This window comes from Vagococcus sp. (assembly GCF_052102835.1).
Lineage (GTDB): Bacteria > Bacillota > Bacilli > Lactobacillales > Vagococcaceae > Vagococcus.
The window spans coordinates 1-57,671 of sequence record NZ_JBQEIL010000009.1; the positions used below are offsets into that span (position 1 = coordinate 1).

Annotated in this window: 57 protein-coding genes and 2 pseudogenes (1 of these 59 running past the window's edge); 52 read left to right on the top strand and 7 right to left on the bottom strand. The window is 35.2% G+C overall.

What is annotated here, in order from left to right; all coding sequences use genetic code 11:
* The first annotated feature begins 255 nt into the window (after positions 1-255).
* Entirely contained in the window at positions 256-897 is a 642-nt protein-coding gene (locus tag ACTJFD_RS09120; RefSeq protein WP_442261095.1) for a hypothetical protein, read from the top strand.
* A gap of 206 nt (positions 898-1,103) precedes the next feature.
* Here the strand turns inward: ACTJFD_RS09120 and ACTJFD_RS09125 are convergent, their stop codons facing one another.
* On the bottom strand, positions 1,104-2,762 hold the full coding sequence (locus ACTJFD_RS09125; protein WP_442261097.1) for an IS1182 family transposase: 1,659 nt from the start codon (positions 2,760-2,762) through the stop codon (positions 1,104-1,106).
* Positions 2,763-3,072: 310 nt separating this feature from the next.
* Here ACTJFD_RS09125 and ACTJFD_RS09130 point away from each other — a divergent pair, with 310 nt between their 5' ends.
* The 14 genes from ACTJFD_RS09130 to ACTJFD_RS09195 all read left to right on the top strand — a co-directional run bounded on the left by ACTJFD_RS09130 (position 3,073) and on the right by ACTJFD_RS09195 (position 16,511).
* Positions 3,073-3,198, top strand: a complete 126-nt coding sequence (locus ACTJFD_RS09130) for a hypothetical protein (protein ID WP_442261098.1) — start codon at positions 3,073-3,075, stop codon at positions 3,196-3,198.
* Positions 3,199-3,417: 219 nt separating this feature from the next.
* Positions 3,418-5,469, top strand: a complete 2,052-nt coding sequence (locus tag ACTJFD_RS09135; RefSeq protein ID WP_442261100.1) for a BglG family transcription antiterminator — start codon at positions 3,418-3,420, stop codon at positions 5,467-5,469.
* Between the two features lie 12 nt (positions 5,470-5,481).
* Complete coding sequence (locus tag ACTJFD_RS09140) at positions 5,482-6,099, top strand: bifunctional 4-hydroxy-2-oxoglutarate aldolase/2-dehydro-3-deoxy-phosphogluconate aldolase (protein ID WP_442261102.1); 618 nt, start codon at positions 5,482-5,484, stop codon at positions 6,097-6,099.
* Positions 6,100-6,110: 11 nt separating this feature from the next.
* Positions 6,111-6,569 (top strand): PTS sugar transporter subunit IIA, encoded by a 459-nt coding sequence (locus tag ACTJFD_RS09145; RefSeq protein ID WP_442261104.1) that lies wholly within the window; start codon positions 6,111-6,113, stop codon positions 6,567-6,569.
* Positions 6,570-6,587: 18 nt separating this feature from the next.
* Positions 6,588-6,866, top strand: a complete 279-nt coding sequence (locus tag ACTJFD_RS09150; protein WP_442261105.1) for a PTS sugar transporter subunit IIB — start codon at positions 6,588-6,590, stop codon at positions 6,864-6,866.
* Positions 6,867-6,900: 34 nt separating this feature from the next.
* Positions 6,901-8,259, top strand: coding sequence for a PTS galactitol transporter subunit IIC (locus ACTJFD_RS09155; RefSeq protein WP_442261106.1), 1,359 nt, complete (start codon positions 6,901-6,903; stop codon positions 8,257-8,259).
* A 20-nt stretch (positions 8,260-8,279) separates the two neighbouring features.
* Positions 8,280-9,428 (top strand): galactonate dehydratase, encoded by a 1,149-nt coding sequence (gene dgoD, locus ACTJFD_RS09160; protein WP_442261107.1) that lies wholly within the window; start codon positions 8,280-8,282, stop codon positions 9,426-9,428.
* A gap of 18 nt (positions 9,429-9,446) precedes the next feature.
* Entirely contained in the window at positions 9,447-9,935 is a 489-nt protein-coding gene (locus tag ACTJFD_RS09165) for a hypothetical protein (protein WP_442261108.1), read from the top strand.
* Between the two features lie 163 nt (positions 9,936-10,098).
* Positions 10,099-10,866: an ABC transporter ATP-binding protein gene (locus ACTJFD_RS09170; RefSeq protein WP_442261109.1), complete on the top strand. Its 768-nt coding sequence runs from the start codon at positions 10,099-10,101 to the stop codon at positions 10,864-10,866.
* Positions 10,863-12,554, top strand: coding sequence for an ABC transporter permease subunit (locus ACTJFD_RS09175; protein WP_442261110.1), 1,692 nt, complete (start codon positions 10,863-10,865; stop codon positions 12,552-12,554). Before ACTJFD_RS09170 ends, ACTJFD_RS09175 begins: the two co-directional genes overlap by 4 nt.
* The gene (locus ACTJFD_RS09180; RefSeq protein ID WP_442261112.1) at positions 12,481-13,476 is read left to right on the top strand and encodes an extracellular solute-binding protein; all 996 of its coding nucleotides are present in this window, start codon (positions 12,481-12,483) and stop codon (positions 13,474-13,476) included. The genes ACTJFD_RS09175 and ACTJFD_RS09180 overlap by 74 nt, the downstream gene beginning before the upstream one ends.
* Position 13,477: 1 nt before the next feature.
* Positions 13,478-14,575 carry a 2-aminoethylphosphonate--pyruvate transaminase gene (gene phnW, locus ACTJFD_RS09185; RefSeq protein ID WP_442261114.1) on the top strand — a complete coding sequence of 366 codons (1,098 nt, stop codon included), beginning with the start codon at positions 13,478-13,480 and terminating at the stop codon, positions 14,573-14,575.
* Complete coding sequence (gene phnX / locus ACTJFD_RS09190; RefSeq protein ID WP_442261116.1) at positions 14,572-15,345, top strand: phosphonoacetaldehyde hydrolase; 774 nt, start codon at positions 14,572-14,574, stop codon at positions 15,343-15,345. Before phnW ends, phnX begins: the two co-directional genes overlap by 4 nt.
* 194 nt (positions 15,346-15,539) lie before the next feature.
* The gene (locus ACTJFD_RS09195) at positions 15,540-16,511 is read left to right on the top strand and encodes a tRNA dihydrouridine synthase (RefSeq protein ID WP_442261118.1); all 972 of its coding nucleotides are present in this window, start codon (positions 15,540-15,542) and stop codon (positions 16,509-16,511) included.
* Between the two features lie 43 nt (positions 16,512-16,554).
* On the opposite strand, the gene ACTJFD_RS09200 is transcribed toward ACTJFD_RS09195, so the two are convergent.
* A complete protein-coding gene (locus tag ACTJFD_RS09200; protein WP_442261119.1) occupies positions 16,555-17,550 on the bottom strand; it encodes a DUF7309 domain-containing protein in 996 nt (331 codons plus the stop codon).
* A 177-nt stretch (positions 17,551-17,727) separates the two neighbouring features.
* Here ACTJFD_RS09200 and ACTJFD_RS09205 point away from each other — a divergent pair, with 177 nt between their 5' ends.
* The 13 genes from ACTJFD_RS09205 to ACTJFD_RS09265 all read left to right on the top strand — a co-directional run bounded on the left by ACTJFD_RS09205 (position 17,728) and on the right by ACTJFD_RS09265 (position 30,347).
* Complete coding sequence (locus ACTJFD_RS09205; RefSeq protein WP_442261121.1) at positions 17,728-18,954, top strand: sensor histidine kinase; 1,227 nt, start codon at positions 17,728-17,730, stop codon at positions 18,952-18,954.
* Between the two features lie 18 nt (positions 18,955-18,972).
* A complete protein-coding gene (locus ACTJFD_RS09210) occupies positions 18,973-19,716 on the top strand; it encodes a response regulator transcription factor (RefSeq protein ID WP_442261122.1) in 744 nt (247 codons plus the stop codon).
* Positions 19,717-19,961: 245 nt separating this feature from the next.
* Positions 19,962-20,663 carry a propanediol utilization microcompartment protein PduB gene (gene pduB / locus ACTJFD_RS09215; RefSeq protein ID WP_442261124.1) on the top strand — a complete coding sequence of 234 codons (702 nt, stop codon included), beginning with the start codon at positions 19,962-19,964 and terminating at the stop codon, positions 20,661-20,663.
* Positions 20,664-20,688: 25 nt separating this feature from the next.
* Positions 20,689-22,278, top strand: coding sequence for an acetaldehyde dehydrogenase (acetylating) (locus ACTJFD_RS09220; protein WP_442261125.1), 1,590 nt, complete (start codon positions 20,689-20,691; stop codon positions 22,276-22,278).
* A 23-nt stretch (positions 22,279-22,301) separates the two neighbouring features.
* Positions 22,302-22,574, top strand: coding sequence for a EutN/CcmL family microcompartment protein (locus ACTJFD_RS09225; RefSeq protein WP_442261126.1), 273 nt, complete (start codon positions 22,302-22,304; stop codon positions 22,572-22,574).
* 19 nt (positions 22,575-22,593) lie between these two features.
* Positions 22,594-23,727 (top strand): 1-propanol dehydrogenase PduQ, encoded by a 1,134-nt coding sequence (locus tag ACTJFD_RS09230; protein ID WP_442261128.1) that lies wholly within the window; start codon positions 22,594-22,596, stop codon positions 23,725-23,727.
* 22 nt (positions 23,728-23,749) lie between these two features.
* The gene (locus ACTJFD_RS09235; protein ID WP_442261129.1) at positions 23,750-26,155 is read left to right on the top strand and encodes a glycyl radical protein; all 2,406 of its coding nucleotides are present in this window, start codon (positions 23,750-23,752) and stop codon (positions 26,153-26,155) included.
* A gap of 20 nt (positions 26,156-26,175) precedes the next feature.
* Positions 26,176-26,460 carry a propanediol utilization microcompartment protein PduA gene (eutM, locus tag ACTJFD_RS09240; RefSeq protein WP_442261131.1) on the top strand — a complete coding sequence of 95 codons (285 nt, stop codon included), beginning with the start codon at positions 26,176-26,178 and terminating at the stop codon, positions 26,458-26,460.
* A gap of 12 nt (positions 26,461-26,472) precedes the next feature.
* Entirely contained in the window at positions 26,473-27,330 is an 858-nt protein-coding gene (gene pduB / locus ACTJFD_RS09245; protein ID WP_442261133.1) for a propanediol utilization microcompartment protein PduB, read from the top strand.
* Positions 27,331-27,360: 30 nt separating this feature from the next.
* Positions 27,361-27,831: a BMC domain-containing protein gene (locus ACTJFD_RS09250; RefSeq protein WP_442261134.1), complete on the top strand. Its 471-nt coding sequence runs from the start codon at positions 27,361-27,363 to the stop codon at positions 27,829-27,831.
* Between the two features lie 112 nt (positions 27,832-27,943).
* Positions 27,944-28,585, top strand: a complete 642-nt coding sequence (locus ACTJFD_RS09255) for a phosphate propanoyltransferase (RefSeq protein WP_442261136.1) — start codon at positions 27,944-27,946, stop codon at positions 28,583-28,585.
* A gap of 29 nt (positions 28,586-28,614) precedes the next feature.
* Positions 28,615-29,361, top strand: a complete 747-nt coding sequence (locus tag ACTJFD_RS09260) for a flavoprotein (RefSeq protein ID WP_442261137.1) — start codon at positions 28,615-28,617, stop codon at positions 29,359-29,361.
* 29 nt (positions 29,362-29,390) lie between these two features.
* A complete protein-coding gene (locus tag ACTJFD_RS09265) occupies positions 29,391-30,347 on the top strand; it encodes a glycyl-radical enzyme activating protein (protein ID WP_442261139.1) in 957 nt (318 codons plus the stop codon).
* A 180-nt stretch (positions 30,348-30,527) separates the two neighbouring features.
* Here the strand turns inward: ACTJFD_RS09265 and ACTJFD_RS09270 are convergent, their stop codons facing one another.
* Positions 30,528-31,643: a DNA adenine methylase gene (locus tag ACTJFD_RS09270; protein WP_442261141.1), complete on the bottom strand. Its 1,116-nt coding sequence runs from the start codon at positions 31,641-31,643 to the stop codon at positions 30,528-30,530.
* Between the two features lie 150 nt (positions 31,644-31,793).
* Between ACTJFD_RS09270 and ACTJFD_RS09275 the strand changes: the two are divergent.
* Both ACTJFD_RS09275 and ACTJFD_RS09280 read left to right on the top strand, forming a co-directional pair.
* Positions 31,794-33,549, top strand: a pseudogene (locus ACTJFD_RS09275) (AlwI family type II restriction endonuclease).
* Between the two features lie 112 nt (positions 33,550-33,661).
* The gene (locus ACTJFD_RS09280; protein ID WP_442261143.1) at positions 33,662-33,880 is read left to right on the top strand and encodes a hypothetical protein; all 219 of its coding nucleotides are present in this window, start codon (positions 33,662-33,664) and stop codon (positions 33,878-33,880) included.
* A gap of 108 nt (positions 33,881-33,988) precedes the next feature.
* On the opposite strand, the gene ACTJFD_RS09285 is transcribed toward ACTJFD_RS09280, so the two are convergent.
* A complete protein-coding gene (locus tag ACTJFD_RS09285) occupies positions 33,989-34,828 on the bottom strand; it encodes an aldo/keto reductase (RefSeq protein WP_442261145.1) in 840 nt (279 codons plus the stop codon).
* Between the two features lie 312 nt (positions 34,829-35,140).
* Between ACTJFD_RS09285 and ACTJFD_RS09290 the strand changes: the two genes are divergently transcribed.
* Both ACTJFD_RS09290 and ACTJFD_RS09295 read left to right on the top strand, forming a co-directional pair.
* Positions 35,141-35,599 carry a LytTR family DNA-binding domain-containing protein gene (locus tag ACTJFD_RS09290; RefSeq protein WP_442261147.1) on the top strand — a complete coding sequence of 153 codons (459 nt, stop codon included), beginning with the start codon at positions 35,141-35,143 and terminating at the stop codon, positions 35,597-35,599.
* A complete protein-coding gene (locus tag ACTJFD_RS09295) occupies positions 35,584-35,991 on the top strand; it encodes a hypothetical protein (RefSeq protein ID WP_442261148.1) in 408 nt (135 codons plus the stop codon). Before ACTJFD_RS09290 ends, ACTJFD_RS09295 begins: the two co-directional genes overlap by 16 nt.
* Positions 35,992-36,405: 414 nt before the next feature.
* On the opposite strand, the gene ACTJFD_RS09300 is transcribed toward ACTJFD_RS09295, so the two are convergent.
* The 3 genes from ACTJFD_RS09300 to ACTJFD_RS09310 all read right to left on the bottom strand — a co-directional run bounded on the left by ACTJFD_RS09300 (position 36,406) and on the right by ACTJFD_RS09310 (position 38,962).
* Positions 36,406-37,812 carry a C69 family dipeptidase gene (locus tag ACTJFD_RS09300; protein ID WP_442261237.1) on the bottom strand — a complete coding sequence of 469 codons (1,407 nt, stop codon included), beginning with the start codon at positions 37,810-37,812 and terminating at the stop codon, positions 36,406-36,408.
* A gap of 118 nt (positions 37,813-37,930) precedes the next feature.
* Positions 37,931-38,446, bottom strand: coding sequence for a hypothetical protein (locus tag ACTJFD_RS09305; RefSeq protein ID WP_442261150.1), 516 nt, complete (start codon positions 38,444-38,446; stop codon positions 37,931-37,933).
* A 3-nt stretch (positions 38,447-38,449) separates the two neighbouring features.
* Positions 38,450-38,962, bottom strand: a complete 513-nt coding sequence (locus ACTJFD_RS09310; protein WP_442261151.1) for a hypothetical protein — start codon at positions 38,960-38,962, stop codon at positions 38,450-38,452.
* Between the two features lie 341 nt (positions 38,963-39,303).
* Here ACTJFD_RS09310 and ACTJFD_RS09315 point away from each other — a divergent pair, with 341 nt between their 5' ends.
* The 20 genes and pseudogenes from ACTJFD_RS09315 to ACTJFD_RS09410 all read left to right on the top strand — a co-directional run.
* Positions 39,304-40,068, top strand: coding sequence for a MerR family transcriptional regulator (locus ACTJFD_RS09315; RefSeq protein ID WP_442261153.1), 765 nt, complete (start codon positions 39,304-39,306; stop codon positions 40,066-40,068).
* A 532-nt stretch (positions 40,069-40,600) separates the two neighbouring features.
* Positions 40,601-40,876, top strand: a complete 276-nt coding sequence (gene eutM / locus ACTJFD_RS09320) for an ethanolamine utilization microcompartment protein EutM (protein ID WP_442261155.1) — start codon at positions 40,601-40,603, stop codon at positions 40,874-40,876.
* 16 nt (positions 40,877-40,892) lie between these two features.
* On the top strand, positions 40,893-41,915 hold the full coding sequence (locus ACTJFD_RS09325; protein ID WP_442261157.1) for a DMT family transporter: 1,023 nt from the start codon (positions 40,893-40,895) through the stop codon (positions 41,913-41,915).
* Between the two features lie 3 nt (positions 41,916-41,918).
* The gene (locus ACTJFD_RS09330) at positions 41,919-42,203 is read left to right on the top strand and encodes a hypothetical protein (protein ID WP_442261158.1); all 285 of its coding nucleotides are present in this window, start codon (positions 41,919-41,921) and stop codon (positions 42,201-42,203) included.
* A 12-nt stretch (positions 42,204-42,215) separates the two neighbouring features.
* The gene (locus tag ACTJFD_RS09335) at positions 42,216-42,512 is read left to right on the top strand and encodes a BMC domain-containing protein (protein WP_442261160.1); all 297 of its coding nucleotides are present in this window, start codon (positions 42,216-42,218) and stop codon (positions 42,510-42,512) included.
* An 18-nt stretch (positions 42,513-42,530) separates the two neighbouring features.
* Positions 42,531-42,843, top strand: a pseudogene (locus ACTJFD_RS09340) (BMC domain-containing protein).
* On the top strand, positions 42,844-44,277 hold the full coding sequence (locus ACTJFD_RS09345) for an aldehyde dehydrogenase family protein (protein ID WP_442261162.1): 1,434 nt from the start codon (positions 42,844-42,846) through the stop codon (positions 44,275-44,277).
* A 22-nt stretch (positions 44,278-44,299) separates the two neighbouring features.
* Complete coding sequence (gene cutC / locus ACTJFD_RS09350) at positions 44,300-46,837, top strand: choline trimethylamine-lyase (RefSeq protein WP_442261164.1); 2,538 nt, start codon at positions 44,300-44,302, stop codon at positions 46,835-46,837.
* Between the two features lie 25 nt (positions 46,838-46,862).
* The gene (gene cutD / locus ACTJFD_RS09355; RefSeq protein ID WP_442261166.1) at positions 46,863-47,813 is read left to right on the top strand and encodes a choline TMA-lyase-activating enzyme; all 951 of its coding nucleotides are present in this window, start codon (positions 46,863-46,865) and stop codon (positions 47,811-47,813) included.
* A gap of 146 nt (positions 47,814-47,959) precedes the next feature.
* Entirely contained in the window at positions 47,960-49,099 is a 1,140-nt protein-coding gene (locus ACTJFD_RS09360; RefSeq protein WP_442261167.1) for a 1-propanol dehydrogenase PduQ, read from the top strand.
* A complete protein-coding gene (locus ACTJFD_RS09365) occupies positions 49,100-49,663 on the top strand; it encodes a hypothetical protein (protein ID WP_442261169.1) in 564 nt (187 codons plus the stop codon). It abuts the gene before it with no gap.
* Positions 49,663-50,508: an ethanolamine utilization protein EutJ gene (gene eutJ, locus ACTJFD_RS09370; RefSeq protein WP_442261170.1), complete on the top strand. Its 846-nt coding sequence runs from the start codon at positions 49,663-49,665 to the stop codon at positions 50,506-50,508. Before ACTJFD_RS09365 ends, eutJ begins: the two co-directional genes overlap by 1 nt.
* A 48-nt stretch (positions 50,509-50,556) precedes the next feature.
* Complete coding sequence (locus ACTJFD_RS09375; protein ID WP_442261171.1) at positions 50,557-50,820, top strand: EutN/CcmL family microcompartment protein; 264 nt, start codon at positions 50,557-50,559, stop codon at positions 50,818-50,820.
* A gap of 13 nt (positions 50,821-50,833) precedes the next feature.
* The gene (locus ACTJFD_RS09380) at positions 50,834-51,430 is read left to right on the top strand and encodes a hypothetical protein (protein WP_442261172.1); all 597 of its coding nucleotides are present in this window, start codon (positions 50,834-50,836) and stop codon (positions 51,428-51,430) included.
* An 18-nt stretch (positions 51,431-51,448) separates the two neighbouring features.
* Complete coding sequence (locus tag ACTJFD_RS09385; protein WP_442261173.1) at positions 51,449-52,066, top strand: BMC domain-containing protein; 618 nt, start codon at positions 51,449-51,451, stop codon at positions 52,064-52,066.
* Positions 52,067-52,088: 22 nt separating this feature from the next.
* Positions 52,089-53,660 (top strand): acetaldehyde dehydrogenase (acetylating), encoded by a 1,572-nt coding sequence (locus ACTJFD_RS09390; protein ID WP_442261174.1) that lies wholly within the window; start codon positions 52,089-52,091, stop codon positions 53,658-53,660.
* 17 nt (positions 53,661-53,677) lie between these two features.
* Positions 53,678-54,370: a phosphate propanoyltransferase gene (locus ACTJFD_RS09395; protein ID WP_442261176.1), complete on the top strand. Its 693-nt coding sequence runs from the start codon at positions 53,678-53,680 to the stop codon at positions 54,368-54,370.
* 32 nt (positions 54,371-54,402) lie between these two features.
* Entirely contained in the window at positions 54,403-54,684 is a 282-nt protein-coding gene (locus ACTJFD_RS09400) for a BMC domain-containing protein (RefSeq protein WP_442261178.1), read from the top strand.
* A gap of 95 nt (positions 54,685-54,779) precedes the next feature.
* Positions 54,780-56,216: an FAD-dependent oxidoreductase gene (locus ACTJFD_RS09405; RefSeq protein ID WP_442261180.1), complete on the top strand. Its 1,437-nt coding sequence runs from the start codon at positions 54,780-54,782 to the stop codon at positions 56,214-56,216.
* A gap of 325 nt (positions 56,217-56,541) precedes the next feature.
* Positions 56,542-57,671, top strand: partial view of an adhesive domain-containing protein gene (locus ACTJFD_RS09410; protein ID WP_442261181.1) — the 5' portion only. The gene runs 229 nt beyond the window's last position; only the first 1,130 of its 1,359 coding nucleotides appear in the window; it begins with the start codon at positions 56,542-56,544; the stop codon falls past the right edge of the window.

The following is a 57,671-nucleotide window of genomic DNA, read 5'->3' on the forward strand; positions in this document are numbered from 1 at the left end:
TTATTAAGTATAGACACCTTATCTTTTTTGTTCAACTAAGTGTAACCTATTCAAGAGATAGAAACTTTTAAAGAGAATTTTAATACAGCAAAATCAGAAGTTAATTTGGAACTTGAATTAAATAGTTCAAATCAAATAGTAATAGATAAAAATAATGATCAACAAATTATTTCTTTATTAAACCTCTTGATAGATGCGTATGGGAAAACATTCATGCTAGGTAATATAACTGAAAATTAAATGGAGTGATGTAATATGAGATATAGATGGAAGTTATATATATCGTCTTTATTACCTTTGTTTATATTGTTAATAATTCAAAATATGTCTATTAGCCAAATTGGTTTAAGTCTGGAACGAGTGATGGATAAAGAGTTTTTTCAGTGTTATTCAATAAGATTATTCATTTTAGATAGTAGAAATGTATTTTGGATATTGTTACTATCAGTAACAATAATATCAATAAAATTAACATATCAATTATATCAATTGGTAATAAAAGAACAGAACTTTAAAACTAAAAAATATGAACCAAAGGAATTTTTTAATATTTTTAAAGCAGAGCCTATAGAAATTGAAAATGTAGATATATTAAATTATATGTTTACTTATATAATTCCAATGTTGTCGCTAGATATAAATAGTTTTGGAAGCTTAATTTCTAATATATTATTACTAGCATTTGTAGGTTATATATATACAAAAAATAATTATGCTTCAATCAATATCATTTTTTTATTAAAAAAAGTAAATGTTTTTCAAATAAATGGCAGTTATCAAATCATAACAGATTTAACTATAATAGATATAGCAGAGAATAAGAATGGAACAATAGAAAATAAATATAATGTTTGTGAGTTGGTGGGAAATAGAACGGTTATAGTGAAAAAAATGTAAAAAATATTACTTTTGAGAAAGGATGTATTTAATGTATTCAATTTTTTTAGATGAAAAAGGCCCTCTGAAACTTACTAAGTAAACCTTGATATGTAACCGTATCTATTTACATGAAAAGCAATTTTGTTTAACCAGGTCTTAAAAAAGCTCGTAAAGCTAGTCAGTTCTCAAAACGTTAATATATTCTATATCAACATTTCAAGAGGCTAACCCAAAAGTCTCTTAAAATAAAACAAGCATTCAAAAATGACTAACGTCATTTCAAAATGCTTGTTTTTTCTTATTTTTGGTCTTTTATCCTTCCTGTTCTTTCTTAGTTTCCTCAAATTTAGTGCCATAAACGCAAATCCTAATTCTTGTGATACTTTATTTTTTCCTCTTACAGATAATCGATTGAACGCCAAATTAGCCTTCAGGTTTCCGAAAGCTGGTTCCACATCTATTTTTCTCTGACGATAAATTTTACCTGTAATGTCGTCTCGTAATAGCTCCCTTACGTGAGCCTTAAAGTATTCCCAGTTTCCATTTTTTTGAATCACTCGATTTTTATTGCTTTTTGCACGAGTACACAAACTTCTAATTGGGCAATCTAAACAAGATTCGCATTCATACATTTTAAGTTGTCTTTTAAATCCGTACTTATCTGTTCGAGTAGAATAATTTTTAAATTTCACTTTTTGATTATTTGGGCAATTGTACGTATCTTCTAATTCATTATAAGTCCAGTTGTCAGGAATGAATGGATTTTGTTTATATTTCTTAGTTTGTTCTTTTTGATACATTGTATAAGTAATTAAGGGTATTCGTTCAAATTCATCTAAAATAGCTTGATAATTTTCTTCACTTCCATAACCGGAAACTATGACAATATAAGTAGGTAAGTCGAAATACGATTTTTTAATAGTATTTAGGAACGGAATCATCGTTTTAAAATCCGTAGGATTTGGAAAAGTCTCATAAGCTAAGACATATTGATGATTAGTTGCTATTTGAACGTTATATCCGGGCTTTAATTGTCCATTCATCATGTGATCATCTTTCATTCTCATAAAAGTTGCGTCGTGATCTGTTTTTGAATAGCTATTTCTATTTCTAAAAATCTCATGCTGAATCTTATATCTATTTTTTCTGTTGATAAAATCAGAAAACGCCTTTAGCGCTTTTTTAGGTTCTTTACGTTCTGAACGAAGTTCTTTTCTTACTTGAGTGTCTGAACTATTTTCAATCTTCTCACTTAAATCTGTTACTTTTTCCTCTAAATTATTAATGATTTGATCTAACTGTTCATTATCTAGTTCTTCATCTTCTGAACAAATAGAAGGTATAATTTGTTCTTTTACTAACTGCTGATAATAAGCTTTTGATTTTTTCCTTAATGATTCTTCATATCGTTGTGTACTCTTTTTCCAAACAAATGTATATTTATTTGCATTAGCCTCTAACTTTGTTCCATCAATAAATATAGCATCTTCATCAATCAACTGTTGGAAAACAAGCTGAGTTCTAAATTGAACAAAACATTCTTGAAGTATTGGCTGAACCAAAGGGTTCACTCTAAAACGATTAATTGTTCTGAAGTTTGGAAACTGATTTTGAGTTAGCCACATCGCACGAATACTATCTTTCGACATAGCTTCAATTTTTCTACCTGAAAAAACAGATTGAGTATAGCCACACAAAATAAGTTTCATCATCATTCTTGGATGATATGACGATGTTCCCATTTTATGCTCAAAAGATGAAAAAATATTATCAGGGATACTTTCAATTAATTCATCAATCGCAAAAGCGATATCGTTCTCTTCTAAATAAACTTCTAGATTTAATGATAAAGTCATCTGTTTCGTGTTATAATTTTTATACATGAATAGCACTCCTTTTAATTTTTGTGTGGATACTTTAATTATAAAGGAAAGTGCTATTTTTTTCGTCAAAAAAAGGAACAAAATCAAAAAAGATTTTGTTCCTTTTGTGTTTATTCAAGAGACTTTTGGGTCAGCCTCTTTTTTATTGATTAAAATGGTTCTATAGTAAATTTCCATCCATCCGTCCAGTTCACTGTCCAATGACGTGGTTTGAAGCGTTTATTTGTGTGTTTTTTTTATTAAAAAAATGCTGTTATTTAAGAATAGTATGTTAAAGTTATAAAGGTTATTAGTGAAGGTGGCGAGAGAGATGAATGCAAAAGAAAAAATGTTAGAGATCATTAAAAATAAACAATCAGGTGGTCGAGTGAAAAAAATGGATGCACCTAAAAATGATCGTAGAAATATGCGTAAAGGACCAAAGATTTTTAATTAGGCTTGATTATAAAATAAAAGTCAGAAAAATGTTAAAAACAGATTACTCTAAGACGCTTTCCTTTGGGAAGTGTTTTTTTGTTAAAAAAATAAATAGTTTCAACAGAATATTTTTTCAAGACTGTGACAATTGGTAACGGTTACTGTGACAAAAATTAAAGTTAAAAAAAAGAGATAGGGGAAAAAAAGAATTATAATGAATACATCAGGAGGAGATAGCATGAATGAACGGATCCGAAATATTCTTGTACTTTTGATAAAAAACCCTGAGATAAAAATGGCAGAATTAACTAATGAATTAGGGTTAACGAGACGACAGATTAATTATTCAATTAATCAATTTAATGAAGAATTAGCGCATAAAGAAATACCTCAAATTATTCGTAATCACACTGGAGATTTTCAAATCCCATTAGAAGTGGTTAGAATAATCGCGAACGATACAAATTGTCACTCTAGTGAATTACTTGTGATAGAAACGGTATTTTCTGAAAGTGAACGAGCAGCGTTGCTATTGGCATTTTTAATTACTAATTTGGATTATGTTAGTTTAGATCACCTGACAGATGTTCTAGGCGTAAGTAAAAATACTATTTTAGAGGATTTTAAACGTATTGAGTGGTTGGTTCAGAAATATAATCTGTCTGTTGATTATAATCGACAACAAGGTTATCAGTTAAAAGGGAATGAACATAAAATTTTACAGGTTTTGTCTGATTTGGTTAAGCAGCATAAGTTTTTTAGGAATGAATCACTGAAAGAACAGCTCGTTTCTTTAGTTTCTGAGAAAGAGACTATTCATTTAATTCATGGAATGGAGCAAATGCTTCATGTAAGTTATTCAGATGAATCGATTGATTATTTACAGTCGGCGGTTCGTTTTGTCTTACAGAGAGCCTTAAAAAATTCAAGTAAGGTATCTGGTTTTTTTAAAGGTAATGTCCAGATGACACCAGAGTATAAATTTTTAAATGTTTTAATTCAAGATCGTCCATGGTCGATCAATCAAGATTATCTTGAATGGATTGCTTTATTATTCTTAACTTCTAATGTTTTTGAACGGAAAACAACTCAAGAGTATGACTCAGATGCGGAACTAAAAAGATTGATTCAAAAGATGGTTGATAACTTTCAAAAGCAAACGTTGATTGTTATTGAAAATCGTGAAAATTTTGAACGACGCATTTTAAGCCATTTAAGACCTGCTTGTTTTCGAATAAAGCATAGTTTAAGTTTAGGTATTTATTCACTAGATAGTTTAATTAAAGATAGTAATCACGGCATTTTAAATGAGTTGATGAAAGAGTTAGTAGTACCTACTGAAAACTGGTTAGGAAAAGCTTTTCCTAATGATGAGTTAGAACTACTTTCTTATTATTTTGGTTTTCAATTGACTAGTGCAAGCAACGGTGATAGTCAGAAACCACGAGCCGTTGTGGTTTGTGAGAATGGAATTATTGTTTCAAAATTGATGCGCGAAAATTTAAAGAAACTATTTCCAGAAATTCATTTTTTATCTTCTTTATCTGTTAGAGAATTTTATACGTTTGCTTCTGATTATGATTTGGTTTTTACGACGACAGCGTTAAAAAGTGAAATTATTCAATTTATTGTGGATCCTATTATGACTTATAAGGAACAAATTAGACTAAGGTATCGAGTGTTAAAGGAATTAGGGATAAATGATATTGGTACCTCTGCAGATGAATTATTAGCACTTATTCGAAAATACACAACAATTCATAAAGTAAAAGATTTACGAGATGAATTGGAATATTTTCTATTAAGAGAAAAACAAGATTCACCATTGGAAAATTTTAAAACGTTACCACCTTTAACAAATTATCTAAAACCAGATTATATTACAATTACAGATAAAGAATACACTTGGAAACAAGCGTTAGAAATCGCATGTAAACCATTGTTAGATAATCAAATTATCAATCAAGAGTTTAGTGAAGACTGTAAAAAACAGATTGAGACAGATAGCTATACGGGATATTTTGGTCTAAAAACAAGTATTCCTCATACAACGATTGAACATGGCGTTCTTCGAGATGGCGTGAGTTTACTTATTTCTAAAAAACCAATTATTTTTCCAAATGGTAATAAAGTTCATTTCATTTATCCATTATCTTTTTATGATTTAACTCGCCATTTAAGAGCAGTGAATCAGATAGCAGATATTAGTAATAATGACTTATTATTAACTGAATTACTGCAAGAAAAAGATGTAAAACGTGTTTATCAAATTATTAGACAAAATACATAAGGGGGAAGCGAGATGAAGTTAGAAGACTATCCGAAATTCACGATTATTATGCGTGGCTATACTTATGAACAAGCGGAAGCAATTTTATTGGCAATGGAAGGTATGGAAGATAAATTTGCAGTTGAAATGACATTGAACACACCAAATGCAATTGAACATATCGAAAAATTAAATAATAAATTTGGTAAGCGTATTTATATAGGTGCTGGCACTGTTCGTACGTTAAAAGATGCAGAAGAAGCTATTAAAGCAGGTGCAAAATTTTTATTAGGACCACATGTATTTACAGCATCAATGCTTGAGTTAGCTAAAAGGAAAGGCGTTATTTCTGTACCAGCTGCAATGACCCCAAGTGAGGTTAATGAGATGTTTTCATTGGGTGCAGATATTGTAAAGATTTTCCCAGCTAGTGTAGTCACACCAAGGTTTTTTAAAGATATTCAAGCGCCATTAGGTCAATTACCTCTTATGGGTGTCGGTGGTATTTCATCTTTAAACAGCCAAGAGTTTTTTGCAAATGGAGCAAGCTATCTTGGTATGGGATCTGGAATATTTAATGTAGAAGATATTCAAAATTTAGAAATCAAAAATTTAAAACAGTCACTGCAAAATGTGTTGGCTGCCGTATAGGAGGAAAAGTAATGGAATTACTTTTAAACGAAGAATTGGTTTTTCGTAATGTTGAAGTAGAGACAGATGAAGAGATTTTAAACTTTTTAGCGAAACAACTTTATGAAAAAAAATATGTAAAGGAAGAATATATTACTGCAATCCAAAAAAGAGAAAAAGAATATCCAACTGGATTACCTTCAGCAGAGCCAGGTGTAGCTATTCCACATGCTAATTATGAACTAGTAGATCAAACAACATTAGCTATTGCAACCTTAGCGAAGGCAGTTCCTTTTCATAATATGGAAAACAATCAAGAAACATTGCCGGTTCAAATTGTTATCATGATGGCTATTGGTGAACCTCATGGTCAAGTCGAAATGTTACAAAAAATTGTAGGAATTATTCAAAATGAAGAATTGCGTCAAGAAATGGTGGATGCAATAACTGATACAGAATTATTAAATTTATTAAAAAAGGCAGTTGCCTAAAAATAGGAGGAATTAATAATGAAAAGAATTTTAATCGCGTGTGGTAATGGAATTGCAACATCAACGGTAGTAGCATCTAAGGTCAAAGGGTACTTAACAGAACAAGGTGTCGATGTAGAAACAACACAAACAAAATTAATGGAAGTACCTAGTAAAGTTGCAAATTATGATTTGTTAGTAACGACAGGTCAGTTTGAAGGACAAACAGGTGATGTACCTGTTGTCAAAGGAATGTCAATTTTAACAGGAATTGGCGCAGAGCAAACAATGGAAGAAATATTAAGTCATTTAAAATGATAATAATCGCAATAAAAATTAGGAGGATAAGATGATGAGTTACATCATGGGGGTATTTAACTTCTTTATCGATGCTGGACCAACAGTTATGTTACCAGTCATTATAACGATTATAGGGATGATTTTTGGATTGAAAATTTCTCAATCTTTTAAGTCAGGTTTAACATTAGGAATTGGTTTTGCCGGAATTAAATTAATTTTAGATTTTATGACAACTAATGTAGGGCCAGCAGCAAAAGCGATGGTTGAACGGACAGGTGTTCAGTTAGATGCTTTAGATGTAGGATGGGGATCGATTGCCGCAGTAACGTGGGCATCTCCAATTATTGCTATTTTAATTTTCGCTATTTTATTAGTCAATATTATATTATTAGTTTTGAAATGGACCAATACATTAGATGTGGATATTTGGAATTATCATCATATGGCAATTGTAGGAGTAATGGTTTTCTTTGTAACTGACAATGTATTCTTGGGCGTTGGGTCTTCTATTATTATGGCTGTGATTACGTTCAAATTAGCAGATTGGTCTCAACCAATGGTGGAAGATTTCTTTGGTGTTCCAGGAGTTTCATTGCCAACAGTTTCAGCGTTATCTTCATTAGTCATTGCGTGGCCATTAAATTGGTTACTGGATCGTATTCCTTTTTTTAGAAATTCTAAATTTACGATTAAAGATGCTCAAAAATATCTTGGTTTCTTCGGGGATTCAATGATTATGGGAGGAATAATTGGAATTGCAATTGGCTTTTTAGCTGGTTATGATATCAAAGCAGTTTTACAGTTAGGGGTTAGTATGTCTGCTGTTTTAGTTCTTATTCCAAAAATGACTTCTCTATTTATGGAAGGGCTAATGCCTATTTCAGATGCTGCTCAAAAATGGTCACAAAAAAAATTTAAAGGACGTCGTTTATTTATTGGTTTAGATGCAGCAGTTGTTGTAGGAAACCCGGACGTTATTACAACGGCATTAATCATTATTCCATTAACGATTGCGACAGCACTTGTATTACCTGGAAACCGTGTACTTCCTTTTGCTGACTTAGCAGTAGTACCTTTCAGAGTAGCGATGGTTGTGGCATTAACTCGAGGTAATTTATTAAAAAATATTGTGATCGGGATTGCGATAACTGCTTCATTATTATGGTGTGGTTCAGCAACAGCCCCAGTTTTAACTGCTATTGCTAAAAAAGTAGGAATTGATTTAGGTGCAAGTTCAATGCTAATTTCTTCATTTGCAGCAACAGCAATGATTCAGAGTTATTTAGTTTTCATTGCATTTACCTATAAACCATTAATTGGTATTCCAATCTTATTAGCAGTATTTGGAGCAGCGTGGTATTTCTTTGAAAAAATTAAAAATGTAAATGCAACGATTAATCAAGAAGCATAACTTGGGAGGATGGATAGATAATGAAAATTACAGGTATTAAAGTTTATAAAGTAAAACCCAGATGGATTTTTGTTAAAGTATCAACTGACGAAGGTATTGATGGTTGGGGAGAAATGATTTCAGGAACAAAAACAGAAACGGTTGTTGCAGGAGCTTATGAAATAGGAAATCGCTTTTTATTAGGTCAAAACCCTTTTGAAATTGAACGTTTGTTTCAAGAGATGCATCGCTCTTTCTTTAGAGGGGGCCCAATCAACGGAACGATTGTTTCGGGATTAGAAATGGCTCTTTGGGATATTAAAGGAAAAGCGTTAGGTGTTCCCATTTATGAATTATTGGGAGGAGCAGCTCGTGAAAAAATTAAAGTTTATTCTTGGATTGGTGGCGACCGTCCAAATGAGGTTGTAGAGCAAGCACAAGATCGTTTTGATCGTGGCTTTACGGCAATTAAGATGAATGCAACAGAAGAACTGCACTATATTGATTCATATGAAAAAGTTGAAGAAGTTGTTGAAAGAGTTGCTTCGATTCGTGAGAAATTTGGAAATAAATTAGATATCGCCGTTGATTTTCATGGGCGTGTACATAAGCCAATGGCAAAAGTTTTAGCTAAAGCTTTAGAACCTTATCATCCGATGTTTTTAGAAGAAGTTGTTTTACCAGAAAATGAAGAATATTTTAAAGAAATTGCTAATAGTGTGGCAGTTCCATTAGCAACAGGTGAAAGACTGTATACTAGATGGCAGTTTAAAAATATCTTTAAACAAGGTGCTATTGATGTGATTCAACCAGATGTTGCCCTTTGTGGTGGGATTTTGGAAACTCGTAAAATAGCAGCGATGGCAGAAGCTTATGATATTGCAGTAGCTCCACATGCTCCATATGGTCCGATTGCACTAGCGGCGACATTGCAAGTAGATGCTTGTACACCAAATGTCTTTATTCAAGAACAAAGTTTAGGAATACACTACAATAAAGGCTTTGATTTACTTGATTTTGTTAAAAACAAAGAAATATTCCAATATAAAGATGGTTATGTTGATTTACCATCGAAACCAGGATTGGGATTAGAGATGGACGAAGATCGAGTAAAAGAAATTTCTCAAGAAGGTTTAATCTGGACTAATCCAAGTTGGAAACATTATGACGGTACTATCGCTGAATGGTAATTTGAAAGGATGAGTAAGATGGCAGAAGCAATTGTAATCAGTGGTTTTTTATTACTATTATTAATATTGCAAATTAAAGAACAAAAAAATTTAATCGTAACTGCAAGAGTAAGTTGGGTGAAACGTTTACTGGCGCTGCTGCTATCAGTTGCTATCTTCATTGTCTTTTGGCAACCAGAGTTACATAATCAAATCAAATTAGCTTGTTTTTCTATCCTTCTTCTTTCGATTGGTTTTTTGAAAGAGGGACTAGCACAAGATCATCTGATTCGTTTGGGTGTTCTTTCAGGTGAGTATCAGTATTATGAGTCTATTCAAATTGAAAGTCTCCCAAATAATCAAGTCATTGTTAATTTTTATAAACGTAAAAACAATCGGTTTTCGATGGTTTTCCCTTTAACAGTAGCTGAAATGACGGTTTATTTTGAAAAATTAGGGCTGATAGAAAAAGTAGTTATCGGTGAACTGGAAGAAAATTTACCAGTGATATATCCATTAAAAAGATAATTGGACAAGACACTTTCTAGCGAAAAGGTGTCTTTTTTTATTTTCAGTTATTCTTTGTTTTTCAACTTTACAGAAAATTAACAAGCATTTACATACTCTATACATGTTTAGTGTCATTATTTTACATTGAGCTGTTAATCTTGCTGTATTAGGAGGGAACAAGATGCTTAAATTACAAAAAATTTCGAAGAGTTTTGGTGCAACGGCAGTATTAGAGGACATCAGTTTAGAAATTGAAACGGGTGAGGTAGTTTCAATTTTAGGAGCTTCTGGTTCTGGTAAAACAACCTTACTTAATATTATTTTAGGACTGGAAAACGTTTCAAGTGGTCAGTTATTCTTTAATGATGAAGAAATAACAAAGATTAACATGGAACATCGTCCTTTTAATATTGTGTTCCAAGACTATGCCCTTTTTCCAAATTTAAATGCTTATGAAAATTTAACGTATGGTTTGAAACGAAACAAAGGCTTAACCAATCAAAGTGAATTGGAGGAGTTAATTCAGTTACTTGATTTAGAGAAACATTTAAACAAACCCATCCAACAATTATCTGGAGGGCAGAAACAAAGAGTTGCGTTGGGGCGCACCTTAGTTATGAAACCGAAAGTTTTATTATTAGACGAACCGTTAAGTGCATTGGATGGTGTGATTAAGGAATCCATTAAAGAGCGGATTAAAACGATTGCGAAAACATTAAATTTAACAACGATAATCGTCACACATGATCCAGAAGAAGCACTGACAATGTCAGATAAAATATTAGTGCTGAATAATGGTCAGGTTGCCCAGTTTAGTACACCAGATGAAATTGTTAGCAATGTCGGTAATCAATTTGTGAAGCACTTAATCGTCGATCAACTTGAAATAAAACGTTTGAATATTCAAAAGATATTTGATCGAAGTTTGAAAGCTGTGGAAGTCGTATGATTAAACGTTTTCCCTTGGAAAAGCTATTCCAAACAGTCATTATTTTATTTTTCTTAGTCTTTTTATTTTTACCCTTGTTAATGATTATCTGGCAAGCTTTGGTTAGTGAAGGAAAGTTATCTTTGCATTTATTTTATGAATTATTTCAAGATAATCAATGGTTGAAGGCCTTTGGTAATAGTTTATCTATTTCGATACTCGTTGCGGTAGTGACGACCTTTTTGGGCTTTCTCTTAGCTTACGGGATGAATTTTACGGATATCCCTCCGAAACTTAAACGTCTGACGAATCATTTATTAGTCTTACCGATGCTTTTACCGACCATTACTTATGGTTTTGTCTTGATTTATTCTTTTGGTAAGCAAGGTTTATGGAGTAAAGTGTTCCAAAAAGAATGGTTTTCGATTTATGGGATGAACGGGGTGGTAATTGGGTTAGTCATCTATGCTTTACCGGTGACTTTTTTATTGATGAATGATGCGATGCAATATATCGACAAACGTTTTATGGTTGTTTCGCGTTTAATGGAAGATTCCTTTTGGCGTGGATTAAAAACAGCTATTTTACAACCTTTAACAAAGGTATTCGGTGTAGCTTTGGTTCAATCTTTTTTTATGAGCTTTACTGATTTTGGTATACCAACAGCAGTTGGTGGTCAGAATATCTTTGTTACAACGCTTTTATATGATTATTTTATGGGGGCTGTTCCTGATTTTTCACGAGGAGCGGTGATTGCTTTGACGATGTTGTTACCTTCTGTCCTCAGTATTTTATTGCTACGTCATCTTCAAAAGAAAGATACGTTCTATGATCAGAAAAGTTTAATGACGGTGCGTAAAAATCGTTGGCGTGATGGCTTGTTTATGGGGCTGTTTTTAATGATCTCTTTAACCTTAATAGCGATCTTCGCTATTATGTTGGTCATTCCATTTCTTGAAATGTGGCCTTATCAATTAAACATAACGTTGACGCATTTTTTGAATTTTTTTGCAGAACCTACACTTTTATTAACTTTAAGAAATGGTGTTTTTGTTGGTTTTCTGACCGCAGTCGTTGGCACTCTTTTTGCTTATCTTGCAGCGGTTTTAACAGCACGTTCCTCACACAAAAATCAAGTACTGAAGTGGATTGATCATTTTTCCATGATAACGAATTCTATACCTGGGATGGTTTTGGGGATTAGTTATTTGTTGGTTTTTCGAGGAACTTTAGTTCATAACACTTTTTTAATACTCGTCGCTGTTAATGTCATTCATTATTTTTCAACACCGTATCAAATGGCGAAAAGCGCTTTACAAAAAATGAATAAAAATTGGGAAAACACAGGGAAAATGATGGGAGATCGTTGGCAAGATACGTTATGGCGAGTTGTTATTCCTAATTCAAAAGTCACGATTTTAGAGATGTTTAGCTATTATTTTACAAATGCAATGGTGACAATAAGTGCTGTTGTTTTTCTAACAAGTGCGAACACAATGGTTATGACTACAAAGATTAAAGAGCTTCAACATTTTGGTCGTTTTACGGATATTTTTATTCTATCGCTTTTGTTATTACTCATTAATTTGAGTATGCGTTTAATCATTCAAACATGGATAAGGAGAATTCAAACAAATGAAAAAAGGGTTAAAAAAAATTTTATCAGGGCTGTCAATGATCGGTTTAGTCGCACTTTTCGGAGCATGTAGTCAAGGACAAGCCAAAAGTGAGAAAGTGGTTATTTATACGAATGCTGACGAGGAACCAGCGAAGGTGATCGAAAAAACATTAGATAATAATGGTTATAAAAATAAGTATATTTTACAATCACTCGGGACTTCAGAACTTGGGGGTAAATTACTTGCAGAAGGGAACAAAATCGAAGCCGATTTGATAACGATGAGTACGTTTTATAGTGAGGGTGCACAAGCGAAGAATCAATTATTTAAAGAGGTAACACCAGAAGTTAAAGCGCTGCAAGAAACCTCCCCATATGCGTACCCAATGACGGTTCAAGAAGGAGTTATTTTTTATAATACGGCAGCGTTAAAAGAAGCTAAATTAACCACCCCAAAAAGCTTTAAAGATTTAGCACAGCCGGAATACAAAGGTCAACTGTCCATTCCAGATATTAATTCATCATCGACCGCCTGGTTGTTTGTACAGGCTTTACTAGATACTTACGGTGAAGCAGAAGCACGAACGATATTGAAAGGTATTTATGCCAATGCGGGTGCACATGTTGAAGATTCTGGTTCGGGTCCTTTGAAAAAAGTTCGAGTGGGGGAAGTTGCCATTGGTTTTGGTTTAAGACATCAGGCGATTAAAGATCAAAAGGAAGGATTACCTATTGATTATGTTGAGCCGACAGAAGGAACGTTTACTCTCACAGAATCTCTCTCTGTGATTGATAAAGGCGATAAAACGAATCCCGAAGCTGAAAAAATGTTAGCTCTTATTTTAACTAAAGCACGTCCCGAAATATTAAAAATTTACCCAAACGCATTGTACGAAGGAGAATCAATGACTGGTCTTCAAGTAGCCAGTCAAGTGAAAGCCTTCAGTCAGCCATTAACGCCAGAGTTGTTACAAGAACACCAAAAATTAGTTGAGCAAGCGAAAGGAAATTAAGATGAAACAAGATTATAAATTATTGACGCCAGGTCCTTTGACAACGACTACTACGGTTAAACAAGCGATGTTGGTGGATCATTGCACGTGGGATGACGACTATAAGCAAATTACCCAAACGATTCGTCAGCAACTTTTGAATTTAGCGCAAGTATCAGAAAAAGATTATACTAGTGTTTTAATGCAAGGAAGCGGCAGTTTTTGTGTCGAGTCTGTCATCAGTTCAGTGGTAGGTCCTCAGGATAAATTATTGATTTGTACGAATGGAGCATACGGTGAGAGGATTGCTCAGATGGCGAAGCGTTATCAAATTGCACATACGGTTTATCAATGTGCTGAAAATGAAGTTCCACAAGGACAACGGATTCGGCAGTTATTAGCCGAAGATTCAGCGCTCAATATGCTAGCCGTTGTTCATAATGAAACCACCACTGGAATTTTAAATCCACTTGAAGAGTTAGCCGAAATTGCGAAAGAACAGGAATTGGTCTTTATTGTGGATGCGATGTCGAGCTTTGGTGGCATTCCGATTGAGGTAGCAGCGTTAGGTATTGATTTTTTAATCTCAAGTGCTAACAAGTGCATCGAAGGTGTACCAGGATTTGGTTTTGTGATTTGTTCGCGAAAGGCATTGGCACAAAGTCGAGGAAAAGCTCGAACGATTAGTTTGGATTTGTACGATCAGTTTCAAGCGATGGAAATCGATGGAAAATGGCGGTTTACATCGCCAACCCACACGGTTTTAGCTTTTAATCAAGCCTTGGTCGAATTGATAGCAGAAGGAGGGGTAGCGGTTCGTCACGAGCGTTATCAAATGAATAATCAAATACTACGTAATGAAATGCAAGCGATTGGTTTTGAGGCGTACTTGAAAGAGCACCAAGGGCCATTTATTACCGCTTTTTATTATCCAGAAGTGTCTTCCTTTTGTTTTTCTAGGTTTTATACCTACCTGAAAGAAAAAGGGTATGCCATTTATCCTGGTAAAGTGAGTGATGCTACTTGTTTTAGAATTGGAAATATTGGTGCGATTTATCCAGAAGATATGTTGAAAGTCAGTGACTTGATTAAAGAATACATGGAGGAGTTACAAAAATGATAACAACGGTCGTTTTAGATTGGGCAGGGACAACGGTTGATTTTGGTTGTATGGCACCTGTTGACGCTTTTAATCAAGCCTTTAAAAAAGAAGGTTTGGATGTGTTAAAAGAAGAAATACGCCAACCGATGGGGATGAAAAAACGCGATCATATTTTAACAATGCTTGCGATGCCAAGAATAAAAAAACAGTGGTTGGCATTATATCAACAGGAACCAACCACACGAGATATCGAACGAATTTATGCCACTTTTGAAGAAGTGATTATGCAAACTTTAGCAAATTATTCCGATGTGAAATCAGGGACGACCCTGGTTGTCGATGAGTTAAGGCAAATGGGTCTTAAGATTGGAAGTACCACAGGCTATACAAGTGAGATGATGAAAGTCGTTAAAGGCGTTGCAGAACATCAAGGGTATTCGCCAGATATTATTATGACGCCCGATAAGGTTCAAGGATTTGGACGTCCGTATCCTTACATGTTATTTAAGATTATGGAACATTTTTCCATTCAAACAATCGAAGAAGTCATCAAAGTTGGCGATACGATTTCCGATATTGAAGAAGGTAAAAATGCGGGTATTTATACCATTGGTTTACTTGAAGGTAGCTCATTAGTAGGGGTATCTTTACAGGAACAGCAAGAACTTTCTAAGGAAGAAAGACTAGAGTTATATGCAAAGGCTCGCCAAATCTATTTAGAAGCAGGGGCAGATTTAGTGATTGAAACGTTAGCTGAGTTACCCGAAGTGATAAGAGGAATGAATTAAAGAATGAAAAAGAAGAAGCACTTTCTAAGAGAGAGTGTTTTTTTGAAGTTACTAAACAAAATTTATAGAAAAATAAAATTTAAAATGGAAAAAGTTCTCGAAAACTTTCCCTTTGCGTCAGACACGGATAATTAGTATAATGACTATGCATTTTGAAATGTCGTCAGACACTAAGGGAAATGGAGAATAAAAGTATGACAGAAGAAACAGAAAATTTTTGGGCAGCGTTACCGAAGCCTTTTTTTATTTTAGCACCAATGGAAGATGTGACTGATGTCGTTTTCCGTCACGTTGTGAAGACAGCTGGTGCACCCGATGTCTTTTTTACTGAATTTACCAATTCGGATAGTTATTGTCACCCAGATGGGATTGAGAGTGTGCGTGGACGGTTAATCTTCACGGATGATGAACAGCCAATTGTCGCTCATATTTGGGGGGATAACCCAGAGTTTTTTAAAAAAATGAGTCTTGGTTTAGCTGAAATGGGCTTTAAGGGAATTGATTTAAATATGGGATGTCCAGTTCCTAATGTGGCAGATCGTGGTAAAGGAAGTGGTTTGATATTACGTCCTGAAGTGGCAGCGGAATTAATTCAAGCTGCGAAAACAGGCGGTTTACCAGTGAGTGTTAAGACACGTCTGGGTTTTAAAGATGTGGCCGAAATGGAACCTTGGTTGACACACCTCTTACAACAAGGTATTGCTAATCTTTCTATTCATTTACGAACACGAGAAGAAATGAGTAAAGTGGCAGCACATTGGGATTTGATTCCAGATGTTTTAGCGATTCGCGACCGAGTTGCCCCAGAGACCTTAATTACGATTAATGGTGATATTTTGGATCGCCAAATGGGTCTGGAGTTAGCTCAAAAATATGGTGTTGATGGTATTATGATAGGTCGAGGCATTTTTAAAAATCCGTATGCTTTTGAAAAAGAACCACGTGAACATTCAACGGAAGAACTACTTGGTTTACTACAATTACAGTTGGATTTACAAGAAAAATATACGGAACATGTGCCACGTTCAATTGTGGGGTTACATCGTTTCTTCAAGATTTATGTGAAGGGTTTTCCAGGAGCTAGTGATTTACGTGTACAATTGATGAATACAAAATCAACGGCAGAGGTTCGTGAAATTTTGACTGCTTTTTTCCAAGAAAAATAAAAAAACACTTTCTCTAAAAAAGAGGAAGTGTTTTTGATTCGAATTAAAGAAAGAGTTCAATAAAGTCAACGCAAACCTCTTCTAGCTTTTCTAAATCAGGTTCGAGAACCAACTCGATCTCTAATTGATCACAAAAATCAGCCAGTTGATAAAAGAGTTCTTCTAGACGAACATTTATTTTTTTAGGGCGCCCTATATTAATAATTAATTCTTTGAGATCTTCAAAAACAATGGGAACAATGGGATGATTACCGAGGGCAAAGTTAGTGATTAAAGAATCACCATTCGCTTTATCAACACCAAGAATTAAAGCTAGCACTTCATCAATCTCATCCACTTCATCAATCTGATTTGTATAAATATAAGTAAAATCTAATTCTAAGTTAGTCATTGGTTGTTTTTTGAGGTTTTTAATCATCAGTTCATTTTTAAACGGTTCTTTTTTCAAACGGTTTATTTCATAAAGTGGATAAGGAAGTTGAGAGGTCTCCATTTTCTCTTGCGAGATAGTCAGTGTTTGAACTTCAGACATATCGCTTTCTTTATGAGTAATTTCAGAAAGAACAGGATAGAGTAATTCTAAACAATCAGCAAACAAGATGACTTCTTCAGGCGAAAGTTGCTGTGGAACAAGGCCAACAGACATGGCAACAAATTGGAGCCATTGGTGTTTTCCACGGAAAGAGTAACCTAATTCTTTAACTAATTTATAGTCTTCTTTATCTAGTTCATCGCGATTACTAAAGTAGCAAGTCAGTGATTCTTGCATGGCAACCTCATAAGACATTGGGTCAATGATATCAATTGTCTCAAACATAAGATTTGATATCATTTTTTGAGAACGAGGTGTATGAAAGAGGACAAGGCCGAAACAGTGTTGATTAGAGCCAATGATACTGACGATGACGGGGATCTCTCTATTTTCTAGTTGGAGAACTAAGAGTTGTTCTTCATTAAGGAAATTCCACGGTTTTATTTGATTTATTTTTTGGCTGACATCGAAAAGGCGATGCCAGTTTTTAATTTGGTTTGTGTCCATAGTGACCTCACATTATATTTTTTATGTTTCTTTAAGTGTAACATAAAAGAGTTGGAAATAATGGCTGAAAAGAGGCGAGAGAGGGAAAATCTCTACAATTGACTCATGTTGACATTCAAAGAACCAGTTGAGTATAATTTGTTTGTATATTAGGTCACATAAGGGGAGAGGAACTTAATGAAAAGCACCAAAAATTACTTGTTTGAAGAGATTATTGATGTTGATAAATTAATGTATGCTCAAAAAAAGTTGTCGAATCTATTAAATGTCTCAGTTATAACGGCTGATCCTAAGGGGAATACCAAAGGAGAACTCGTTAACTTTATTTCTTTTTGCAGTTTAATTCGTTCGTCTGAGGAAGGGGCTCGGCGTTGTGAATTATCAGGAACGAAGATAACAAATCAATCGTTCAAGGAAAAAAAGACTTGTGTTCATGACTGTTATTTGGGGTTAAAGGATTGTGCGGCTCCAATTATAGTCGATGATGTTTTGATTGGTGCGGTCTTAGGAGGACAAGCTTTTATCGAAGGAGAAGAGTACCGTAGAGAAAATTTTGATGTTCCCGAATTAGCCAAAGAGTTATCTTTACCTGAGACTGAATTAAGGCAAGCGATTGCTGAAATTCCCGTGGTACCTGAAGATTATATCTATAAATGTTTAGATATGTATGGCTTTCTAGCGAACTATTTTGCAGAAATGGGGATGAAAAGTATTACTCAAAAAGCATTGTTAAAAGAAACAGAAGAAAAATATGAGTTTCAAAAAAAAGCAAAAGATGCACAATTAAAAACGATTGAAGCTCAAATAAATCCCCATTTTTTATTTAATACATTGAATTCAGCGGCTCGTGAAGCGATGTTTGAAGGTGCACCTAAAACGGAAGAAATGATTTATTGTATTTCAGATTTGTTGCGTTATAATTTACGTCAATATGAGGAGTTTCCACGATTGGTGGATGAATTAGAAAGTATTAAAAGATATTTATATATTCAACATATTCGTTATACCGATCGAATTGAATATCATGTTTCGGATTTAGAACAGAGTTGTGGTTATCGGATACCGGCGATGATTATTCAACCTATGGTAGAAAATGCAGTGATTCATGGATTAGAGCCTAAGAAGAAAGGTGGAAAAATAAAGGTTGAAGTCAGTTTTGAAAAGGAACATATTGAGATAGTGGTTCAAGATAATGGTGTCGGTATCCAAGAAAAATGTTTAGAAACATTGTTAGAGGATGAAAAAGAAGAAAATACAAGTTTAGGTTTACGAAATTCACATGGACGTTTACGTGGTTATTTTGGTGAAAAGTATGGTCTGCATATTTCAAGCCGATTAAATCAGGGGACGAAGGTTCAAATACGTTTTCCTTATTTTAAAGCAAAGTCAGAGATTGTTTTTTAGAAAGAGGGAGGAATTTTGATGTATAAACTGTTAATCGTGGAAGATGAGCAATTGGAACGTCGAGCATTACGGACCATTATAACAAAAAATTTAAGTGATCAGATTATTCTTTGTGAAGATGCAACAAGTGGCATCGAAGCCGTTCAAATAGCCAGAAATAGAAAACCGGATATTATTTTGATGGATATTGGTCTGCCTGAACTAAATGGACTTGAAGCTCAGAGTCAAATTATCGAGTTTTTACCTGATGTATATACGGTTGTGATTACTGCATATTCAGACTATCATTATATGCAAAAAGCTGTTCAAGAACAAACAATTGATTATCTATTAAAACCTGTTCGCCCTATTAATTTAATTGAATCTATTCAAAAAATTATTGTAAAAATAGAACATACAAAAAACACCACAACCCCAGCCAAGCGTTCGCAATTCAATACCAGTGACACGCCAATTTGTAAAGCGCTTACTTATATTGAACAGAATTTTAATGAAGACCTGACATTAAACGATATTGCTAACTATGTCCATCTTAGTCCGCAGTACTTTAGTCGTTATTTTAAAAAAAAGATGAAGATTAGTTATATTGATTATCTCAATCAGCTGAGAATCCAATCAGCCAAAGCGCTACTTAAGGAAACGAACCTTCCAATTTATCGAATAGCTAGTGATCTAGGCTTCGCAGATGCCAATTATTTTAGTCGTGTTTTTGTGAAATATGAAGGGGATACCCCAACAGTTTATCGGAAAATATATCAATAAGAAAAGAAAAAATCCTTACCCTACTTTTTTTAGTGGGGTAAGGATTTTTTTGACTATTGTAGTTAAAAGCAAAAAAATCCTGGTTTTTGTATTTGAAAGGTTAAAAAATCAAAGAAAGAGGGCATGATAGTTAAGTTAAAAGAACTGAAATATAGCTAGAATTAGAGATGAGTAAAGGAAAGTTTTAAAGCACTCGCTTGGATGATTTAAAGCAAGTTTAAGATAGCTAGGAAAGGAAGATAGCGATGGATAAAATATCAGTAAAACCTATTACAGAGTTTGTCGGAAGCACAATTGGAGATACGGTAGGTCTGGTGATTGCCAATTTAGATTCTCAACTGAGAGAACATGTTGGTGTTTCAAAAGAATATAGTGCGATTGGTTTTGTAAGTGCTCGAACGGGAGGAGCCCCTCACATTTGGGCAGCAGACGATGCCGTCAAAGCAACTAATACAGAGATTGTTTCAATCCAGTTAGCAAGGGATTGTAAAGGTGGAGCGGGTCAAGGAGCTACGATTATTTTTGCAGCACGTGACGTTTCAGATGTGCGTCGTGCAGTGGAATTGACTTTAGAATCTGTAGATAAACATATGGGTGATGTGTTCATGACAGAAGCGGGTCATATTGAATTTCATTATACTTCTCGAGCAAGTTTGGCTTTGGCTAAAATATTTGGAGCAGAAGTTGGTAAATCATTTGGAATTGTAGTGGGAGGCCCAGCAGCCATCGGTTTGGTAATGGCAGATGCAGCTCTTAAATCTGCAAATGTTGAAATTGTTGATTATCTTGATGTTGAATCTACAGGTTGGTCGAATCAAATTATTATCACAGTAACTGGCGATTCTGGTGCAGTAAGACAGTCAATTATTGCCGCTCGTGAAGTAGGAATTAACGTTTTCCGTTCTATGGGTCACGAGCCAGAAGCTTTAGGTAAAGCAACATTTTAAATTTTATATTTAAGGAGATAATACGATGAAGAAACTTGATAAAGATTTATTAGCCATTCAGGAAGCTCGAGATTTGGTAAATGCGGCAAAAATAGCTCAAAAAGAATTAGCAACGTTTTCTCAAGAGAAAATTGATCATATTGTAAAAAATATTGCAGAAGTATCTACTCAGTATGCAGAAATATTAGCTAAGATGGCCGTTGAAGAAACAAAATTTGGAAATTATGAAGATAAAATTATTAAGAATAAATTTGCGAGTGAAACTGTTTATCATTCGATTAAAGATATGAAAACAGTCGGTATTATTAAGGAAGACAAACAAAATAAATCATTGGATATCGGGGTTCCTTTAGGTGTGATTGCAGCAATTACACCGTCAACTAATCCAACATCAACGATTATTTATAAAACGTTAATTGCTTTAAAAGCAGGGAATGGGATTGTTTTTTCACCTCATCCGAATGCGGTGAAATGTAGCTTAGAAGCTATTGAAATCGTATCAAAAGCAGCCATTGATGCGGGAGCACCAAAGGGAATTGTTAGTTGTTTAAACCAAGCAACTTTAGTGGGAACTCAAGAATTAATGAGCCACGAAGCGACATCTTTAATTTTAGCTACCGGTGGTGGAGCAATGGTTAAAGCTGCTTATTCTTCGGGAACACCAACAATTAGTGGTGGACCGGGTAATACACCTGCTTATATTGAAAAGACTGCAAATGTTGAACAAGCAGTTAAAGATATCTTTAAAAGTAAAACTTTTGATAATGGAGTGATTTGTGCTTCAGAACAATCCATTATTGTCGAAGCGTCGATTGAGCAAGAAGTGATTGCGGAAGTCAGACGTAATCATGGTTATTTTTTAAATGCAGATGAAACGGAAATGATTGGTAAGTTTTTACTACGAGCGAACGGAACGATTAATCCGGTTGTTGTTGGTAAAAGTGCAGTTGAAGTTGCCAAACTTGCGGGTATTTTAGTTCCTGCAGAAACTAAAATACTAATTTCAAAACAAACGGAAATTAGTCGAAGTAATCCTTTCTCACGAGAAAAACTATGCCCTATCCTAGCTTTCTACTGTGTGAATTCATGGGAAGAAGCCTGTAAGGTTTGTCATTCATTATTAGAAAATGAAGGTAGAGGCCATACGCTGGTTATTCATTCAAATGATGAGGTGATTATTCGCTCGTTTATTTTAGAAAAAGAAGTTTCTCGAGTCTTAGTGAATACTCCTGCAGCCTTAGGTGGGATTGGAGCAACAACTAATATTTCACCAGCACTAACATTAGGATGTGGTGCAATTGGTGGTGGTTCTATTTCAGATAATGTTTCTCCTCTGAACTTAATCAATGTTCGAAAAGCAGCTTATGGCATTAAAGAATTAAATTTTGAAAGTAACCCTCAATCAGAACAAGCACAAGATTTACGATTTGTGGAAGAAAAAGAAGTTGAGATAGAAAGAGACACACGTTTTGATGCGATTGCTGATTTAATATTGGATAGTCAGGTCAATGAAAATAAAGATACTCGTTTTACTGAAAAAACAACGGAAAACACGCTTGAAACGGAGCAAGTTGAAAAATTATTAGCAGAGGTAATGAAAAATTTAGTTGGTTAAGTTAGTGATATGAGGTGAAGGCTATGATGCTAGCAAAGGTTGTTGGAAAAATAATAGCGAATGAAAAAGCGGCAGCGTTGACAGGTGCTAAACTTCTTTTAATCGAGGAAGTCGCTAGTAATGGTGAAAGTATTCAAGACCCCAAGTCACCTAGTTATGTAGCAGTTGATACGGTTGGTGCAGGTCAGAATGATATTGTTTTGGTTCACTGGGGCTATCAATCGAATCAGTTTCAAAGTTTGACTTCCGACATGTGTATTGTTGGTATTGTTGATTTAATCCAGACTGACAAATAAGTATTAGAGGAGGAGACGAATGCAAGAATTTGGAATAGATTCAAAAATATATTTTGGAGAAAATGCTTTAGAGCAGTTAGAAAAACTGCAAGGGAAAACAGCTTGTATTATTACTGATAAAACGATGGTTAATATTAAAGCTGTAGATAAAATCGAAAGTATTTTAATAAATAAGCAAATTAAATACACTGTAATTTCTGACATTAAACCAGATCCAACAGTTGAGGTCATTGCGGAAGGAATTAAAGTGTTTTTAAAAGAATTACCAGAGATTGTGATTGCTTTAGGTGGTGGTTCAGTCATCGATGCAGCAAAAGGAATTTTGTACTCTTTGTGGAAGATGAAAAAAAAGGAAGGTGCTTTTTTTAAAAAACCAACATTCGTGGCTATTCCCTCAACTAGCGGAACGGGTTCAGAAGTGACTGCATTTACGGTGATTACGGTAGGAAATGGAAAATTGGCTTTAGTTGATGAGTGGATGACCCCTGATATCGCAATTGTCGATCCGTTTTTTACAAAAACAGTGCCGCCTAGTATTACAGCGGATACAGGAATGGATGTATTATGTCATGCGTTAGAAGCTTACGTATCAACCAAAGCAAGTGATTATACAGATGCACTATGTGAAAAAGTTGTCAAATTGATTATGGAACACTTATTAGATGCTTATCAGGATGGTAGTAATATGCTAGCTAGAGAAAAAGTCCACAATGCTTCATGTATGGCAGGTTTGGCATTTACGAACGCTTCATTAGGTATCACTCATAGTTTAGCTCACGCTTTAGGTGGTGTCTTTCATATTCCTCATGGTAGAGCTAATGCGATGTTGATGCCTTATGTTATTGAATATAATGCTCAACATTCTCAAGAAGCGGCAAAAAGATATGGTTATTTAGCTAATCTTTTAGGTCTACCTGCGGAAGATGAAACAGTAGGTTGGAAGAATTTAATTTTAATAATTAATCAATTACGTACTTTAATGAATATGCCTCAAAGGATCTCTGAACTTGAGATAGACCATGCTGAGTATGAAGCACAGCTAGAAACGATGGCAACTTTGGCAATAGCAGATAATTGTACGCCAACAAATCCTTATCAACCTACGAAAGAAGATCTTAAAAAATTATATTTAACTGCATATGGACAAGTTTAAAAGTGAAAGGATGGTTTATTAAATGTTTGATACGAAAATTTCTCCCCGCGCAAATGTGTTAAAGCAACGTTTTTTTGAAGATGATCCTGGTTTATGTTCTGAGCGTGCCAGAATAATAACAGAAGCTTATCAAGAGTTCGCTTCGGATCCAGCACCGATCCTTCGTGCTAAAGCATTGCAACGTATACTGGAAAAAATGACAATTTGGATTGGAACAGACGAATTGATTGTCGGAAATCAGGCTAAAAAGCCTAGATACTCTCCTGTTTTTCCAGAGTTTTCTTTTGAATGGATTATTGATGAATTAGATAATGAACCTTTTGAAGAGCGTGAGGCTGATCGTTTTTTAGTTGATGAAACAGTTAAACGTGAGTTACATGAAATTAAAGATTATTGGCAAGGTAAAACAGTGAATGATTTGGTGACTCATCGGATACCTGAAGAAACGTTAGATGTTGTTGCTAATTCAGCTGTTTATACGTTTAGTTCAGATGTTATTATTTGTTCAGGAGTGGGTCACTATTCACCAAATTACCAAACGATATTAACCAAAGGCTTTTTACAAATAAAACAAGAAGCTGAACACAATATTGAAAAAATGGGCATCCCAGCAAATGGGACCGAAATTGATCGTTATAATTTTTGGAAATCGATTACAATTGTTAGTCAAGCCGTGATGGATTTTGCTAATCGTTATGCAGAAAAAGCATTGGAATTGGCTTTAGGAGAAACGAATATCTATCGAAAAAAAGAATTGTTAGAAATCGCACAAGTTTGTCATCGAGTGCCGGCACATCCAGCGGAGACATTCTATGAAGCGTGCCAATCTTTTTACTTTTTCCAATTAGTATTACAGTTGGAATCAAGCGGACATTCCATTTCACCAGGTCGTTTCGATCAATACATGTTTCCCTATTATCAAGCAGATTTAGAAAAAGGAACATTGACTTTAGAAGAAGGTATGGAATTATTAGAATGTTTATGGATTAAATTAGCAGAAATTAATAAAGTGAGACCAATTGGTTCAACGAAAGCTTTTGGTGGTTATCCAATGTTCCAAAACTTATGTGTTGGTGGTCAAACGCGTGACGGTAAAGATGCCACGAATGATCTGTCGTATATGTGTTTACAGGCTTCTAACAATATTAGATTACATCAGCCATCAATTACGGCACGGTTGTGGAACGATACCCCTCAAGAACTATGGACAAAAATTATTCAAGTGACTAAGGGTGGCTTAGGTATGCCAGCTCTTTATAATGACGAAGTGATTATTCCAGGGATGCTTAATCGAGGTAAAAGTATTGAAGATGCAAGAGATTACGCGATTATCGGTTGTGTTGAACCAGGTGCTCAAGGTTATGAGTATGCATGGTCTGGTGGGACGGGTGATGCGCCCTTCTTTAGTATGCCAGCATGTTTAGAATATGCTATTAATGATGGTAAAAATTTAATGACAGGGAAGCAAGCCGGATTACAGACAGGTAAACTAAGTGAGTTTGAAACGTTTGAAGACGTGAAAACAGCTTTTGAAAAACAACTTCAGTATTTTGTTGATCACTTTACTTTAATTACGAATACTGCAGATATTGTTCATCAAGAAAATATCCCCTTACCTTTTCTTTCCTGTGGGATTGAACCTTGTGTGGAAAGAGGGTTAGATGTAACTCATGGTGGAGCAAAATATAACGCAACTGGGACTGCTGGAGTAGGTGTTAGTAACGCAGGAGACTCATTAATGGCTTTAAAACACTTTGTCTTTGATAATCCTATCGTTAATAAAGCAGAGTTTTTAGAAATATTAAAAAACAATTGGGAAAATGAAGACGTTTTACGAAGTCGTTTTATTGCGGAAGTTCCTCATTTTGGAAATGATAATGAAGCGGCAGATGAATTAGCAAGTTGGGTAGCTACTCGCTATTGTGAGATGACAGAAGAAGCAGAAGGAGTCAGAGGACCTTATAGTCCAGGTTTGTATCCTGTTTCTGCAAACGTTCCTATGGGAGCTGGAATGGGAGCTTCAGCAGATGGACGCCGTGCGGGGGAACCACTAGCTGATGGTATTTCGCCAGTCCATGGTCGAGATAAAAATGGGCCAACCTCATTGTTAAATTCAGCGGCTAAAATTGATCATTTGATTAATTCAAATGGGACATTATTGAATATGAAGTTTCATCCAAGTGCTGTAGATGGCGAAAAAGGTGAAAAATCACTAGAAACATTGTTAAAAACATATTTTAATTCAAAAGGATTACATGTTCAATATAATGTAGTGAGTTCAAAACGCTTACGAGATGCTCAAAAGTATCCTGATAAATATAAGAGTCTAGTTGTTCGTGTTGCTGGATATAGTGCATTGTTTGTCGGATTAGATCCAGAATTACAAGAAGATATTATTACAAGAACTGAAATTTCAGAATTATCATAAAACTCTAGGAGGAATTTAAAATGGGACAAGAAGCATTAGGAATGATTGAAACAAAAGGATTAGTTGCTGCAATTGAGGGCGCAGATGCAATGGTAAAAGCTGCTAATGTTGAATTAGTAGGGTATGAAAAAATTGGTTCGGGTTTAGTAACAGCGATGGTTCGTGGCGATGTGGGTGCTGTTAAAGCATCAACAGATGCTGGCGTTGCTGCAGCACAAAATGTAGGGGAAGTGGTTTCAGTTCATGTCATTCCACGTCCACATACTGATTTAGAAAAGATTCTTCCTAAAAAAATCGAAGAATAGGATGTGTTTGACTTGAACTTAGAGTTATTGAAAAAAGTTTTGGAAGAAACAGAGAAGCAAATTAAGAAAGATCAAAATAAACAATCAACACAAATTGAAAAAGAACAGTGCTTTATTTCAAATCAACCAACAGAAATAGTTGAAGTAATTGAAGAAAAAATTGAAACAAAAGAAGTTGAAAAATTTAAAGCCATTACAGAATTTGTAGGGAGTACAATAGGTGATACGGTCGGTCTAGTAATTGCCAATCTTGATTCACAATTACGTGAAAAAATAGGATTAGATAAAAAGTACAGTGCGATTGGTTTTATTAGTGCCCGCACGGGTGGCGCCCCTCATATTTGGGCAGCAGATGATGCGGTCAAAGAAACTAATACCGAGGTAGTTTCTATTCAATTAGCTCGTGATTGTAAAGAAGGTGCTGGGCAAGGTGCTACAATTATCTTTGCTGCTCAAGATGTTTCAGACGTTCGTCGAGCGGTCGAGATTGTTCTGAGTTCTGTGGATAAACATATGGGTGATGTTTTTATGACGGATGCGGGTCATATTGAGTTTCATTATACCTCTCGAGCAAGTTACGCTTTGAATAAGATATTTAATGCAGAAGTTGGGAAATCATTTGGAATTGTTGTGGGAGGGCCAGCAGCGATTGGTTTAGTAATGGCTGATGCTGCATTAAAAGCAGCAAGTGTTGATTTAGTCAATTACTTAGATGTTAACTCGACTGGTTATTCCAACCAAATTATTATTACTGTAACAGGTGACTCAGGTGCTGTTAAGCAGTCTGTAATGGCCGCTAGAGAAGTTGGGAAAAATGTTTTTAGATCAATGGGACATGAACCAATTGCTTTAGGTAAAGCCACATTTTAAGAAACAATCAATTCGAAGGAGATTGAATCGATGAAAAAATCATTAGGAATGATTGAACTTTCTGGCTATGTTGCAGCAATTGAAATTTCAGATGTGTGCTTAAAAGCATCAAATGTAGAACTAATAGGGATCGAAAAAGTAAAAGGACAGGGGAAGTGTTTAGTTCTTTTTGAAGGTGACATCGGTGCTGTCAACGCAGCAATTGATGCTGGAATGACTGTAGCTAAAAGGTCGGGTAAATTTAGAGGTAGTGGGGTTATCGCAAAACCTGTCGATGATTTATTGACAACTTTTGATACTGAAAAAATCAAGAAAGTTATCAAGAAAGAAAAATCGGATTTAGGTTTAGTTAAAGAAATGAAAAGTGAAGTTGTAGAGCAAGTGAAGCCTGAGAAATATTCAGAAACAAAGGAACTTAAAAAAGAGGACTCTCAAAAAAAGACTACAACAACATCCAAGAAGATAAATAATAAAAAACACAATGATAAAAAGAAAAGTTGATGATGGTTTAAAACTTTTTCGACAAGATAAAAAGGTTGAGTGAAAAGTAAGACTGGTAATCATCTACCAGTCTTATTATTTTTATAAGGTCTATTGAGGAGTGAAGTAAGCAATGAAACAATTAGAAAAAGAATTTTTAATTCAAAAAGTGACATCTGAAATAAAAAGCTATTTGAAGGAAGGAAAACAAGGTGTAATTCCAGTGGGCGTTTCTTCAAGACATATTCATTTAAGTTCTAATGATGTCAGAACGCTTTTTGGTGAAAATTATGAACTAGAAAAACTGAAATATTTAAGTCAACCAGGTCAATTTGCAGCTAAGGAAACAGTAACCGTGATAGGGATGAAAAATTCAATTTCAAAAGTCAGAGTATTAGGACCAGTTAGAAAAGAAAGCCAACTCGAAATATCACAAACAGATGCCTTTTCACTAGGCATTAAGCCGCCACTAAGAGAGTCTGGAGACTTAGATAAATCTGCGAGTGTTTTTATTATTGGACCTAAAGGAGCTCTTTATTTAGATGAAAAAGTGATAATCGCCAAACGTCATATTCATATGACGCCAGAAGATGCGATGGAATTTAGTGTGCGAGATGGAGAGGGCGTTTCAGTAACGACATTAGAGGAAAGAGCCTTAACTTTTAATGACGTCACAGTCAGAGTTAGTCCAAATTATGCTTTGGAATTGCATTTAGATACAGATGAGGCCAACGCGTCTGGGCTTAGACAGGGGGATTCTGTTTTTTTAAATTAATCTCTTTAAAGTGAGGATGGTGAAATAGAATGTCCGAAGAACAATTTATTTGTTTGATTGAAAAACTTTTAAAACAAAAAAATAAAGAAGCAGTTGTAATTATTACGGGAGCGTTGGCCTATCAGTCAGAGATGATTGAAATACTGAATAATTATAAACAAGTTTCCTTTCAATTAATTTTCTCTGAAGCGGCTAAAAAGATGGTTGACCTGAAAAAATGGCAAGAGCTGGGTACTGAATTAGAGACATTGGAAAGTATTAGAAAAGCGATAAGTAAAACCGAATGTGTAATTTTACCTTCATTAACTAGAAATACGTTAGCAAAAAGTGCGATGGGTGTTGCGGATACGATGAGTCTCATTGCGATTCAATGGACTTTGATGTCGGGAAAACCTTTAATAGCAGTTGATGAATGTTGGAATCCTGAAAGTAATCAAGCTAAATTAGCTGGATGGGACCAAAATCAAGCGTATAACAAGTTGCTCTATTCTTATCAAGAACGTTTAACTGATCTAGGGATGATCTCAATTAAAATTACTGAGTTTCATCAATATATGAAGGCTTATTTTAATGAATCGGTTTTACCAATCGTAGTCGAAAAAGAAACGAAAGAAAGTTCAGAAAAACCAACAGCTCCTGTTAAGAAAATAATTACTCATCGAGATGTTTTAAGCAAAAAGAAAGTCTATGCAACTGCAGATTTTTATTTAACTGATTTGGCTAAAGAGTATGTTGAAACAAACCAAGTGGAAATTATTGTAGATAAAGTAAATTAAGCATTATCCTAGAAAGGAATGAATTAGGGATGAAAGAAGAAAAAAAAGGCTTAGTTTTTGATGTTCAAAGGTATACCTTAAATGATGGACCTGGTATTCGGACGGAAGTTTTTTTACAAGGTTGTAATTTAAATTGTTTATGGTGTCATAGTCCAGATTCGATCTCTAAAAAAGGTGAGATAGCATTCTTTCCTATGGGATGTATTGGTTTAGACGCTTGTGGAATGTGTCTTAAAGCTTGCGATCAAGGGGCAATTACTCCGGGAGAAACGGTTTATTCGAAATTCGAAAAGAAAACGATTCAATTGCCTGAAATTGATCGAAGTAAATGTATAAAATGTAAAAAATGTACGGAAGTTTGTTATCCGAAAGCACTTTATCACACATGTGACGAGATGTCAGTACTAGAAGTAGTTGAACTAATTAAAAAAGATCAACGCTATTTTGAAGATACATCCGGTGGAGTAACCTTATCAGGAGGCGAACCCTTAGTTCAAGCTGATTTTGCAGCTGCTATTTTAAAAGAATGCAAAGCATTAAATATTCACACAGCAGTGGATACGTCTGGCTATGTTTCATGGAGAAATTATGAGAAAGTTTTAGATTATACTGATCTTTTTCTTTATGATTTGAAAAGTATGTTTCCAAAAATTTCAAAAGTATTGATAGGTAAGCCAAATCAATTAATTGTTGATAATTTACGTCGTTTAGCGGCGGCAGGTAAGAGTATTCAAGTTCGCTACCCAATGATTCCAGGTTTGAATACTCAAAAAGAGAACATGGAAAAAATTGCTGAATTATGTGTTGAGCTAGGTCCTGCTGTATCTCTCTTACAAGTTTTACCTTATCATAAGTTAGGTTGTACTAAGTATGAGCGAATAGGTAAAGAGTATAAAATAGCCCATATCCCAGCAATGGCACGAGAAACAGCAGAAGAGTACGCAGAGTTTTTTAGAGGTTACGGTATAAAAACAATGGTTGGTTAGCCAGAGAATAAAATGAAATCATTTATGATTACTCCTATTGTTCTTTTTTTGAACAATGTGATTTATTGAGTATATGATAAGTGGTTTTTTGTTTTATTTAAAGATAAAAATATTAGAATAAATGGATCTGATAAGTTTTTTTAATTTCTTATCAGGTCCATTTATAAAGGAGTATTTATTCTATTCCCATTCAATCGGATAATTTGTAATGATTAAATGATCGACATTTCGTTCATTACGTGCTCGAACATTATAGGTATATTGCTTATCAAAATTAGCAAGATGAAAAATAGGATTCCCATTTTGATCTTGTGGTTCGTAGTAGAGATTAAAAATGAAATCAGTATTTTTAATTACAAGTAATGCCTTTGCAGGCGTCTTTGCTAGGAAATCTCTAAGACGTGTTTGATCCTCTTTCCCAAAAGAGCGACCTTCATAATCACTGAATTCAGTATCATAAGGCGGGTCTAAAAAGATGAAGTCTTCTTGAGTCAGGGTTAGGGAAGTCATTAGTTGTTGGAAATCTTGATTTTCAATAGCAGTATTTTTAAAGAGTTCTTGTGTTTCAAGACTAAAAATTTTATTGATTTTTTCATTAAAATTTTTCCGATTATAAGAAATCCCACCATAAGGAATATTAAATTCACCACTTGCATTATAGCGAAACATTGAGCCATAACAATATTCTCGAATCCAATAAAAATTAGCCACTCGATAAGCAGCACTATACTCAAAATCAGCGCGATCAAGTTGAATATCATTATAAACCTTGCGGAAATAAAGATAGTAACCACTTGTTAAACCCGTGACAAAATTTAAAAAGAGATCTTCTTCACTCATTGGTAGTTTTTCGTGGTTTCGTCTGGTTCGTCGAAGTTTATCATTTACCGAAGCAGTGAGCATTTTTATAAAAACTTGTTTATTAGGAATTAATGAGGTGATGACTTCGGGTAACAATAAAGCCTCAACTTTGGTTTCAGTAAGGATATTTTCTTCCTGAAAGGCGGTATATAAAAAGGCGTGATTTTTTTGACCGCTTTCTTTGATTTTTTTAAAAGTTGTTGCATATTGTTCTAAATAAGTTTTTAGTTCTTGATTTTGTACTTTCACCATTCGATAAAAATCAATGAGGTTGGTTGAAATATCATTGATGATTGCTTGTTGTGGCTGTAGATAAAAAAAGACGGCTCCTCCACCGAAAAAAGGTTCAATATAGCGTGTATAATCTGTTGGAATGATTGCTTTAAACTCGGGTATTTCGCGTTTTTTTCCTCCAGGCCATTTTATCAAAGTCATGATTAGCCCTCCATTCATAGCCCTAATACTATCAAAAAATGATACCCAGGTCAAAATGAAAAAAAGGGCAATTATGTTTGTTTTTGCAATTCAATCGTTCATGCTTTATTCTTATTTTAACGGCTAGATTTAAGGAAGAGGATGAGGAAAATGGCAAAGGAAAAATATAGTTTTTCATGGCGAACGGCACCAAGAAGTATTCAAGTTTTACTAGAATGGTTACCTTTTTTTTATGATTTTCAGGGAGAGTCATGGGATGAAAAAATAAATGGACAGTATGAATTACGTCGGAAGCTACGTTGGACGTTTGAAACCAAAAAAGATGAGCCAGATCGAGAAGTGACCGATGTACCTTTTTGGGATTTTGTTGGTGGACAACAGTTTGGTACGAAAGATAAAGAATCGTTGGTTCGTCAACAATATACTACGGCGGAACAATTTGGTTTTTTAGGCGTTCGCGGTGAAACACGAGCTTTGTTTGTAACCGAGGCCGGACGTCGAATTGTTGAAAAAACATTTACACCTGAGGATTTTTTAGTTCAATTAATTAAGATGTATGTGATAACCAATAAAGAAGAAGAAGGTATTTTTCCTTTTAAAGTATTTATTCAATTGCTTGATGAGTTTAACTATCTTTCTCGATATGAGCTGACCTATCTTTTTGCGGCAACGACTCCAACCAAGTTAACAGATGTAAAAAGGGCAATTACCACTTTTCGTGAAAAATATCAAGACCGTTCTTTGATTCCTAATCGCAATGATAATAAAAAAGTTGAAAAGTTATTAAAAGAGACTTGGGAAACTTATTTTGGAGTAGGGACTTTTTTAAATTCGTGGGGTGACTACACCGATGCTTTTCTTCGTGCAATTACTTATACCGATATGTTTGATCGTTCAGGAAGGGGGGCACACGCTAAAGTGAGAGTTCGACCTTTATTTCAATCGAAGTTTAATTTATTGGTCTCACCTCAATTCAAATTTGAAAAGCCACCTAAAAAGAAAGTAAAAGGAAAATGGGTTGAAGTTGCCTCGCGAGATGACATTACCTGGTTTGGAGCGATTGGTAATATTGAATTGCCTTGGGATAATTTTTCAGAACGTAAAAACCTAGTATCTGAATCGATAACCTTAGCAAAATCTGAGTTTGCTGGAACAGACGCGGTATCAGAAATTAAAAAATATGAAGCTGAGTTGAGTTCAACGAAAAGTATTACCCGCTTGAAAGACATCGAAAGAGAGTTATCTCAAAAGTTATTAATTAAAAATGAAGAACATTTTATTAACGTTGTTTCAAAAACAGCTGCCTCAAAAGCTGAAATTTTAAATCGTTTTGAGATTATCTTGAAAGATAACGATATGAGTGCTTTATGGTTGGAAGTCAATACGTGGAAAGCCTTAGTTAGTATTGAAGGTAATCAAAAAGTGGTTCCTAATTTTAAGATGGAACAAGATTTAACGCCACGTTCCTTCGCCCCAGGAGCCAGATATGGAGTTATATACAGATAAGTATGTGATTATCCCAGAAGTGTCGCTAATGACCGGTAAGGTGCAATGGGAGCATGAGGGATCTTCTGTTATTGACCATGTTTTAGGTAAAGCTAAAGAACACCCTGATAAAAAAACGCTTGGTTTATTTATATCGTCGTCTATTAATGAGCGAACGTTATGGCAATTTTTTGTATTGTCTAAAACAAGCTGGTTGGGTCAACCAATTCCTGTCATCCCTCTAACGATTACTCAATTTACTCAAGTGATTGAACATCTGTTTGAAACGGGGAAAGATATCGACTATTTTATTTCGTTAATTGAAGCATGGGGGAATAAGGCTTTAACTTTAGCTAATTTTGAAGATTGGAAGCAAGCAATTCATCATGAATTACAGTGTTTTATTAATGTTCCAGCTTAGAAAATTAACTTTTCCCCCCCTTTTTTGCTGGAATGTCGTCCTTAAAAATCAGCGTCAGAAAACGTACAATTAAAAATATGGTATACTAGGTAATAGAAGGGATGGGTTTAATATGTCTAAAGTGATGATTACTATAGGATCGGTTATTGATTATCCCACAATTCACCATGATAAAATTGTCGGTCAGGTCGAATTAATATTGGAAAACACTGTCATTGTTAGAGATTTTGAGGATGGGACTCATTTGGTTTTAAAAAGACTTCTTCAAGAAGATGGCTTTTCTGTTGATGAGCGAACATATAGACACAAAACACAATATAGTAAAGGCTAAGTAAGACGTAAAATACTTAGGATAAAGACTAATTTTTAAAAATAAAGCGTATCAAATCCATTCGTTAGAATATGGATTTGATACGCTTTTTTATCATTTTTCGTTTTTTTAGAAATCAAAAGTATCTGGGTCTGGGCCAGCACGTAGATTTTCATTTAAATTAGTTAATTTTTCCATATCTTCAGGGCTAATCATAAAATCAAAGACATCAGCATTACTAATTAAACGTTCTTTTTTAGACGATTTAACGTTGACTAAGATATCTTGTTGCATATCCCAATGTAAAATAATTTGTGCTGCTGATTTATTATATTTTTTAGCTAGTTCTAAAATAGTAGGATTGGTTAATAATTTACCTTGCATCAATGGAGACCATGCTTGAATTTTGATATCGTGTTTAGCACAAAACTCACGTAATTCATGTTGTGTTAATTTAGGATGTAACTCAATTTGATTTAACACAGGAGTTACAGTTGCAAACGAAAATAGTTTTTCAAGATGTGAAATTTGGAAATTACTCACACCAATTGATTTTATTTTTCCAGCTTTATGCAGGGTTTCTAGAGCCTTCCAAGATTCTTCAAAAGCATTGTTTCCAGGCCAGTGAATGAGATAAAGATCTAAATACTCTAAATCTAAACGAGCCAAACTTTCTTCAAAAGCAGTGATAGCTTCATCATACGAAAGATGGTCGTTCCAAATTTTAGAAGTCACAAATAGATCTTCACGCTTAAGTCCAGTTGCAGCTAAGCCTTTTTTTACTCCAAGACCAGTCCCAACTTCATTATCGTAGTAACTTGCGGTATCAATCGCACGATAACCATTGATAATGGCTTCTTTAATAATTTCAGGAGCTTCTTCGTCTGGAATTTGGTACACTCCGAGACCTAAACCAGGAATTTTAAGACCATTATTTAGTGTTAATGTGTCAGCCAATGATTGGATCATATGAACATCTCCTTGTTATGTGATACCTTTATCATATAATAATAAGCTAAAGAAGTATAGCCTGTTACCTTTTACAAGGTACAAATAAAAAAAGGGGTAGATTTCCTAATCCTCTCTGTTTTTTATTCACGTCCAAATAGTTGCTATCTTTAAATCTTTTTGATATTTCATTATTTCGTTAGCCATGAAAGGACTCTCTTTAAAATAATTTTTTTAAATTTGTAACAAAGTGATTAAATTTTGCAACCAATCAAAAATAGCTCAATCTTTTCTATAAATATTGCTAGACTAGGGTCATGGGAGGTAATAGTTATGAAATTAAGAATTAATCATATCTGGAATGATTTAAAAAGTGAAAATGAAATTGATTTAGTGAGTCATTCAGTCAATAAAGAAACAATCCAAAAAATAGAAAATTATTTAAATAAAGAAACTCAAATAAAAGTAGTTGAAATCAAAAATAATCGTAACGTATTCATCAACTTATCTGACATTGAAGTTATTCTTTCGTTGGGTCACATGAGTCAAGTATTAACAATGGAAGGTAAAATATATTATTTAAATAAAAGGTTAAAAGAACTTTCTTTTTTAGAAGACGGATTCCTCTGTCGAATTAATCAATCAACGATTTTAAATTTAGAAGAAATTATTGAATTTAATGTCGAACAATATTCTCGATTAGAGGTAATGACTAAAAGTAAAAATAAGTATTTAATCAGCAGACATTATGCAAAAAATATTAAGGAGAGATTATTATGGCAAAAACATTGAAAAATAGTTTTACTCAAGCAGCTTTAGGAAGTACGATTTGGATTACTTTACTTACCAGCGTTTATAATTCTAATCAAGCTATTCCATTTAAATTTATTTGGAACATTATATTTATTGGTTTGTTATTAGGTTTAACTTTTGGTGTTATTTATCCATATCTATGGAATTACTCTACGTTTAAAGCATCTTTAAATATTTTTATAAGTACCATTGTAAACAGTATCTGTATGTTTTTAACGGTTAGATTATATTCAATTAATTTGTTTCATCTTGTGCAACCTTACTGGATAGGTATTGTCTTATTAACTTTAGTAGGTCACATCATTGGTTTCTACTTCTATTCTAAATACCAAAATAAGCAATTAAAAAAAGAATTGAATCAATTAATTTAAACTAAGAAAAAATTATAATTCAATTTTTTGCTAGTTTTTCATAGTTCTCACGTCTTGTTTCCATCATAAAAGTCCTATAAAGAATGATTTCATCCACCATTAAAAATAGTGAAGCTAGCCATGCTTGACATAAAATAAGCCAAAGAGATTTCTTTCTCTTTGGCTTATTCGTTATTTTTATAATTGTACAAAAAACTCCTGGGATTACCAGGAGAAAAAAGGAGTTGTTTATTTACTTTGGAGGAGTAAATAAAATGAAAAAGTTTGTTAGGGTTGTTTTGTTGGTATGCTTATATAATAAAGAATAAATTTGAATTATTTATGATGGACTTATTTTAAATTCATGAAATTTTTTTGATTAAAATTAATAAAAAAGAGGCTTTTGGAGCAGCCTCTTTTTTTGGTTTTTTACGTTTAATCGGCTAAAGGAAAACTTAGGATCATTTTTGCTGAACCAGTGGCTACCATCTGACCAAGTAACTCATTGGCATTTTTTAATGAAAGATCCGCCATTAATTGATTGACACTTTCCAAATAAGCAATAGAATCAACTTGATTTAGGACTTCTTCGTCTGCTTCGATTTGGAGATGACGACAAGCGGCCATTGTTTTTTGTTCAAAAGCCTCTGCGAAACTACCATATAAAGCATAATTAGTGTCACCGAGTAACGCTGTTGTTTTACTAAGCCAGAACATAAAATTAAGATTGAATGTTTTAGGGGTATCACGATAAGCAACAGGAGTATCATTAACATTCGCATAAAAAGGAACGAGTGAGTTAAAGGTATTCGGACCAAAGGCCAACCAATGAATGCCAGCAATTTCTTTAGGAACATTTCGTCTGATTTGTAGAACATGAGTTTCTAAATTTCGATTAATCCCAATCGGTCGAAATTGTTTTTTCTTTTTTTCGCACCCCTTACCATAAGGGTCATAAGGTGTATTTTGATAATGTGAACTAAGAACCCATTTGACATCTTCAACAGTTATCTTTCGGGGTGCCCGACAGATGAAAGGTAAATCATGTGCGGTTGGCTCTTGTTCTATTTCAGGATTGAAGTAGTTTTGGACATACCATGCACGTGGGTTATTGTAACGAGTATCTTTGATATCTGAACTACCAAAAATATGACGTAAATTAACAAAATTTGTTTCTGGATTTAACGAATATTTTTTTATTAAATCGGGTAAATCTTTTGAAAAGAGTGTTTCCTCGGATTCAAAGTTAAAATTATCGATATTTAAACGGTTAGGAGCAATGACATAAGCATCATCAGGAATTCTAACGGCTGCCCAATGGTGTCCTCCTAGTGTTTCCATATACCAAATTTCATTTTCATCAGCAAAAGCAACACCATTGGACTCATAAGTTCCATAGGTTTCAAGTAAATCACCTAAACGTAAGACCCCTTCTTTTGCCGAATGGATATAAGGTAGCACGATGGTAAGGATATCTGATTCACCAATACCTTCAGGAACTAACGGGTCAATTCCTAGCATTCTAGAATTTGTTGTGATTGTTTCGGTTGCAGTCATTGCCACATTCTCACTATTGATACCAGCACCGCCCCAAACGCCAAAAGCATCATCGGCATCTGGTGTTGAAGTATAACGTAACGGTTGTTCAGGCAATGGGATGGTAACGCCATTGACTATCGAAGTAAAAACGAGGGGCTGGTTTTCTGGTTGAATTACCACGAATTTTTGTGGATTGGGTGTTTCGCCACCATCTTCATTACGTGCAATCATTGTTGAACCATCAATTGAAGCTTTTTTTCCAACAAGAAAAGTTGTACAAGAACGAATACTTTTTTTCATAATTCCTCATCCTTTTATTAGATTTACTTTCATTGTAAACAATGTAGCATAAAAAAACGAGGAAAAAGGTAGGAAAATGAAAAGAAACTGAAATCAACAGCTGTTGGTCTCAGTTTCTTTTTTATAAAATAAATTGTAAATCAACATTTGCAACAAAATCAGAAGCTAACCAATCACCAAAGTTAATGGCCCCCTCGGTTGTAAAACCGCCATAATTAAATTGGAATTTTGGGTACTCGTTGTGTGCGAGTTGATTTGCTCTGACAATATCGTCAAAAGTACTAAATCGGTGGCGATTTTTATCATCGATATAAGTATCAAGGTTTTCATACTTGACATTGACACCCAGCCCTTTTTCAGTGAAGGCAATCCAAAGAGTCGCCTTAATATAAATATTGGCTTTCATATAAGGTTTTTTATCAAAAGATTGCTGATAGACTTGGCGATCTTTTTGAGAAAACATGGTATCTAATTTTACCCATAGGAGTGAATGGTCGCCCTTGTCTTCGAAAAAATGATCGATAATCGAATAACTAAAATGAAATTCTTCTTCTTCACAAATATAGACGGTACTAGGTAGATGAAGTAAACAGTCACAGCCAGCTTCTTCTAAATAAAATCCTTGTGAATTAATCATTGGTTATTTCCCTCCAGGTTTAAAATTCGTTGGCATTTTTTTAGAAAGTGATTCTTTGGACATCTTTTGATAGTCTCTAATCTCATTCAGCCGTTGTTGCTTGGCAATGGCTGCGATTTCTTCTTGTTGTCTTTTTAGTAATCGATCTTGTTTTTTTGACATGCTTCTTGATAAAAAGAAAGTCAATAAGAAGTTAAACAGTTCAAATCTAAAAAAGAATCCAGCTACATTGATATGCTTGGTATCAGGGGAGGAACTAAAGAAGGCGAAATACCCTGTGATAACAAGAAGAAGTAATAAAGCTAAGCTCCATTTCGTGATAGCGGTGATATTTTTTTGATAGTGCTTTGAAAAGGCGAAGCGAAGGATTTGAATTGAAATTAAGATAGCTATTCCAGCAAGGAGGATTAAATCAAATAAAATCCCCGATTTAGTTGTGATCGAATCCATAATAGTGACGAGACAAATGAATAGCGCAAAAAGATTAGCTAATATAATAAATAAACGTCGAAACATCTTTTTTCTCCTTTCTTGTTTGATTATGATGATACTCTTCATTTTACCGTAATTTTATTATTTTAGTAGATAAAAAGGTCCAATAAAACAAGATGTGCTAATTTTTTTTGTCGGTTTATTGGTCGTTAAATGGTAGATTTTATTTTTAATTAACCTTCCTTTCACAATAAAGACAAAACGTCAAATGATTTGCTTATTGACAAACCTGTGAAAAATGGCTCATAATATAGTTGGGTGTGTCATGGAGGGATAAAAATGGTAACAAGTTCTATTTGTTCAGAAAAAGAGAAGTTGTATACAATTGGTCAAGTCGCTAAAAATGTGGTGTTTCAAGAAAGACGTTGAGATTCTATGAAGAACTAGGGATTATTAAACCAGATGTTGTCTGTCCAGAAACAAGTTATCGTTACTATAATAAAGATACAATGATGCTTTTGCCCATTATTAAATATTATAAACAAATGGGCTTTAAACTCCAAGAAATGACCGGCGTTGGTAAAAAGGGAACCTGTTTTTACCATGAGACAAATTTTATCACTAAAATTGAAGAGCTAACAGTAGAAGAACAAGAAATTCGTAACCGTCACGTAGCAGTTGAGGATTGGCTTAATATGATTCGAGAAGGCACGATGGTGGTTGAAAATCGTATTCAACAGGTCAGTGTCAAATTTGTTGATAAAAAAGATTTTTATTTTAAAGAGCAAGAATTTACTTATGATTATAAAGATGCAGTAATTAATGTTCCGTGGGTTAACTACTTAGAAAAAAATAATGTTGTGATTACAGGTGCTGTTTATTTAGGCTTTTCTTCCTATCAAGAAAAATTTGAAGGGAAAATAAAGAAGGCTAGTATCATGCAAGAGCCAATTGGAATTATCAATCCAAGTTTACCGAGGTGGCAGTTCGGTGGTGATATGATGGCTTGTGTTTATCATATAGGGCCGCACGAAACCATTGATGAATCTTACGAAAAAATCATTCATTGGGCCCAAAAAAATAAATATATCTGTGGTCCGGAATGTTACGAACGCTATATCGTTGATTATTGGGCAACACAAGATACGGATGATTTTGTAACAGAAATTATGTTACCGATTAAGAAATAATTTTAATTATTTGTTATTTTAGAGGAAAAAACTATTTTTCATAGTTTTTTCCTCTTTTTTTGTTTGTTATAGAACAGAATTATTTTCTGAAAATTAGTGTAAAACGAAAACGTTACCCTTAAGGACAATGTTTAATAAGTCTGTTAAAGTGTTGATGCTATCACTTTTGTTTTTTTACTTTTTTTTGATTTTTATGAAAACAGATAAAGAAAATGGGAGAAAGCATAAAAAGTGGTTAGATTTATTCTGGAAATCGAATGTGTTCTATAACAGTACGGATTTTAAAATAAGAGAGGTTATTAATTAGGAATAAGTCATTGTCTAGAAAGGCGCAATGCTTAAGCGAAGTAGTCGATATTTGATAATCGTTATCAGTCGCGTAATTGAGAATGAAAATTATTAGTTAAAAAATGCACAAATGTAAAAAACATCATTGACCTTGCCATATAGGGCAAGGAGTATGCTTTGTGTGTAGTTGAACTATCAATTGATAAAACACTTAAGTGAAAAAACACAAGGAGGAACGAAAGTAATGAAATACGATGCACTAGGAATGGTAGAAACAAGAGGTCTGATTGGTTCTGTTGAAGCAGCGGATGCAATGGTTAAAGCAGCAAATGTAACATTAGTCGGTAAAGAAATGATTGGCGGCGGATTAGTTACAGTTATGGTACGTGGGGACGTAGGTGCCGTTAAAGCTGCAACAGATGCTGGAGCAGCAGCAGCAGAACGTGTCGGCGAGTTATTATCAGTTCATGTTATCCCAAGACCACACGGAGAAGTGGAAAGTATTTTACCGAAAGCTTAAATAAAGGAGTATCAAAATGAATAGTCAAAAATCAATGGTGTCAAGCCAAGCTGTTACTACAAATCTAGCTGACACGAAAATGAAAGCGGTTAACAAAAAGTTTCAAGCCAATGGAATTACCAATGGTATAGTTTCAGGTTTAACTTATGGTATTTATTCAACATTAGTAGTTGTTGCGAGTGGTTATGATCCACTAATGAGTGCTGTTGGTCTTTTATCAGCTCCTTTTATTGCTTCTGGTTTGAATGATTTCTTTGCCGGTTTATGGTTGTTAATTTTTAACTGGAAAAAAGGTCGCTTAAGAGAATTAGGCCGTACGTTAAAAACAAAACCAGGACAAATGCTAGTGATTGGCTTTTTATTAGGGGGACCAATTGCTAATGGTGCTTATCTTGTTGGTCTCGTTTTAGCCGGTGCGTATGCTATTCCTATTTCGGCGACGTGTAGTTTGTTTGGTGCCTTGTTCTCTTGGATTTTCTTGAAACAACGACCAACAAAGCGTGTTGTACTTGGAATGGTAATGTGTGTGCTTGGAGCAATCACAATTAATTTTGTGAAGCCAGAAGGAGCTCCCAACTTTACTCTAGGGATTATTTGTGCCTTAATCGCTGCAGTTGCTTGGGGACTTGAAGGTGTGTTCTCTAGTTTTGGTGGAGCAATGATTGATACAGACGTAGCTGTTAACTTAAGAGAATTAATTTCAGGTGTTGTGGCATTATTAATTATTATTGTTTTATTTGGTCAATTCCCATTATTTAAAGAAACATTAATGACAGTTAAACCGATGTTATGGTTAGCTTTAGCGGGACTAAGTGCTGCTGTATCGTTTGTTAGTTGGTATAAAGCTAACTCAACAATTGGAACTGCTGTTGGGATGTCATTAAACGTAACCTACGCATTCTGGGGCGTTATCTTCAGTGTGATGTTCTTAGGTCAAGCATTATCTCCAACGATTGTGATTGGATCAATCATTATTGTCTGTGGTGCGATTGTCGTAACGATGAATCCACTTGATTTATTGAAAAAAAAGGAGGATTAATCCATGTTATTACCAAGTCGTATGGCTGTTATGAATTATTTAAGTCAAGTAGAGATGGCAAGTGTTAGTGAAGTGATGGATCACTTGAAAGCTGATTATGGTTCTGAAAAACAATTTAATTATTCAATGTATCTAGATCACTTAATGGCATTAGAAGCAAACGGCTTCTCAGAATTAGTTAAGTATGAGCTAGATGAGTCAGATAACTTAATTTTGTTCTATAAAATTACTGATGACGGCAATCAAGCGGTTGAAAAATATGTACCACAAAAATACAGAGTATCCTAAGGAGGATAAGATATGAGATACCACGGAGATGAAGCATTGGGTCTTGTAGAAACTTTAGGTTTAGTACCAGCTTTAAAAGCAGCTGATGAAATGCTTAAAGCGGCTAATGTTGAGTTAGTTTCATATGAAAATATTGGTTCAACATTGGTAACAGTTATGGTAAAAGGCGACGTGGCTGCAGTCAAAGCCTCTGTTGAAGCTGGCGTAGCCGTTGCCCAAGAAATAGGAAAAGTAACAGCATTCAATGTTATGCCTCGACCAATCGCTGCTGTTGGGGATATTGTATCTGTTCACGATATTGACTTATAAGAGTAAGGAGAGAAGATCATGGAAAGATACGAAGCGATAGGAGCAATTGAAACATTTGGCTTAGTGTTTGTTTTAGAAGCAGCTGATGCCATGTGTAAGGCAGCTGATGTGGATGTTTTAGGATGTAGCCTCTGGATATATTTCTGTCATTGTTCATGGCGATGTTGCTGCTTGTAGAGCAGCCGTTGAAGCGGGGGTTAAAGCGGTTGAACAAATGGGAGCGGAAGTTTATAGCTCAGTGGTGATAGCCAGTCCACACATTGATTTAAGTAAAATTGTTTCTAGATACTCATTGGATTTACTTTTGCCTAATCAAGAGGAAGTGGTGTAAATGTCGTTTGTAGACAAAGATTTACAATCGATTCAGGAAGCGAGAATAATCGTAGATCAAGCGAGAGTGGCACAAGAAATGTTAATGGAATACCCACAAAAGACCTTAACACTTGTTGCCGATAACTTGATAAAAGAATTAGAAAAACAAGGGCCATCTTTTTTAGAAAAAGCGATTGAGGAAACTCGATATGGTAATGTAAAAGATGAAACGACGTTATTAAAAGCGGTATTGAAACAAATAAAACAAGACTATTTATCAGAGGACTATGTCGGTATTTTAAAGCGTGATGAAGGTGGTAATTTATTAGAAATAGGTGTTCCTTTAGGGATAACGGTTCTTTTACTATCTGCTGAGAATACAGTAATTAATGCTATCTTTACAATTGTTTCCTGTGTTAAAACGGCAAACACTTGTATAGTGGTTCCTCATCCAAGAGCACGACAAGCAACAGTGCAGTTGGTTCGTTACTTGGAACGTTTCTTCCAAGAACAAGGGATGCCGCAAGGAAGTTTAAGTTGTTTAAGTCATCTTTCAAATGAAGGTGTAGCAGAGTTATTACAACATCCTGAAACAGCAACGATTATTGATATTGGTAATCTTGATTATACAGAGACGCCTTTGAAAAATAGTAAACCGATGATGTACGGAGGAACAGGTTCGACACCTGTTTTTATTGAAAAAAGTGCCAATATTAAACAAGCTTGTGAAAAGATTATAATGAGTCGTTCTTTTGACCATGGAATTTTAGCGAGTGCAGAACAATATTTAATTACAGAAGGCGTAGTCGCTCAACAAGTTAAAGATGAATTGATACGCCAAGGTGCTTACTTTATGACGAGTGAGGATGAGAAAAAATTACTCACAATAGTCAAACCACACCAAACAAAAATTTGTTCTGAAGTTATTGGCCAATCGGCTTTAACACTAGCTCAGCGAGCTGGTTTTAGCGTTCCAGAAACAACCAAAGTATTGGTTTCTGAGCAACAGTATATTTATGAAGAAAATCCTTATGCAGATGAGATGAAATTTCCAATTTTAATTTTTTACTTAGAGCCTGATTGGCTAAGAGCATGTGAAAAATGTATTCAATTGTTACGAGATAAAAGAAACGGACACACCCTTGTCATTCACTCGAACAATTATGATGTCATTCAAGAATTTGCGCTTAGAAAACCAGTGGGTCGGATGCTAGTCAATGCACCGGCAACGTTTACGAGTATGGGAGTTAATAGTAACTTACCAGCATCAACCATTTTAGGTGGTTTGACAATGGGACGTGGGATGACCGCTAAAAATGTCACTCCAAAAGAATTAACTTATATTCGTCAAATTGGTTATCAGACAGGACAAGAGCTAGAAAAGTTAGAAGCAGAAAATACAGCGATTAATAAGGAAGAACTAATTCAATTACTCAAAGCATTAATCAAGTAAAAACGAAAAGTGAGGGAGTTCAATGGATTTAAAAGATTTCTCAGCAAAATTAGCTGAAGCGACTAAAGAATTAAGCTCAGAGGAAAGAGCAACATTAATGAAAATGTTTACCTCTGTTCAAGAAGATATTGAGTGTGACACAACAAGTAGTGCGACAAGAAACGAAAATGGAACTGAAATTCCAAATGATATCACCCCAAGATTAAAAGCGTTAAAAGATATTTATTTAACACATGTACCATCAATTACAACACATAGAGCGCGTGCGATTACTAAGATTGCAAAAGAAAACCCAGGAATGCCTAAGAGTGTTCTACGTGCAAAATGTTTCAAATATTGTTGTGAAACAGCACCTTTATTAATTCAAGACAATGAGTTGATTGTTGGGGCACCAAATGGAGCGCCACGTGCTGGAGCATTCTCACCTGATATCGCTTGGCGATGGATGGAAGATGAGTTAGATACTATTGGGACTCGTTCACAAGACCCATTCTACATTTCTGACGAAGATAAACGTATTATGCGTGAAGAATTATTCCCATATTGGAAAGGTAAATCAGTCGATGAGTACTGTGAAGACCAATATCGTGAAGCAGGCGTATGGGAATTATCAGGTGAATCATTTGTATCGGATTGTTCATATCACCAAATTAATGGTGGTGGGGATTCTAACCCAGGTTACGATGTTATCTTGATGAAAAAAGGAATGCTTGATATTCAAAATGAAGCAAAAGAGCATTTAGAAAAATTACAATATGAAAATCCAGACGATATTGAAAAAATTTACTTCTACAAATCAATTATTGATACAACAGAAGGTGTGATGATTTACGCACAACGTATGTCTGAACATGCGGCTGAATTAGCTCGTAAAACAACGGATCCAAAACGTAAAGCCGAATTAGAAAAAATATCTGAAATCAATGCTCGCGTTCCAAAACATAAACCAGAAACTTTTTGGGAAGCAATCCAATCAGTTTGGACAATTGAGTCATTACTTGTAGTTGAAGAAAACCAAACAGGGATGTCAATCGGACGTGTGGATCAATACATGTATCCTTATTTCGAAGCAGATATGAAATCAGGTCGTATGAATGAATTTGAAGCCTTTGAATTAGCTGGTTGTATGTTAATTAAAATGTCAGAAATGATGTGGATTACAAGTGAAGGTGGATCTAAATTCTTCGCAGGATATCAACCATTCGTTAACATGTGTGTGGGTGGTGTGACTCGTGATGGACGTGACGCAACGAACGACTTAACGTATCTATTAATGGATACAGTTCGCCACGTTAAGATTTATCAACCATCATTAGCTTGTCGTATTCACAGTAAATCACCTCGTGACTATTTGAAGAAAATTGTTGACGTTGTTCGTGCAGGAATGGGCTTCCCAGCTTGTCACTTTGATGATGCACATATCAAAATGATGTTAGCTAAAGGTGTTTCAATCGAAGATGCACGTGACTACTGTTTAATGGGTTGTGTGGAACCTCAAAAATCTGGTCGTCTTTACCAATGGACATCAACGGGGTATACACAATGGCCAATCTGTATTGAATTAGTACTTAACCAAGGGGTGCCTTTATCTTATGGTAAACAAGTGTGTCCAAATCTTGGGACTTTAGAGTCATTCAAAACATATGAACAATTTGAAGAAGCAGTGAAAGAACAAATTAAATATATTACTAAATGGACAAGTGTTGCAACGGTTATTTCACAACGTGTTCACCGTGATTTAGCACCAAAACCATTGATGTCAGTAATGTATGAAGGCTGTATGGAAAAAGGTCGTGACGTATCTGCTGGTGGGGCAATGTATAACTTTGGACCTGGTGTTATTTGGTCAGGTTTAGCAACTTATGCAGACTCTATGGCAGCTATCAAAAAATTAGTTTTTGATGATAAAAAATATACACTAGCTGAAATGAATGAAGCATTGAAAGTTGATTTTGAAGGCTACGAACAAATCAGACTAGATTGCTTGAAAGCGCCAAAATATGGTAATGATGATGATTATGCAGACCTTATCGCAGCTGATTTAGTTAACTTTACTGAAATGGAACATAGAAAGTATAAAACACTCTATTCTGTCTTAAGTCATGGGACGTTATCGATTTCAAACAACACACCATTTGGCCAAATGACAGGAGCAACAGCGAATGGTCGTCGTGCTTGGACACCATTATCAGATGGTATTAGTCCAACACAAGGTGCTGACTACAAAGGCCCGACAGCGATTATTAAATCTGTTTCTAAAATGTCTAATGACAACATGAATATTGGGATGGTTCACAACTTCAAAATCATGGCTGGTTTGTTAGATACTCCTCAAGGAGAAGAAAGTTTGATTACGTTATTAAGAACTGCTTGTCATTTAGGTAATGGTGAAATGCAATTTAACTACCTTGATAACGACACATTATTGAAAGCACAAAAAAATCCAGAAGAATATCGTGATTTGATTGTCCGTGTGGCGGGTTACAGTGCCTTCTTTGTTGAGTTATGTAAAGACGTTCAAGATGAAATCATTAGTAGAACAATGCTTGAACAATTTTAAAATGACATTCAGGAGATGAACGCAAATGACAAATCAAGTAGACAGTAGTATTGAACGCCAAGTAATGGTATTTAATGTACAGAAATATAATGTACATGATGGTCCAGGAATCCGGACGATGGTATTCCTAAAAGGTTGTCCTTTACGCTGTCAATGGTGTTCAAATCCAGAAGGAATCTCACATAAATATCAAGTAATGTATAAAGAAAGTTTATGTACCGACTGTGGAGCCTGTGTGGACGTTTGTCCACTAGGCATCCACTATATGGATGAAAATGGAGAACATCAAGTTGACAGAGAAAAAATTTGTAATGGTTGTCGCAAATGTGTCGACGTTTGCCCGATGTCTGCCTTAAATATTTCAGGTGAAATAAGAACCATTCCAGACTTAATGGAAATAATCCATGAAGATGATGCCTTTTATGAAATGTCAGGTGGTGGTGTTACTTTAAGTGGTGGCGAATGTACAGCACAGCCCGAAGCAGCTTTGGCTCTATTGAAAGCCTGTAAAGAAGATGGTATCAATACAGCGATTGAAACATGTGGTCATACAAGAATGGATCGATTGTTTGCAATTGCGGAGTATGTTGATTGGTTTTTATTTGATTTAAAACATATGGATCCTGTTCGACATAATGAATTAACGGGAATAAGCAATGAACGTATCTTAGCCAACCTTCAAGAACTATTGCGACTTGGTCACGACGTTTTTGTTAGGATGCCAATGTTAAAGGGAATCAACTCTAGCCGTGAAGAAATCCATGCCATTATAGAGTTTTTATTACCTTATAAAGATTTACCAAACTTCCATGGCATTGATTTATTACCTTATCATAAATTAGGGGTTAATAAATATGGACAATTAGGGATGGAATATCCGATTGATGGAGATCCAAGTTTGACAAGTGCTGAATTAGATCAAATTGAAAGTTGGATAACAGAATACGAATTTCCGGTTCAGGTTGTTCGTCATTAGGGAAAAATTAGACTCAAGGCTTGATAGAAAGAGTTGCGAAATAGGTAAGGTTACCCGTTTTGATCAGTGAGTAAATTAGAAAATAAAAGAAAAACAAAACCTCAATAAAGATAGATCGATTTTAAATAGAAAGGAGGAGGTCAACATTGGGAAGTTTTAAAATGCCAACGAATATTTATTTTGGTCATCATGCCTTGCATGAATTAAAAACGTTAGATTTAGGGACTGTTTTAGTGATTTGTGATCCTTTTATGAAAGATTCAGGAATGGTTAATCATGTGACGGAATTATTAGAAGAAAAAGGATGGCGCTATGGCGTTTTTTCAGAGGTGGTTCCTGACCCAACGATTGAAGTGGTCAGTCAAGGGGTTGGAGTAGCATTAGCCTTGAGACCAACAACGATTTTAGCATTGGGTGGTGGTTCTGCAATGGACGCTGCAAAAGCAATTCGTGAGATTTATCATCAAACGGATAAAACAATCGTCACTCAACTCATCTGTGTTCCGACGACAAGTGGGACAGGGAGTGAAGTTACAGCTTTCTCAGTTATTACGGACAAAGCAGCTCAAGCGAAATACGCTTTGGTGAGTGATGAGATGACACCAGATATTGCTATTTTAGATCCCGCTTTCACAATGAGTGTTCCTGCAAGTATCACAGCAGATACAGGCTTAGATGTTTTAACACATTGTTTTGAAGCCTATGTTTCAACCAATGCGTCTGACTTTACAGATGCGTGTGCTGAAAAAGGCATGAAGATGGTTTGGGAATATCTATTGCCTGTTGTAAAAAATGGGCAAGATGAACTAGCGCGTGAAAAAATGCATAATGCGTCTTGTTTAGCGGGAATTGCATTTAGTGAAGCCTCTTTGGGAATATGCCATAGTCTAGCACATGCAGTAGGAGGACGTTTTCACATTCCTCATGGTCGAGCCAATGCGATGCTTTTACCACATGTGATTGCTTATAATGCTGGTTTAGACTTGAATGAAGATTTACCAAGTTTAGCTCGTTATGTAGAAATTGCTAATCTGTTAGGAATCAAATGTGGCACACCGAAAGCAACCGTTCGTGGTTTGATTTCAGCGGTAACTCGTCAAATGACTCAGGTGAACGTACCTAAAACAATCGAAGCTTATGGTTTAGATAGGGATGAATTTATTGCAGCTCTTCCAGAAATGGTAGAAAAAGCGATGGCAGATAACTGTACACCGACTAATCCACGTGTACCCACTATTCAAGATTTGAAAGGAATTTATATGAAGTTATGTAAAGGGGGCCGTTAAATGCATTATGTAACAGAAACTGAATTAAGATATCAGTATCGTAAGTCTCCATTTACAGAATATAAATTACCTTTAGCAGATCGTTTAACTCCGGAAGCAAAACAATTTTTACGTGACCGTCAAATTGTGGTTGTTCGTGAAGAAAAAGTTGCTATGAAGGAAGAGGTCAAGCCAAAATCACCTGTTTTTGAATCAACTTTGGAACAAAAAGTAAAGTGGCATAATGATGCTTGTCGTTTAGAGTTATTTGAAGCGGCTCGCTTGGCTCATTTATTAGATTATGAAATGAGTGAAAAGCTATTTACTTTGGGAGAAGGATTAAAAACAGTAGAAGTAAGACCGAATACGATCAATCCTACTGAAGCTAAAAATGAAAAAGAAGCATTTGATATTCGAATGATTCACATTTTAAGTGAAAGAGGTTCTTTATTACTAAAATTAGAACGAGTGATTCTTTGTATCGATGGCGCTCTTTTAGAGTGCTCAACACAAAGTGATGTTCGTTGGATAGAAATAAAACAAATGATTTTAAATATGATGGAACAATTGTTAGGAGTGGCGTAATGGTAGCAAGTACCCTTAATTTGACACAATGTGACCAGCTGGTTGAACGTTTTGAAAAAGTAATTGAACATCCGATTAAGAAGAAATCTTCCGTATATTATACGGGGGTCGATTTAGGGACAGCCTGTATTGTGTTATGCGTATTAGATGAAGATTATCAACCGGTAGCGGGAGCTTATCGCTACGCTGATGTGGTTCGCGATGGCATGATTGTTGATTATATCGGTGCGGTTACTATTGTTAGAGAGTTAAAAGAACAATTGGAAGATTCTTTGAATACAGAGCTGTTATATGCAGCTTATGCGATTCCTCCGGGAACGGATGTTTTAGATTCGGGAGCTATAAAAAATGTTGTTCAGAGTGCTGGTTTTGAATTAACGGCTTTGTTAGATGAACCCACAGCAGCTAATAAAATTTTAGATATCAAAAATGGTGCCGTCGTTGATATCGGTGGTGGAACAACAGGGATTTCGATTTTAAAGAATGGGAAAGTGATTAAAGTCGATGATGAAGCGACAGGTGGGACTCATTTTTCATTAGTGATTGCTGGCAATCAGAAGCTCTCATTCCAAGAAGCAGAATTATTTAAGCGTAACCCGGAAAATCATGCTTTATTGCAAGTGACTTTAAAACCTGTTCTTGAAAAAATTAGTTCGATTATTAGTCGCCAAATTGACGGTTATCATGTAGAGGGAGTCTATCTTGTTGGCGGCTCTGCTTGTTTAGCTGGAATTGAAAAAGTGATTGAAAAAACGATTGGGATTCCAACGTTCAAACCACTTAATCCGATGTTTGTCACGCCTTTAGGTATTGCTAGAAGTTGTACACAAACTGTGATGGATTAAGTTGAACGGACAGTCGCATTAAAAAAATCAAAGGGAGAAGTTGAGACGATGGTAACAGCAACATTGATTGACAATGTGTGGGCAACCCGCAAATCAGAAAAATTAAATGGTTTAAAACTAATGTTAGCTGAGGTAATCGGTGGTTCTCGTAAGGGAGAGCGAATGGTCGTTTGTGACGTAATTGGAGCTGGTATTGGCGATCGAGTCATTATCGCAACAGGCTCCGCTGCACGACACATGCTAGAAGATGATACTATCCCGATTGATGCGGCTGTGATTGGGATTATTGATGAAAGTTGTGAAACAGTTTAAAGGAAGTGTAACCATGAGAAAATTGATTTGTGCTAAAGATGTGAGTGCGTGTCATGAAAAAGGTCAAACAACGTTGATGGTTCCACAAAATGCTTTGGTCACGGCTTTAGCTCGAGATTTAGCTGAAGAATTTCAAATGACCATTGTGGAAGAAAAAATTGAAAAAGTGCCGAGTGTTGATGATTTTTCCAATTTAAATCAAAAACAATTAGTGGCTCTTTTAAAGGCAATGCTGCAAGCATCTCAAAAGGAAACACAAGGATTTGATTCTTTTAAACATGAGTCAGGCTTTGTTCAAATCAAAGGTGAGAGTATTCAATTGGTTAAAGAAAAACAAGACCGTTTAGGTCATGTTTTAAAATATCAACCCACTTTGGAATCTTCACATTCCGTTAGTGGACGATTGACCTTTAATCAATCCAATTATGAGTGGCATGAAACTACGGATTACCGTTTTGAAGTTTTATCAGGTAGTTTAACCGTTCAAATAGAGGAGCAAAGGTATGATTTAGTTAGAGGAGATACTTTTTTCCTACCTAAAGCAACCCACTTTACTTTTCTAAAAATAGCTGAAGTTACCCTTCATTATACGGAATATTTAGATAAATAAATTTGGAAGGAGTAAATCATGAGACAAGCATTAGGTTTAATTGAAACACAAGGCTTGATTGGTGCAATTGAAGCAAGTGATGTCATGCTGAAAGCTGCCGAAGTCCATTTAATTGGTAAAGAAATAATTGGTGGTGGATTAGTGACCGTACTTGTAGAAGGTGATGTTGCAGCTGTTAAGACAGCAGTGGATGCAGGTAGTGCTGCAGTCATGACTCTTTCGCAACCTAGTTTGCTTTCTTCTCATGTCATTCCACGACCTGATTGCGAATTAGAGGCAATTATGCCGAAAAATGAATATCAAGAAGAAATTGTAATTGTTGTGGAAGAGGAAGAAGGAAGTCAACTGATTGAAAATAGTTCACCAGAAACATCGTTGACAGAGGATGTTGTGCTCGAAGATGAAGTCCAACTACTTGAAACTATTCCTGAAGAGTTAACAAAAGAACAACAGTTAGCAAAATGGATGGAAGATGGACAGGAAGATTTAGCGAAACAATGGTTAGAAGGTAAAAAAGTTTCTGAATTAAGAGTTCTTGCTAAGAAATGTCCAAATTTCCCATTAACTAAAAAGGAAGTTCACCAAGTAAGTAAACGCAAATTAATTGATATTGTTTTAACTTATTTTAAAAAGTAAGAAATAAAGAGGAGTAGACTAAATGACAACATTTGATAAAGATTTATGTTCTATTCAAGAAGCGCGAGATTTAGCCCGAGCAGGTTATGAAGCATCACGTGAGATAGCAACATTTACACAAGAACAAATTGACCGAATTTTAGAGAGTATGAAGCAAGCAGCAGAAAAACATTCCGTTTGTTTAGCTGAGATGGCTGTTGCAGAAACAGGATTTGGTAAGGCTTTTGATAAAGCGTATAAAAATCATGCCGCATCAACCTTGTTATTTGAAGAAATAAAAAATCAAAAAACAGTGGGTATCATTAATGAAGACCAAGCGATGGGAACTTTTGATGTTGCGGAGCCAGTGGGATTAGTTTTAGGAATTATTCCATCAACGAACCCAACATCGACAGTTATGTTTAAAGCGATGGTCGCGTTAAAATCAAGAAATTCGATTGTTTTTGCCGCTCACCCAGCAGCTAAAGAATGTACGAAAAAAGCAGCGGATATCTTATTAGAAGCGGCAATTGCTGCAGGGGCACCTAAAAATATTATTGGTTGTGTAAGCACACCAACAATGGCATCAACAAATGAACTAATGCACAGTCCAGAAGTGGCTTTGATTATTGCAACAGGTGGACCTGGTATGGTTAAAGCAGCTTATAGTTCCGGCAAACCCGCAATTGGTGTTGGTGCTGGAAATTCACCCGCTTATATTGAACGTACAGCTAATGTTCATGATGCCGTTGCACGTATTATGGCGAGTAAAACATTTGATAATGGCACGATTTGTGCTTCTGAACAATCGATTATTTGTGAAAGTATCAATAAAGAAGAAGTCATCCGCGAGTTTACTAATCAAGGCGGTTACTTCATGACAGCAGATGAAACAGCTAAAGTTTGTCAGTTGTTATTTAAAAATGGTCATGCGATGAATGCTAAGTTTGTGGGACGTTCAGCAGACGTCATTGCTGAAGCAGCAGGAATTAATATTCCAGCTGGAACACGGGTTTTAATTGGTGAACAAGGTGGCGTTGGTGCAGGTTATCCCTTGTCATTTGAAAAATTAACGACCGTGTTAGGCTTCTATGTGGTCAATAATTGGGAAGAAGCTTGTCATTTAAGTATTGACCTATTACAAAATGGGATTGGTCATACAATGAGTATTCATACGAATGATCGTGATATCGTCTTGAAATTTGCTGCAAAACCCGCTTCTCGAATTTTAGTAAATACTGGTGGTAGTCAAGGGGGTACAGGAATTAGTACAGGCTTACCGATTTCATTTACTTTAGGTTGTGGTACGTTCGGTGGTAGCTCAGTTTCTGAAAACGTGAGTCCAAAACACTTATTAAATATCAAGAAAGTCGCTTATGGCTTGAAAGATGTGACAACATTAGTTGCAGATGATGCTAGCTTTAACCATCCGGAATTAAAGGGAACGATTAGTACTCCAGTTCAAGGGACACCCTGCTCATTAAATATGAGTCCATCAGAGTTACAAAAATCATTTGAAGCTCATGGAAACCCGGCTGTTGTAACGAATGAAACACCATCTAGTGATGATTTAACTGATATGGTTCGTCAAATCATTTTAGAAATGAATAAATAAAGGAAAGAGTGAAAGCGATGGATCAATATGAAGAAATTCTAGAGCGAGTGTTATCCACACTTGCTGAAGGTAAAATAAATGGTTCACCTATTAATACAAAAAACACTCAACCTGAAGTGGCTAAAGGACAACCGGGGGTACTAACTATCCCAGTTGGTATATCTAACCGTCATATTCATTTATCACAGGCAGATTTGGAAAAATTATTTGGTGCGGGTTATCAATTAACCAAACTAAAAGATTTATCTCAACCTGGTCAATATGCTTGTAAAGAATGTGTGACGATTTGTGGCCCTCGAGGAGTGATTGAAAAAGTTCGAGTTTTAGGTCCAGTAAGACCAGTTACTCAGGTTGAAATTTTACAAGGGGACACCTTTAAGTTGGGTGTACCTGGTGAAGTTCGTTTGTCTGGTGCTCTAGAAGGAACTCCCGGTGTCACCATTATTGGTGCTAAGGGATCAGTAGAATTAAACAAAGGTGTAATTGTCGCACAACGACATATTCATATGTTACCTGAAGAAGCGCAGCAATTAGGTGTAACTGATGGTGAAGAGGTTTCAATCAAGTTTAGTGGGGTACGTGGTGGTATTTTAAATCACGTCGTCATTCGCGCAACACAAAATTCAGGATTAGAATGTCATATTGATACTGAAGAAGCAAACGGATTAGGCATAAAACCTGGTACAACAATAGGCATTTTAAAAAAATAATAAAGATGATATAATAATAGGAGGAAACACAAATGAAATCAGATGCATTAGGAATGGTAGAAACAAGAGGATTAATAGGCTCAATCGAAGCAGCAGACGCAATGGTCAAAGCTGCTAACGTTACTTTGGTAGGTAAAGAAAAAGTTGGCGGTGGAATTATTACTGTCATGGTTCGTGGTGACGTAGGTGCTGTTAAAGCAGCAACCGATGCCGGAGCTGCAGCTGCTGAGCGCGTAGGTGAATTATTGTCAGTTCATGTCATCCCACGTCCACATGCTGAAGTTGAATCAATTTTACCTTCAACTGGTAAATAGTAAGATAGGCAAATTAATCAAACATTTTAAGCGAGGGGAAATTCTTTTTCTCTCGCTTTTTACTTAATGCGAGAGAAAAAGAGGAGGCTTTTTAAATGCCAAAAACAGTAATTATTGGTTCAAACCATGCAGGGATTGCAGCAGCTAACACATTATTAGATAGCTATAAGGACCAGGAAGTTGTCATGATTGATCGTAGTAAACATCTTAGTTATTTAGGCTGTGGGACAGCTTTATGGGTCGGCCATCACATTGATGGCTATGAAGATTTGTTCTATACGTCACCAGCAGATTTCATCGCAAAAGGTGCAACCATTCATATGGAAACGCTTGTTGAACGAGTGGATTATCGGAATCGTAAAGTTTACTGCCAAAATGTGGTAACAGGAGAAAGTTTTATTGAAAGCTATGACCATTTGATTTTAGCAACAGGGTCAAAACCGATTGTCCCTAATTTACCGGGCAGCGATTTGCCAGGGATTCATTTAATGAAGAGTTTTGAAGAAAGCTTAGTTGTGGATGAATTATTAGCATCTGAACGTGTGAAGAATGTTGCTGTTGTAGGTGCAGGATATATCGGTGTTGAGATGGCGGAAGCAATCCAACGTCGTGGCAAACAAGTCTTGTTATTCGATATTCAAGACCGAGTGTTACCAACCTACCATGATGAAGTATTTTCTGCAGAAATGGCAGAGGCTTTATCAAGTAATGGTGTCGCGTTACATTTAGGTGAAGCTGTAAAAGAATATCAAGGACAGACTAATGCGTCATCTTTTGTTGAATATTTGGATACTTTAGAGGCATCCGATCGCTTACAACCTTTCATTAATGAAATGAAAGAAACGTTCCAAAAAGTAGGGGGTCAAGTTTCTAAAATTGTTACTGATAAAGGAGCTTATGATGTTGATTTAGTGATTAATGCCATTGGTTTCCGACCTAATTCAGATCTAGGTAAAGAATATTTAGAAGTTGCTGAAAATGGGGCTTACGAAGTGGATCGCTATCAAAAAACATCTTCTCCGAGAGTCTCTGCGGTGGGTGATTGTGCGACGATCTATTCAAATGCTTTAAATGCGTCAACGTATATTGCACTAGCAAGTAATGCAGTCCGAACAGGTATTGTTGCGGCACATAATATTGCCGGTACTGTTCTTGAAGGACCTGGTGTCCAAGGGTCAAATGGTATTTCGATTTTTGGTCGTCACATGGTATCGACAGGATTAAGTTTAGAAATAGCTAAAGCTCATGGTTTTGATGCAAAAGCAACCGATTTTGAAGATTTACAAAAACCAGCATTTATGTCAGAAAATGATAAAGTGCGTATTCGTTTGGTTTATGATGGGGCAACACGCCGCTTACTAGGCGCTCAAATGAGTTCAACAGCAGATATTTCAATGGGAATTCACATGTTCTCATTGGCTATTGCGAAACAAGTGACGATTGATGAATTGAAACTATTAGATATTTTCTTTTTACCCCACTTTAACCAACCTTATAATTATATAACAATGGCTGCTTTAGGGGCAGAATAATAAAAAGAGGAGGATGACTTTTCAGTCGTACTTCTCTTTTTTTGTCTAATATTTTTTGGTAAATCAGTTATTTATATTCAACATAAAAACGTTTTTAGTTCTTTAATATAGAGTATTAAGCCTATTTAAGAGTTGGTGTACAGGTGTTTTTTTATTTCTTGTTCAGTTAATTTGAATATGTTACGCTAAAGGTACATAAAATTGAAAAGGGGATAGTAAGATGGTCAAGTGGAGCCCATCATTTTTTCTAAAAAGCTTGATAAGTATCATCATAGTTTTTAATTTTTGTTTTTTGAGTTTTTTATCACCTGCTGAGGCTGCGTTATTGGATATTGAAATTTTTAGTGGAATGACCACTAAAAATACTAGTTATACAACAAGTGACCGTGGATTACCAATGACCTCGACAGAAATACCAGTTGATTTTATTATTCAAGGAGCGGAGCTTGCGAATGTTACAGTTCAAGATGGAACGGAACGGTATGCAATGTTGGTTGTTCCAGAAGCGTTAAGAGGGAAAGTACAGCCAAATGGTCAAGCGGTGATTGAAACATCAGCTGTCGTCAATTTAAAAAAAGTTAAATTATTGACCGGCCTTTTTGACGTGGTTAACGACCTATTGAGTTTAGTTGATAAGATATTGAATGGGGTTCTTTCTTTAGTCGGGATCTCGATTAATTTGGACGATGTTTTACAGCAGCTTGAATTATTGGAGGCTTTAGAAAATTTACCTTCTACAAAATATGAACAAGAAATTATTGTTGAAGAAGGGGGACAAATTCTAACGGTTGCTATTGATAAGGGGTTAGGTCCCATTTTAGCTGAAGGGTTAATTGAGGTGGTTGAAAATTTAGCAAAAGCAGTTGAAGAGTTACGAGTGGAGATTAAGATACCAGTGGTCGGGGATTTGGCTGCCGGAGCGATTAATGGCTTATTACTACCTATAAAAAAAACACTAGCTTCAGTAGTTTCTGGACTTGTTCCAGTTTTAAAAGGCGGTGGAGCAGTTTTAAATCAGTTGACAGATGCTTCGGTTTTAGGAGAAACGACGATAACTATTCCAACTTTAGTGAGTGCTCCCGAAGTTGATACCAATCGTTATGCTGCTGATTTTATAACAACTGTTGTTAGAACTAATCAAATCGAGTTGCATGTTTTGAATCAATCAGAAAATAGAAACACTATCTACTTTACAAAAGAACAATTATTACTTGATTTGACGCAGGTGCCTAAAGTTTTAAATTTTGGAATTCATCCCATTCGTCAGTTTGAAGCAGAAACTTTTTCAGCTACCATCGATGGCGAATCAGATAGTCCGTTAACAACGGGATATTTAACTATCGAGGATAGTCGACGTTATCAAAAAGAATGGACACTGAAAGTGAAACAAGAAAGCGGTTGGTTGAATGAAAATGATTTTGAACTGAATCAAGCGCAACTGAATATTCATCAGGG

What these genes read in the sequence shown, in the direction of transcription:
- dgoD (WP_442261107.1), top strand. Translation starts at nt 8,280, where the DNA reads ATGAAAATTACAGGTATTAAAGTTTATAAAGTAAAACCCAGATGGATT.
- ACTJFD_RS09265 (WP_442261139.1), top strand. Translation starts at nt 29,391, where the DNA reads ATGAAAGAAGAAAAAAAAGGCTTAGTTTTTGATGTTCAAAGGTATACC.
- cutC (WP_442261164.1), top strand. Translation starts at nt 44,300, where the DNA reads ATGGATTTAAAAGATTTCTCAGCAAAATTAGCTGAAGCGACTAAAGAA.
- ACTJFD_RS09375 (WP_442261171.1), top strand. Translation starts at nt 50,557, where the DNA reads ATGGTAACAGCAACATTGATTGACAATGTGTGGGCAACCCGCAAATCA.
- ACTJFD_RS09205 (WP_442261121.1), top strand. Translation starts at nt 17,728, where the DNA reads ATGAAAAGCACCAAAAATTACTTGTTTGAAGAGATTATTGATGTTGAT.
- ACTJFD_RS09385 (WP_442261173.1), top strand. Translation starts at nt 51,449, where the DNA reads ATGAGACAAGCATTAGGTTTAATTGAAACACAAGGCTTGATTGGTGCA.
- ACTJFD_RS09210 (WP_442261122.1), top strand. Translation starts at nt 18,973, where the DNA reads ATGTATAAACTGTTAATCGTGGAAGATGAGCAATTGGAACGTCGAGCA.
- ACTJFD_RS09405 (WP_442261180.1), top strand. Translation starts at nt 54,780, where the DNA reads ATGCCAAAAACAGTAATTATTGGTTCAAACCATGCAGGGATTGCAGCA.
- phnW (WP_442261114.1), top strand. Translation starts at nt 13,478, where the DNA reads ATGAAACAAGATTATAAATTATTGACGCCAGGTCCTTTGACAACGACT.
- ACTJFD_RS09335 (WP_442261160.1), top strand. Translation starts at nt 42,216, where the DNA reads ATGAGATACCACGGAGATGAAGCATTGGGTCTTGTAGAAACTTTAGGT.
- ACTJFD_RS09310 (WP_442261151.1), bottom strand. Translation starts at nt 38,962, where the DNA reads ATGTTTCGACGTTTATTTATTATATTAGCTAATCTTTTTGCGCTATTC.
- ACTJFD_RS09140 (WP_442261102.1), top strand. Translation starts at nt 5,482, where the DNA reads ATGAAGTTAGAAGACTATCCGAAATTCACGATTATTATGCGTGGCTAT.
- ACTJFD_RS09325 (WP_442261157.1), top strand. Translation starts at nt 40,893, where the DNA reads ATGAATAGTCAAAAATCAATGGTGTCAAGCCAAGCTGTTACTACAAAT.
- ACTJFD_RS09250 (WP_442261134.1), top strand. Translation starts at nt 27,361, where the DNA reads ATGAAAAAATCATTAGGAATGATTGAACTTTCTGGCTATGTTGCAGCA.
- cutD (WP_442261166.1), top strand. Translation starts at nt 46,863, where the DNA reads ATGACAAATCAAGTAGACAGTAGTATTGAACGCCAAGTAATGGTATTT.
- ACTJFD_RS09200 (WP_442261119.1), bottom strand. Translation starts at nt 17,550, where the DNA reads ATGGACACAAACCAAATTAAAAACTGGCATCGCCTTTTCGATGTCAGC.
- ACTJFD_RS09170 (WP_442261109.1), top strand. Translation starts at nt 10,099, where the DNA reads ATGCTTAAATTACAAAAAATTTCGAAGAGTTTTGGTGCAACGGCAGTA.
- ACTJFD_RS09395 (WP_442261176.1), top strand. Translation starts at nt 53,678, where the DNA reads ATGGATCAATATGAAGAAATTCTAGAGCGAGTGTTATCCACACTTGCT.
- eutM (WP_442261131.1), top strand. Translation starts at nt 26,176, where the DNA reads ATGGGACAAGAAGCATTAGGAATGATTGAAACAAAAGGATTAGTTGCT.
- ACTJFD_RS09180 (WP_442261112.1), top strand. Translation starts at nt 12,481, where the DNA reads ATGAAAAAAGGGTTAAAAAAAATTTTATCAGGGCTGTCAATGATCGGT.
- ACTJFD_RS09120 (WP_442261095.1), top strand. Translation starts at nt 256, where the DNA reads ATGAGATATAGATGGAAGTTATATATATCGTCTTTATTACCTTTGTTT.
- ACTJFD_RS09305 (WP_442261150.1), bottom strand. Translation starts at nt 38,446, where the DNA reads ATGATTAATTCACAAGGATTTTATTTAGAAGAAGCTGGCTGTGACTGT.
- ACTJFD_RS09330 (WP_442261158.1), top strand. Translation starts at nt 41,919, where the DNA reads ATGTTATTACCAAGTCGTATGGCTGTTATGAATTATTTAAGTCAAGTA.
- ACTJFD_RS09130 (WP_442261098.1), top strand. Translation starts at nt 3,073, where the DNA reads ATGAATGCAAAAGAAAAAATGTTAGAGATCATTAAAAATAAACAATCA.
- ACTJFD_RS09155 (WP_442261106.1), top strand. Translation starts at nt 6,901, where the DNA reads ATGAGTTACATCATGGGGGTATTTAACTTCTTTATCGATGCTGGACCA.
- eutJ (WP_442261170.1), top strand. Translation starts at nt 49,663, where the DNA reads ATGGTAGCAAGTACCCTTAATTTGACACAATGTGACCAGCTGGTTGAA.
- ACTJFD_RS09235 (WP_442261129.1), top strand. Translation starts at nt 23,750, where the DNA reads ATGTTTGATACGAAAATTTCTCCCCGCGCAAATGTGTTAAAGCAACGT.
- ACTJFD_RS09125 (WP_442261097.1), bottom strand. Translation starts at nt 2,762, where the DNA reads ATGTATAAAAATTATAACACGAAACAGATGACTTTATCATTAAATCTA.
- ACTJFD_RS09290 (WP_442261147.1), top strand. Translation starts at nt 35,141, where the DNA reads ATGAAATTAAGAATTAATCATATCTGGAATGATTTAAAAAGTGAAAAT.
- pduB (WP_442261124.1), top strand. Translation starts at nt 19,962, where the DNA reads ATGGATAAAATATCAGTAAAACCTATTACAGAGTTTGTCGGAAGCACA.
- phnX (WP_442261116.1), top strand. Translation starts at nt 14,572, where the DNA reads ATGATAACAACGGTCGTTTTAGATTGGGCAGGGACAACGGTTGATTTT.
- ACTJFD_RS09220 (WP_442261125.1), top strand. Translation starts at nt 20,689, where the DNA reads ATGAAGAAACTTGATAAAGATTTATTAGCCATTCAGGAAGCTCGAGAT.
- ACTJFD_RS09230 (WP_442261128.1), top strand. Translation starts at nt 22,594, where the DNA reads ATGCAAGAATTTGGAATAGATTCAAAAATATATTTTGGAGAAAATGCT.
- ACTJFD_RS09365 (WP_442261169.1), top strand. Translation starts at nt 49,100, where the DNA reads ATGCATTATGTAACAGAAACTGAATTAAGATATCAGTATCGTAAGTCT.
- ACTJFD_RS09165 (WP_442261108.1), top strand. Translation starts at nt 9,447, where the DNA reads ATGGCAGAAGCAATTGTAATCAGTGGTTTTTTATTACTATTATTAATA.
- ACTJFD_RS09150 (WP_442261105.1), top strand. Translation starts at nt 6,588, where the DNA reads ATGAAAAGAATTTTAATCGCGTGTGGTAATGGAATTGCAACATCAACG.
- ACTJFD_RS09285 (WP_442261145.1), bottom strand. Translation starts at nt 34,828, where the DNA reads ATGATCCAATCATTGGCTGACACATTAACACTAAATAATGGTCTTAAA.
- ACTJFD_RS09280 (WP_442261143.1), top strand. Translation starts at nt 33,662, where the DNA reads ATGTCTAAAGTGATGATTACTATAGGATCGGTTATTGATTATCCCACA.
- ACTJFD_RS09400 (WP_442261178.1), top strand. Translation starts at nt 54,403, where the DNA reads ATGAAATCAGATGCATTAGGAATGGTAGAAACAAGAGGATTAATAGGC.
- ACTJFD_RS09380 (WP_442261172.1), top strand. Translation starts at nt 50,834, where the DNA reads ATGAGAAAATTGATTTGTGCTAAAGATGTGAGTGCGTGTCATGAAAAA.
- ACTJFD_RS09145 (WP_442261104.1), top strand. Translation starts at nt 6,111, where the DNA reads ATGGAATTACTTTTAAACGAAGAATTGGTTTTTCGTAATGTTGAAGTA.
- ACTJFD_RS09135 (WP_442261100.1), top strand. Translation starts at nt 3,418, where the DNA reads ATGAATGAACGGATCCGAAATATTCTTGTACTTTTGATAAAAAACCCT.
- ACTJFD_RS09295 (WP_442261148.1), top strand. Translation starts at nt 35,584, where the DNA reads ATGGCAAAAACATTGAAAAATAGTTTTACTCAAGCAGCTTTAGGAAGT.
- ACTJFD_RS09270 (WP_442261141.1), bottom strand. Translation starts at nt 31,643, where the DNA reads ATGACTTTGATAAAATGGCCTGGAGGAAAAAAACGCGAAATACCCGAG.
- ACTJFD_RS09260 (WP_442261137.1), top strand. Translation starts at nt 28,615, where the DNA reads ATGTCCGAAGAACAATTTATTTGTTTGATTGAAAAACTTTTAAAACAA.
- ACTJFD_RS09175 (WP_442261110.1), top strand. Translation starts at nt 10,863, where the DNA reads ATGATTAAACGTTTTCCCTTGGAAAAGCTATTCCAAACAGTCATTATT.
- ACTJFD_RS09225 (WP_442261126.1), top strand. Translation starts at nt 22,302, where the DNA reads ATGATGCTAGCAAAGGTTGTTGGAAAAATAATAGCGAATGAAAAAGCG.
- ACTJFD_RS09390 (WP_442261174.1), top strand. Translation starts at nt 52,089, where the DNA reads ATGACAACATTTGATAAAGATTTATGTTCTATTCAAGAAGCGCGAGAT.
- ACTJFD_RS09345 (WP_442261162.1), top strand. Translation starts at nt 42,844, where the DNA reads ATGTCGTTTGTAGACAAAGATTTACAATCGATTCAGGAAGCGAGAATA.
- eutM (WP_442261155.1), top strand. Translation starts at nt 40,601, where the DNA reads ATGAAATACGATGCACTAGGAATGGTAGAAACAAGAGGTCTGATTGGT.
- ACTJFD_RS09255 (WP_442261136.1), top strand. Translation starts at nt 27,944, where the DNA reads ATGAAACAATTAGAAAAAGAATTTTTAATTCAAAAAGTGACATCTGAA.
- ACTJFD_RS09195 (WP_442261118.1), top strand. Translation starts at nt 15,540, where the DNA reads ATGACAGAAGAAACAGAAAATTTTTGGGCAGCGTTACCGAAGCCTTTT.